The following is a 57,671-nucleotide window of genomic DNA, read 5'->3' as shown; positions in this document are numbered from 1 at the left end:
TAAATAATAATACCATATGCTGGAAATCACTTACAAAAGTGATTAAGTAAAAAATAAGAATGATAAGCAAAAAATATATTTTGTTTATAGATTTAAAAATCATTATTTATAAGTATAAAGCTTTTGGTCACTCCCTCTTCACCAAAAACCAAGGAATTAACAAGTCCTCCTTAATTATAAGGTAATGGTGCCTGTTCCGACCAGCGCAGTACCTTTCCTCCCATGGCGGCAAGGAACCTCCTAGGCAGCAACCGTATCCTTGAGATGTTTTATGATCTGCTTAAGGGCGACCTTATCCGCCTTAGTAAGCTGCAAGTCGTCTCCCTAGTATTCCAGGTCTATAACCGCTGAGTGGTTAAAATTTCACTGGAAGCTTCCTTTGAGGAGGTATTGGTGATTTTGGTTAATGGCTTAAGGTTCCTAATTGGTGATTTTTGATCCGGAAAGAAGACTTTTTTGGGCCTAGCATAATTGGGAGAATTTTTTCAGAATATTTTCTGCGCTTTTACTATAAGCCTTTATCGTCATTCCTGTTTTTTTGACGAAACAGGCTTTGCCGGAATCCCAATAACAGTGGCACCGGATGAAACATCCCTGTTTACCAAACTTAAGGCCCCAACGGTACATGCTTGACCCAAATGTACTCCCCCAATAACCACAGCTCCCGTGAAAATCCGGACATCATCCCCAATTACAGGATATTGAAGCCCCTCTCCCTTTTTGCCGTGCGAGCCTATGGTTACCTGTTGCCAGATTTTTACATTATCCCCTATGGTTACCCCATCCCCAATTACAATTCCTATGGGATGAGGGAAAAGAATATTCTTCCCAATAATTGCCTTGTAAGAAATCTGACAGGCATAGCGTTTAACTTGTCGGTGCTTTAACCACTCACATAGAAGCCTATTTCCTCTTTTATGAAAATAATGGCCCAACCTATAATTTAGGATCAATTTGAAGGAATTGCTTAATAGTAGTTTTTTCAGAATCTTACGCCAGGCGTTCCCCCTTTCTGCCTTGGCATCACTACGGATCTGACCCATAAGTTGGCCAAAACTAACCCTATTCCTTACCATATTTTACTTAACTTTTACCTTGGATATCGGAGCAAATTAAAGTAAGCCTTGAAAATCCCTTTTTCCATCATCACCTAGGCCTACTATCTCCCATTTCCCTGTTTCAAATAAAACAACAATGGAATATACTTACTTGTTGATTAGCTTAAGAACAGGGACGGCGGCAGTTTCCAAAGAAAAATCACTTGGTGCACCAACCGTTAGTTCCCTACCAAAAACCATGGGTTCAGCAAGTTTTCCTTATTGTAGGTAAGAGGTTCCTTTTCCGGCCAGCGCAGTACCCTTCCGCCCATGGCAGCAAGGACCCCGTGGGCCGCGGCGGTGTCCCATTCCATGGTGGGCGCAAAGCGGGGATAGCATTGGGCCTTGTTTTCGGCCACCAAAAGGAACTTCAGGGAAGACCCCATGGAGATCACTTCCACGCCAGGATATTGCTCGATAAACTCTTTTGTCTCCGCACTCAGGTGGGATCGGCTGGCCACTATGGTCTTGACTACCTTGTCTGCCGGCTGTCTGAGGGTACTGGGCTCTTTTTCTCCTTCTTGCTTCCAAGCACCCTCTTCCCTGTTGCCCCAGTACATCCAGTCCAGCACAGGTGCATATACCACCCCCATTATGGGTTGCCCCTTATGAATCAAGGCGATGTTCACGGTAAACTCGCCGTTTTTCTTGATAAACTCCTTGGTGCCGTCCAGCGGGTCCACCATCCAGAAATACTCCCAGTCCCTACGCTCTGCATAGGGGATGTCCCTGCCTTCCTCGGAAAGGACGGGATAAGGAATGTCCTTCAGGTGTTTCATAATCACCTCATGCGCAGCCTTGTCGGCCTTGGTAAGCGGGGAATCGTCCTTTTTATACTCCACGCCCATATCCGCAGAATGGTAGATATTCAATATCGCCTCACCTGCTTCCTTTGCAGCAGACTTGGCGATTAGGGTCAATCGTTGCAAGTCTATCATTTTTTAGTAGATTATGTAGTTACGCATTGTTTGAGACTTTAGAGACTAAGTGACTGAGAGACTGGGGGACTTTAGGGACTGGGGGACTTTAGGGACTAAGTGACTAAGAGACTGAGGGACTTTAGGGACTTAGGGACTGAGGGACTAAGAGACTGAGGGACTTTAGGGACGGAGTGACTTAGGGACTTTAGGGACTTAGGGACTTTAGGGACTTAGGGACTTTAGGGACTTAGGGACTTTAGGGACGGAGTGACTTAGGGACTGAGGGACTTTTGGGGTGCTACGGCCACAAAGTCTCCATGTCTCTTTGTCTCTATGTCTCTATGTCTCTCCGTCCCTTCGTCTCTCCGTCCCTTCGTCTCTATGTCTCTCCGTCCCTTCGTCTCTATGTCTCTCCGTCTCTCCGTCTCCAATTCTCCAAGTCCCCAAAGTCTCAATACTGCCATTGCTGGGGATTTTTTCCCATGATGACCAGTTTTCCTAATATATGATCGTATTGGGTAGATAGCCTTTCCTTATCCTCAATTTTCAAATAACCACAGGTATGTGAAAACTTTAGCCATACCAGAGTCTCTGCGGCTTCACCCTCGCAGTCTATCAATTTAGCAACGAAAGCTTTTGGGTATTTTCGTTTTCTGAACCCCTCTGCAATATTTGCACAAACAGACCTTGAAGACCTGCGAATTTGGTCCGTGAGAGAAAACCTTTCCTCTTTTGGGAAACCCTTGCTTATCTCAAAAATTTCCATGGCCGACTCAAATGCCATTCGAAAAACCTCTAATTCCTCATGTGACCTAATTTTCATAGTTAGCTGATTGTGTGACTTTAGGGACTTGGAGTTGCTACGGCCACAAAGACTCTATGTTTCTCCGTCAACTTTAGGGACTAAGTGACTGAGGGACTGAGGGACTGAGGGACTAAGAGACTGAGGGACTGAGGGACTAAGGGACTAAGGGACTGAGGGACTGAGGGACTAAGGGACTGAGGGACTGAGGGACTAAGGGACTGAGGGACTAAGGGACTGAGTGACTGAGGAACTTTTGGGGTGCTACGGTCCAAAGTCTCTATATCACTATGTCCCTCCGTCTCCAAGTCTCTAAGTCTCTATGTCCCTCCGTCTCTATGTCTCTATGTCTCCAAGTCCCTCCGTCTCCAAGTCTCCAAGTCTCTCCGTCTCTAAGTCTCCAAGTCCCTCCGTCCCCAAGTCTAAATCACCATCCCGGCAGCCAGGGTCTCGTTTGTACCTGGGTCGATGAGGATGATGCTGCCGGTCTGTCGGTTGCGGCGGTAGGCGTCGAAAAACAGCGGTTGGGCTGCCCTGATGCTCACCCGGGCGATTTCGTTCATGCCGATCTGCTCCACGCCTTCTTCCCGGTGCAGGGTGTTCACGTTTACCCGGTAGAGTATGTCCTTGACCATTACCTGGCACTCTTTGGTGGTGTGCCTCATGATCAGCTTGGTCCTTCCCAGGAGAGGCTTCTGGTTCATCCAGCAGAGCATCACGTCCAGGTCCTGCCCCACCTGAGGTACGTTGTTTGGCCGTACCAGCATGTCACCCCTGCTGATATCCAACTCGTCCTCCAGGGTCATGGTCACGGACATGGGGGAAAAGGCCTCCTCTATCTGTTTCCCATTCAGTTCTATGGTCTTTATTTTGGAGGTAAACCCGGAAGGCAAGACCTTCACATCGTCGCCGGGCTTGAACACGCCCCCTTCTATCCTACCTGCATATCCCCTGAAGTCCTGGTGCTCGTGGGTATGTGGGCGTATCACCATCTGTACCGGAAAGCGGCAATCGATATGGTTGAGATCGGAGGCTATGTGCACGTTTTCGAGCAGGTACAGGAGAGTAGGCCCCTCGTACCATTTCATGTTGGTAGAACGTTCCACTACGTTGTCGCCTTTTAGGGCGGAGATGGGCACAAAATGAACGTCTTTGATGTCCATCTTGCTGCAAAAGGCCTTGTAGTCCTTTACAATCTGTTCATAGGTCTCCTGGTCATAGTCCACCAGGTCCATTTTGTTCACACATACGATCACGTGTGGGATCTTCAGGAGACTGGCAATAAAGGAATGCCGGAAAGTCTGTTCCAACAGCCCTTTACGCGCATCGATCAGGATGATGGCCAGGTTTGCCGTGGAGGCGCCTGTCACCATGTTTCGGGTATATTGAATATGTCCAGGGGTGTCTGCTATGATGAATTTTCTCCGGGGAGTGGCAAAATACCGGTAGGCCACATCAATGGTGATGCCCTGCTCCCGCTCGGACTTTAGGCCATCGGTCAGAAGAGATAGGTCCACATAATCGAAGCCCTTTTTCTGGCTGCTGGTCCTTACCGCCTCTATTTGGTCCTCAAAAATAGATTTGGAATCGAATAAAAGTCTGCCTATCAGGGTACTTTTCCCATCGTCCACCGACCCGGCAGTAGTAAACCTTAAGAGTTGATTAGTTTCTTGTATGCTCATAGTTGTAATGTTATTTCATTTTTTATTCCAAAGGAGGCCATCCCCCGAATTTTTTGTCACGAAGGACACGAAGTGGACACAGAGGACACACCCAATTGCCAACCGGACAGGGGGGGCACTTACTTTTTATCCAATTTAAATTCCTTAATCACCACATTCCTCCCTTCTCCAAGTCTCTCCGTCCCTAAGTCCCTCCGTCCCTAAGTCCCTCCGTCCCTAAGTCCCTTCGTCTCTAAGTCTCTCCGTCTCTAAGTCCCTAAGTCCTTTCGTCCCTAAGTCCCTCCGTCTCTAAGTCCCTTCGTCCCTAAGTCTCTCTCCACTAAAAGTACCCACTCTTCTTCCTGTCTTCCATGGCGGTCTCGCCCCTTTTGTCGTCTGCACGGGTTCCTCTTTCTGTAGTCCTTGTGGTGGCCACCTCGGCGATGATCTTCTCCAGGGTGTCGGCACCGGATTCCACCGCCCCTGTTATGGGCATGTCCCCACAGGTCCTGTACCTTACGGTCATGGATTTCACCTCCTCTTCCGGCTTCAGCTTGATGTATTCGGAATTTGCCAGGATTACCCCGTCCCTCACCACACAGTCCCTCTGATGGGAAAAATACAGGGAAGGCAAATCGATGTTCTGATGCTGTATGTATTGCCAGACGTCCATTTCTGTCCAGTTGGAAATGGGGAAAATCCGAAAATGCTCGCCCATTTGCTTCCTGCCGTTGAAGAGGTTCCAAAGTTCCGGGCGTTGGTTTTTGGGATCCCACTGCCCGAATTCGTCCCTGTGGGAGAAAAACCTTTCCTTGGCCCTGGCCTTCTCCTCGTCCCTTCTGGCTCCCCCCATGGCAGCATCAATCTTGTACTGCTCCAAGGTGTCCAAAAGAGTAATAGTCTGAAGGGCGTTTCGGCTGGCATTGGCACCAGTTTCCTCCCTTACCCTTCCCTTGTCTATGCTCTCCTGCACGGAGCCCACGATAAGTTGGACGCCCAGCTTATCGACCAGGGCATCCCTGAAGGCGATGGTTTCGGGGAAGTTGTGTCCGGTGTCTATGTGAATTAGAGGAAATGGAATCCTGGAGGGGTAAAAGGCCTTTTTGGCCAGGTGGGAGAGCACGATACTGTCCTTTCCTCCGGAAAAGAGCAGGGCCGGCTTTTCAAATTGGGAAACCACTTCCCGGATGACAAAAATGGCCTCAGCCTCAAGTTCTTCTAAATGTGATAAATAATACTGTCCCATTTTAATGTTTTAATTTTGGCAATAATGCATCCACTATATTTTCTATGGCCTCATTCAGAGGCATTTCGGCACTTTTGATGGTAAGAAAAGGTTGCTTTGGGGGTTCGTAGGGCGAATCTATTCCCGTGAAATCCTTGATCAACCCCTTTCTTGCCTTTTGGTAAAGTCCCTTTACGTCCCGCTTTTCGCAAACCTCAAGGGGGCAGTCCACAAAAATTTCCAAGAAGCTGTCCTCTCCCACCAGGTTCCGTATCATTTCCCGGTCAGAAAGGTAGGGGGAGATAAAGGCAGAAAGCACGATAAGCCCCGCGTCCACCATTAGGCTGCCTACCTCTGCTATCCTTCTTATGTTTTCCACCCTGTCATTTTTGGTAAAGGTAAGGTCCTTGCACAACCCGGTACGTACATTGTCCCCATCCAGGAGATAGGTATGAAAGCCAAGCTTGTTCAGTGCCTGCTCTGTCCCGTTTGCAAGGGTGGACTTTCCCGAGCCGGAAAGTCCGGTAAACCAGATCAATGCAGGCTGTTGCCCCAGGGCCTTGCTTCTGGTTTCTTTGGTGATTTTAAAAACCGTAGGATGTATATTTTCGCTCATAGCATTAGGATAAGCCTAGATTAATTCATAGTACCAAGTGATAAAACCCAGCACCGTGACTGCGTAGATTATGGTAAGGGGAAAACCCAATTTAAAGTAATCCCCGAATTTATAATTTCCCGGCCCCATCACCATCAAGTTGGTTTGGTAGCCAATGGGAGTCATAAAATCCCCGGATGCGGCAAAGGCTATTCCCACAAAATAAGGGGTAAGCGGCTGCCCCATCTGTGTCCCCAACTCCAAGGCAATGGGGAACATAATCGACACCGCAGCGGCATTGGTAATCAAGCTGGTCAGAACCAGTGTTATGACAAACAGCAGGCCAAGGGACAGCAGCGGCAATTCCCTATGGGTGATATGCAGCAGGCCTTCCACCAATAGGTTTGCCGCCCCCGAGTTTTTCAAAGCCACCCCAACCGCCAAAGAACAGACCAGAATTAAGAGCAGGTCCAGGTCCACCGATTTCCTAAGGGTGGGCAAATTTAATATTTTAAAGGCAAAAAGAATAATAATACCCCCAAATGCCGCCATAAAGAGGTCAACAAACCCTATAATTCCAGCCAGCAGCAAACCAATGGCTAGTAGGGAAGGTATCCTTTTGAAAGGTTTCTTCTCCGGGGTAATCTCCCCCTGTAGGGTAATGATGATCAGGTCTTTGAGGTTTTCCTGTGTCTCGTAGGATTTCCCGGTAAGCATGAGAAACAAATCCCCTGCCTGCACCTTGGTGTCGCCGATGTTTCCTTTGAGTTTTTCCCCATTTCGGTGAATAGAAATAATGGAGGCCTGGTACCGGTTTCTGAAGTCACTGTCCTTGATCCGTTCTCCTATCAGCGCAGAGGAGGCAGGCACTACCGCTTCGGTAAGCTGGAAAAAACCATGGTTGGAAACATGGCTATGCTCGGGAAGGCTAAGCCCGTTTTCCTCCTGAATCAAAGTGAGGATTGCCTTAGTGTTGCCGGTAAAAAAAAGCTTGTCCCCCTCCATCAGTATTTCGTTTGGGGAGACCGGTGAGATCTCCTTGGGTCCCCTGGCGATTTCTGCCAAAAAGATCTCCTTCAGGTTTCTAAGCCCCGCCTCTTTTACGGTCATACCATCCATTTTGGAGCCATTAGGAACAAAAGTTTCCACCAGGTACTCATTGAGGTGCTCCATGATCTCACTTTTATTCTCCTCACGGTCGGGAAGCAGTGCGTTGGAAGCCAAGCTGAGGTAAGCCACGCCAATCACGGTGACGGCACAACCCAGGAAGAAAAAATCCTGAAAGCCCAGAAGGGGCAAATTGTATTGGCTGATAAGGCCGTTGAGCACCAGGTTGGTGGAAGTACCCACCACAGTCACCATGCCCCCCAATATGGTGCTGTAAGAAAGGGGAATCAAAAACTTGGAGGCTGGGTACTTGTTCACCTTGGTCCATTCCTTCACGTAGGGAATCATAAAGGCCACCACGGGAGTGTTGTTGAGAAAGGCGGACAGGCTGCTTACCAGCAGCATCATCCTGAACCTGAATTTTCCTGGGCGAAGTTTTTGGCTAAAGAGCTTGAAGAAAAAGCCCGTGCCCACGTTTTTTTGAATGCCTGCGGTAAGGGCAATCAAAAGGAAGATGACTATGATTTGCTTGTTGGCCAATCCGCTTAAAAATTCCTCTGGAGAGATAACTTGGAAAACGATCAGTAAAAAAGCGGTGCCAAGAAAGGCAAAGGAAGGTCTGAGAAGGTCCCTGTATAGGGTAAAAACCAGAAGTATGACTAAAAAGAGGGTGAGTAATTCTGCTCTAAACATTAATTGGCCTTTGGAAAGTGATAGGTGTTGGGCACAGCTTCGCTCCCTGACTCCCATTTTTGAGAACCTGCGTCACCAAATAATAAAGCACCGAACTATTTAGACAAATTAAAAAAGAATCTATAAAATCCTATCACTTTTTATAGTTCTTTGTTAATTTTTAGTTATTTATTAATAAATAATTAAGTTATAAGGGTGCGATAGTAAATGAGAACCTAAAATTAGGTGGGTGAAAGTACTTATCAAAATAAAAAATCATTTATCGCTTATTTTAGCAAAGGTTTCTTGGTAACCAAAGTCAAAAAAAAGTCTCCTCAAATAAATCAGTTTCTTCCCTCACAAAAGGCAGAAATTTTTTTGCTACAATAGGATAAAAAGCCTTTCTTTGAAGCGAATTTCATTGGTAAGGTATTCATGTCAGCTTAAGAGAGTGAAAGTGCTTAACTTGAACTTGTCCACGAGGATCATCTTCTTCCGTTCTTGTAGTCATATTATTCCGTGCAATTTTACCCTTTTTGAGAACTACCATAGAATTTTAACCCGCACCAATTTCTTTGTCTCGGCATAAATTGTCTCGGCATAAATGAAGCGTAGAAACTAAAATACTTCAATGAGAGCAACCCTCGTTTTAACAGTAGTGATTGGCCTACAATTATTTTCCTGTGTACCAAACAAACAGTTAATATACCTTCAGAATTTGGAAGGGAATGAACCTATTCTAGATGATTCGCTTATAAACTACAACCACTCGGATGAATACCGCATTCAAGTAAACGACGTCATTGACATCCAAATCCACACCACAGACTTGGAAATGAATGAGATGTTCAACATCCGACCGTTAATGACCATGCAGACGCAGCAGATGGCGGCGGCATCGGGAGGGGATGTGTTTTATATCACCGGACATACGGTGGATATAAACGGAAGAGTGGACTTGCCCCTACTTGGGGAGATTCAAGTTGCTTCTAAGACCTTGAAAGAAATTAAAGCTGAAATCTCCACAGAGTTGAAGAAGTTCATTACCAATGACGATTTTTATGTCAGAGCACGGCTGGGCGGAGTAAGGTTCAGTGCGATTGGGGAGTTTCAGAAACCGGGCAAATATGTGGTATTGCAGGACAGGCTTACTATATTGGAAGCGGTGGCGCATGCGGGAGACCTTAAAATTGCCGCCAAGAGGGATGAAATCATATTAATCAGACAATACCCGGAAGGAACTAGAATACACAGGGTAAACTTGAATGACAGAAACTTGATAAAAACCCCTTATTATTTCATTAGGCCAAACGACCAGATCTATGCTGAGCCATTGCGCATAAGGGAATTGGGTGCGGGGGAGAATGTTGCCCAAAGCTTACAACTCATCATCACTTCCGTTACCGCGGCAGCCTTAATACTAAATCTTATTATCAATTAAAATGGAAAAACCCCAGACCTCAGGACATACATCAAACCCCATTAAGGAAGAGGAAATTGACTTGATGGAAATTTTGTATAAGTACCTGGCATATTGGAAGGTCATATGCTTCTCGGTATTGCTTGGTTTCATTCTGGCATTTGGGTATAACAAAATAAGTACTCCTATCTATAAGATAGAATCCTCGGTATTGATCAAGGATGAACAGAGCGGCAACCTCGGAGCGGAAATCTTTGAGCGGGCAGGCTTCAATATGCCCAAGAGCAATATAGAAAATGAGATGGGGGTACTTAGGAGCCACAGCTTGGTATATGAAACCTTGGAAGCACTTGAATACAATGTCACCTATTATGAGCCTGGTTTTCTGTTCAACAAAGAACTCTTCAGGATCTCTCCTCTATTTGTTGAAGTCGACTGGTCGCATCCACAGCTTACGGGGGGACAAATCGGTGTAGAAAAAATAGATGACAACAAGTTTCGACTTAATATTGAAGGGGAGCCTTTCTACCTGTATGCCCCTGCTGATCCTTATTTTAAGGTAGAAGTGGAAAACCTGGAATTGAAAGAAGGTGAATTTGAATTTGGCCAAGTGATCCAAGGGGGCAGTTTTAAATTCACCGTAATGGATTTGGGCATGGAGCCTGGACAAAAGACGATCTTTAAAGTAACGGACACTCCAACACTTACCGGTGAATTCAGGGAATTATTGGAAATCACCCCCATCAACCGGCTTTCTACCATTCTTGGCTTAAAGATGGAATTAAGCAACCGAAAAAAAGGACAGGAATTCCTCAACAAGTTAATGGAGCTCTATCTCGCCAGGGAACTGGACGAAAAAAACAGGACAGCCTCCAATACGGTGACGTTTATAGAAAACCAGTTGACAGGCATTGCCGATTCCCTCTCTTTCATTGAGGATAGGCTGGAGAAATTCAGGAGCCGCAACAATGTATTTGACCTCTCCCAGGAAGGCTCCCTTATTTTTAAGCGCCTGGAAGAGTTGGAAGAGGAAAAATCCCGGTTGGATCTTTCGCTTTCCTACTACCGCTCTATGGAAACCTATCTCCAGGATGAACAGCTTGATGATTTGATAGCACCATCCTTTATTGGTGTGCAGGACCCCTTGCTAAACTCCTTGGTGATATCACTCGCAGAACTTCAGAGCGAGAAAGTCCGATTGACGGCGACATTCTCAGACCAGACGCCTACAGTGAGGGAAGTCAGTTCCAAAATCAGGAATACCAAAAGGGTGCTTTCGGAAAACCTCAGAAATGCAGTTAAGAATGCAGAAACTGCATTGAGCGAAATCACCGCAAGGATCACCATTGCCGAGCGGGAGGCCAACCGGCTTCCCAGTACCGAACGAAACCTCTTGAGCATTCAAAGACAGTTTTCCATTAACGAGAACATCTACGTGTACTTATTGGAAAAAAGGGCCGAGGCCGAAATCACCAAGGCCTCCAATTATCCTTCCCATTCCATTTTGGATCAGGCCCGCCCCAATATAAAACCGGTCTCCCCTAGAAAGGCAATCAATTATCTTATAGGTGTATTTTTAGGTTTTATCCTCCCTGTTGGGTTTATCACCGTGAGAGATCTTTTCTATACCAGAATACGAGACCCCCACGATGTGGAAAAAAGGCTCAGAATTCCTTTGTTGGGATTGATTGCCTTCAATCCTTATAAGCAGAACCAGGTAGTCCTCCACCGTCCCAAATCGGTGATCACAGAATCTTTCAGGAACATCAGGGCCAATATGAGCTATATTTCCCCTGTTCTCGATAACTTTACCATAGCCATTAGCTCCTCCACTTCTGGAGAGGGAAAGACGTTTTGCAGCCTAAACCTGGCCTCCATCTATGCCCTTGGGGGCAAGAAAACACTTTTAGTTGGTCTGGACCTAAGAAAGCCTACACTGGCACAAGAGTTTGGTTTCCAAAATGACATCGGAGTAAGTACTTTTCTGAGCAAGCAAGCTAAGCTGGAGCAGTGCATCAAAAAAACAGAACATGAAAACCTGTCCGTGTTGCTTTCCGGGCCCATCCCACCAAACCCCGCGGAACTAATGCTGCAGCCGAAGTTTGTGGAAATGATGGATAAAATAAAGAGCAAATACGAGGTGCTAATCCTGGACTGCCCACCGGTTGGATTGGTTTCGGAGACCCTGGAAATCTTTAAATATTCAGATGTCAACCTGATGGTGCTGAGGCACGAATATTCCGAAAAAAGTGCCTGCGAATACATTAACTCCTTAAGTGAGCAAAGTGGGGTAAAAAAACTCTATGCCATATTGAACGGCATGAAAACAAAAACTAAGTTTAGTGGTTACGGGAAGTACGGTTATGGATCCGGATATGGCCATAGCAGCAATGGCAATGGCTATTATGAGGATGAAGACGCTTCCTCTTTCTGGGAAAACGTACGTGAATCAGTGAAAAAACTCAGAGAAAAAACCCATTGACCCATGAATCTACTTACTCGACCATTACATTCTATCCTTTGTGGTATTCTGCTTATGATTGCACCGGGCTGCCAACAGCCGGAAGTAACTGGAGACAGGGACCAGCCCCGCCACGATGCGGACATCCAGGCCATCACCGATATGAGCAATGCCAGAGCCAAGGCCTTTAATGAGGGCGACTCCCGGGAAATAGCCAGGTATTTCAGCGATGAGGCCTACCTGATGGCCCCGGACGGTGCTACCAAAAGGGGGCAGGATGCAGTAGCTGCCTATTATCAATCCATCTTTGACGAATATGACACTGAACTGGAAAGTGGCTACGAGGAAGTAAAGGTGGATGGGGATTTGGCCTATGGTAGGGGCTTTGCCAAAGTGACCCTTCATCCCAAAGATGGTGGAGAAACCATTCACGGTGAATCCAAATACCTGAATATCCTGGAAAGGCAGGAAGATGGCACCTGGATCACCACCCATGATATCTGGAATGACAATTAACGGTAAAAAACCAGGACAAAACCTGGCAGGTTTGGAGGAAGAGCTTTCTTATATAAGTTTGTTCCTTTTTAAAACCTGGCAGGTTAGGGGGAAACAGAATTTAACCCCTCCTTGGTAAAGGACAAAACCTGCCAGGTTTGGAGGAAGAGCTGTCTTATATAAGTTTGTTCTCTTTTAAACCTGGCAGGTTTACAAACTTTTACTCAAACCGCTGCTGAAAATCCTTCTTATAGGCCATTGGCGTCATTCCTGTCATGGCCTTAAACTGCCTGTTGAAATTGGACAAGGTGTTGAACCCAGAGGCAAAGCCCACCTCACTCACATTCATCATCTCCTCGTGCAAGAGCTTACAGGCATGGCCGATCCGCACCTCTGTGAGGAATTCGGAAAAGGAACGGTTCATCCTGGACTTGAAGTACCGGCTGAAGGAGCTCTCCGTCATATTGCACAGCCTGGCCATTTCCCCCAAATCTATTTTTTGACTGAAATTGTCCATCACATAGGCATACACCTTACTCATCCTGTCCTCCTCAGAGACCTTGTTCGGGTTGGTGTATCCAGCCTGGGTAATGGGGTGGCAATCCTTGGAGATCGCCATCAGGTGCAGCACCTGAAGAAGTAATGCCATGCTCTCCAGCCCCGTAGTTTCCAGGAGGCGTTTCATCAAAGGCCTCAGCGCCTGATTAGTAGCTCCGGTCACCTCCATGCCCCTATGGGACTTTGCCAAAAAGAGCTTTAGGTTTTCAAACTCCTCCTTTTCCAGAAGATGCGGCCCAATCAAGCTTTCGGGGAAATACACCACTATCCCGTGTGTGAGCAGTTCGCTGTCTTTGCTGAAGTAAGCAGGGTCGTTGCGCCAGAGGTGGGGAAGGTTGGGCCCGGTAAATACCAGGTCATATTCCCTGAAGGGCTTCATAATATCCCCCACAAAACGGGTTCCCCTACCTTTCAGCACCAAGAAGAGCTGGTATTCTGGATGAAAGTGCCAGTTGGTGTCAAAATAGGGGGCGATAAGCTCCTTTACCACAAAGGCCCTGCTGTCCGGAATCCGAGATTTTTGGAAGGCTTTTAACATGATTCTGGCAATTTATGCCAGATATATCGGCTAATCAAGTTATAATTGACAAAATACAGTCAGAAATAGATAAAAAAGTGGGAGAAAGGAGCGTTTTAATTGCTCATATTCGTACCTTATTCGGTATAACTATATTACCCAAATGCAAATATTCAAAAATTCCAATTGGTTTATCCTTTGTTTTGCCCTGCTCGCAATGGCCTGTGGGGAAAAAGGCAAGCAGTCCTTTCTCAGTGACGGCCCCAGACGGGTAGAGCTCCTCTTCCTAGGCCATGAAAGTACACATCACGATTCCGAAAAGCTGATGCCCCTCCTGGCCAGGCCCCTCTTTCAAGAGGGTATCAACCTGACCTACACGGCGGATCCCGATGACTTAAATGCAGACAACCTCCGCAATTATGATGGGGTGATGATCTATGCCAATCACGATGAGATCAGCTCCTCTCAAGAAAAAGCCCTGAAATCCTACGTGGAAGGAGGGGGAGCCTTGATTCCCCTGCATAGCGCTTCTTTTTGTTTCCGAAATTCGGACTGGTTTGTGGAAGCTGTAGGTGGGCAATTTGAATCCCATGGCACCGGTGATTTTACCGCCAGCATCGTGGATGCAGACCATCCCGTAATGGAGGGCGTTTCCGAGTTTGAAACCTGGGATGAGACCTATGTGCACAGCAAGCTGAACCCAGACATGACCATTCTTATGGAAAGAGTGGACGGGGAGCACAGGGAACCCTGGACCTGGGTACGTACCCAAGGAAAAGGAAAGATATTTTACACCGCATATGGTCATGATGAAAGGACCTGGGAACAGCCCATGTTTCATAGGCTGGTGGCCAATGGGGTATTCTGGGCCGTGGGCGAGGATGTAGCCAAGCAAGTGGCGGATTATGGTATCCCCACCCCCACCTTTGAAGATGCAGATATCCCCAATTACGAAAGAAGGGACCCTCCCCCACAGTACCAGCACCCGCTCTCCCCGGAGGAGTCCATGAAGCTGGTACAGATTCCCGTAGGCTTTGAGCTTCAGCTTTTTGCCGCGGAACCCGATATCATCAACCCCATGGCACTGGCCTGGGACGACGCGGGCAAACTCTATGTGATAGAAACCGAGGACTACCCCAATGAGGTAAGACAAGAGGGCGGCAGCGACCGCATCAAGGTATTTGAAGACAGCAACGGAGATGGCAAGGCCGACAAGATCACGGTATTTGCAGAAGGACTAAACATTCCCACTAGCATGGTGTGGGTAAATGGGGGTCTGCTGGTCTCCATGGCACCTGATTTTGTGTTTTTCAAAGACACCAACGGGGACGGCAAAGCCGATCACCGGGAAGTCATCCTAACCGGGTGGGGCAAAAGCGACACCCATGCCGGTCCTTCCAACCTCCGCTACGGGTTTGATAACAAGGTATGGGGAGTGCTGGGCTACTCCGGTTTTAACGGAGAGATCGATGGCAAGCCTTTCAATTTCAGCCAGGGGGTCTATCGCTTTCACCCCGACGGCAAGGATTTTGAGTTTTTGGGCAACACTTCCAACAATACTTGGGGCCTAGGCTTTACCGAGGAGAACAATGTGTTTATTTCCACCGCCAATGGACAGCATAGTGCCTATCTGGCTTTTCCCAGTAAATATGTGCGCAGACCGGTAAGAGGAGGATCCACCCTGGCCGTACATGGTATAGACAGCCATTATGATATGCCTCACCTCACCCCGTTTTTGAGGCAGGTGGACTGGCATGGGGGCTATACCGCCGCAGCAGGTCACCACTTCTATACCGCCAGGCAGTTTCCAAAATCCTATTGGAATAAGGTGGCTTTTATTGCCGAACCTACCGGAAGGGTACTCCACCAGGGTATCATAGAAAAATCAGGTAGCGGCTATGTGGAGAAAAACGGATTTAACCTACTAGCCAGCTCGGATGAGTGGTTCTCCCCTGTGCATGCAGAGGTGGGGCCAGACGGTGCACTATGGATCGCAGATTGGTACAATTTCATCATCCAGCACAACCCCACTCCCAAGGGCTTTGAAAATGGGGCCGGGAATGCCTATATCAACCCACTCCGAGATTCCCAGCACGGCAGAATCTATAGAATGGTGTATAAGGGGAACAAGGAAAACAAACCCATGAGTATAGACAAGAGCAAGAAAAGCGACCTGCTCAAAGGGCTGAAAAGTGACAATATGTTTTGGAGGATGACCGCACAGCGCCTGATCGTGGAAACCCAAAATCAGGATATGGTCAACGACTTGCTCAAGTTGGTGGACGACCAATCCGAAGATGAAATCGGCCTGAACAACCCCGCCGTTCACGCCCTATGGGCTCTGCACGGCCTTGGTGCCTTAGATGGCAGCAAGGATAATGTGATGAGTGTAGTAACAAGGGCCCTGAAGCACCCTGCCCCAGGGGTCAGGAAAAATGCCTTGATGGTCTTGCCATCCAACGAAACTTCCCTAAATGCCATCCTGAACTCAAATGTGTTGCAGGATCCGGATATGAATACCCGTAAAGCAGCATTCCTGGCACTTTCAGAGATGCCAAGTTCGGCCGCAGCCGGCAAACTCATCAAAGAGGCCAGTATTCGGGAGGAAAACGGACAGGATGGGTACCTTTCCCAGGCCATCTTTGCCGCGGTACTCACCCATCCCCAGTCTTTTGAGGACGAAACCAGAAGCATTCATGGGGTCAACAAGCCCGATAGCCTGTTAAGCTTAACGGAAAAAATTGCCAAAAGCCTGGTGGAAGAACAATACAACTTGGACAGAAGGGCAGGCATTCCCTTCCCTCCTTCCGTCCGGGGTAAAGAAATACATGTCCAAGCCACCCTCAGCAAAGCGGACGAGCCCTTAGAAGGGGTAATCCTAGCGCATGGGGACCGACAAAACGGATATTCCCTTTACTTGCACAACAACTCCCTACACTGGGTGGTAAGACAAGGAGGTAAGCCCTATACCGTAAGGACAGGAAATCTCCCTCAAGAGCAGTTTGTTGCCATGGCCAGCTTGGCAGAGGGTGAGATTACCCTTGCCATTAACGACCAACAAATGGGAAGCAGCAAGGTACCCGGCCTGTTCACGGAGGAATTTGCAGAGGAGCGGGTGAGGATTGCCCAAGACAACCGCCCATCCATCCGAGTCGGCGACCATCCGGATACCTTTTGGTTTCGGGGCAGGATCAACCCAAGGGCTTCCCACCTCAAGCTCAATGTGCCTTCTGACGGGGAAACTGAAATAGAAACCTTGGCTGCTGCGGAAGAGGAAAGCAGTGCTGGAAGTGTCACTATCAAAATGGGCGTGATCCAACACGAAATGAAATTTGACAAGCCTAACTTCACAGTGAAGGCGGGTCAGCAGGTCACTATAGATTTCGACAACCAGGACTTCATGCAGCACAACCTGGTGATAGGGGCAAAAGGGGCATTAGAAAAAATCGGTGCAGCAGCAGACGAGCTGGCCCGGGATTCCCGAGGTGCGCAACTGAACTTTGTGCCACAGATCCCGGAGGTGCTCGCAGCCTCCAGGTTGGTGGATCCGGAAACCAGTGAGTCTGTAGTATTCAAGGCACCCAGTGAGCCCGGTGAATATCCCTATATCTGCACCGTTCCCGGCCACTGGCGTATCATGAACGGCGTAATGATTGTGGAATAGATCCCCGACCTTTGGGGTTTTCAGAACCCCGAAGGTCTTCTAGGTGGGACGGTAGTCATTTGGTAGATACGATTTGGATACGAGCAAAACCTTCGAGGTCCAAAAAAGACCTCAAAGGTTCGTGATTCCGACCTTTGGGGTTTTCTTCAGAACCCCGAAGGTCTTTCAGGCGGGACGGTAGTCATTTGGTGGATACGATTTGGATACGAGCAAAACCTTCGAGGTCCAAAAAAGACCTCAAAGGTTCGTGATTCCGACCTTTGGGGTTTTCTTCAGAACCCCGAAGGTCTTCTAGGTGGGACGGTAGTCATTTGGTGGATATAATTTGGCTAAGAGCAAAACCTTCGAGGTCCAAAAAAGACCTCAAAGGTTCGTGATTCCGACCTTTGGGGTTTTCTTCAGAACCCCGAAGGTCTTTCAGGCGGGACGGTAGTCATTTGGTGGATATAATTTGGCTAAGAGCAAAACCTTCGAGGTCCAAAAAAGACCTCAAAGGTTCGTGATTCCGACCTTTGGGGTTTTCTTCAGAACCCCGAAGGTCTTCTAGGTGGGACGGTAGTCATTTGGTAGATACGATTTGGATACGAGCAAAACCTTCGAGGTCCAAAAAAGACCTCAAAGGTTCGTGATTCCGACCTTTGGGGTTTTCTTCAGAACCCCGAAGGTCTTCTAGGTGGGACGGTAGTCATTTGGTAGATACGATTTGGATACGAGCAAAACCTTCGAGGTCCAAAAAAGACCTCAAAGGTTAGGGTGGATTTTAGGAATTAATTAAATGAAAAAATAATGTCTTTAAATGTAAGTTTTGGGGTAAGCACTTGGCTGTGGACTTCTCCATTTGATGCAAGCACCACGGCCCTTTTTCCCAAAATCAAAGCAATGGGCTACGATGCGGTGGAAATCCCGGTGGAAGACCCTTCCCTAATAAATGTGGGGGAAATCAAGAAAGCCCTGGGAGAACATGGACTTCAGCCCGTGATCTGTGGTGCCTTTGGACCTTCCAGAGACCTTACCCATGACGACCCCAGCTACCATAAAATAAGTTTTGACTATATCCAGCAGTGCTTTGACATCAGCGCGGGACTTGGGGCAAGCTTTGTGGCAGGCCCCATGTATTCCTCCGTTGGAAAGGCCAGGTTGCTGCCCCCAGAAAAAAAGAAAATAGAATGGGACAGGGCAGTAACTAACCTGAGAAAGGTATGTGAAATGGCCCAGGAAAGTGGGCAAAAAATTGCCTTGGAAGCACTCAACCGATTTGAAACCGACCTGATCAACACCAGCGAGGAGCTGATGCGACTTATCCAAGATATCAACCACCCTGCAGCAGGGGTGCTGCTGGATGGGTTCCATATGAGCATAGAAGAACCCAGCCTGGAAGATGCCATCACCCGTGTTGGGGACAAATTATTGCATGTGCAGGTATCGGAAAACTACCGGGGCACCCCCGGCACCGGACAGACCAACTGGGAGGCCTTTAGAAAGGGACTGGAAAAGGTGAAGTACCAAGGGGTAGTGTCCATAGAAAGCTTCACTCCGGACATCAAAGAACTGGCAGGTGCAGTATGTATTTGGAAGCCCCTGGCAAAGAGCCAGGATGAATTTGCCAGTCAGGGCTTGGCCTTCCTGAAAAAATGGGCCAGTTAAACCTAAAAAAACAGAAATATCCCAAACCATAAAACTTTTAAACCATGAGCGATAAAAAAATCAATATAGCCATTATAGGCCTGGGCTTTGGAGCGGAATTTATCCCTATCTACCAAAAACACCCCAATGCCAACATGTATGCCATCTGCCAACGAAACGAGCAAAAGCTCAAGGAAATTGGAGATGCTTTTGGGGTTGAAAAAAGATATACCGACTATGATGAACTCCTGAAGGACCCCAATGTGGATGCCGTACATATCAACACCCCCATACAGGCGCATGCAGAACAATCATTGAAGGCTCTAAAAGCCGGAAAACACGTGGCCTGCACGGTTCCCATGGCCACCACGGTGGAGGAATGCCGCCAAATCGTGGAGGCAACAGAGGAAACGGGGTTAACCTATATGATGATGGAGACGGTGGTGTATAGCCGGGAGTTCCTGTTCGTGAAGGAAATGTATGAAAAGGGTGAAATGGGCAGGTTACAGTTTTTGAGGGCCAGCCACCAGCAGGAAATGGCCGGATGGCCGGGGTATTGGGAGGGGTTGCCACCCATGCACTATGCCACCCACTGTGTAGGGCCGGTGTTGGCACTGCCAAAAGCTCAAGCCGAATTTGTATCCTGTCTTGGTTCTGGTAAGATTGACGATCACCTTATTAAAAAGTACGGTTCCCCCTTTGCCATCGAGACCTGCCATATCAAGATGAAGGACTCTGACCTATCTGCAGAGGTGACTCGTTCCCTGTTCAATACTGCCAGGCAATACCGGGAAAGCTTTGACGCCTATGGCTCAGAAAAATCCTTTGAGTGGACCTTGATCGAACACGAAGAGCCAGTCATCCATACCGGAGAGCAGCCAGAACGGGTAAAAGTGCCGGATTATGCACATTTGCTTCCCGATGAGATAGCCCCTTTCACCTCCGCAGGGGTGTATGATTCCGATGACAACCAGCATTTGTCCTTTATTCAGGGAGCTGGCCATGGTGGTTCCCACCCTCACCTTGTCCATGAGTTTTTGTCTGCCTTGGTGGAAGGCAGGGCGCCTTACCCCGATGCCAGGGAATCCGCAAATATTACCTGTGTGGGCATTTTGGCACATGAGTCGGCCATGAATGGGGGGGAAATCAAGTACCTGCCGGAGTTTACGCTAAAGAAATCGTGACGGAGGGACTTGGGACTTGGAGATGAAGTGAGAGGGCAGGCTTCGGAAGGTTTTTGTCACGAAGGGCACAGAGGAGACACGGAGAGCTCGAAGGTTTTGTTTAGGGTAATGTTTGAAAAATTGTGTTCAATTTTTTGCACTGGGAGTGAGGGACGTAGATAAGAGGAGACTTGGTGACAAAGGGACTGAGAGAGGGGGTGACTTGATTCGGAGAGAAATGGGGTTTACGCCCTTTCCACAGGCCTACCCCAACTCCATGTTTTCTAACAAATGAAAAATTCCCCCTTTCGATAAGACATTTTCTGCGTCCTTTTCGTATCGGTTACAAGGCCATGCATTTTGATGCAAAATGCCTTTTTGACTAAAGGGAACCGACTACTCAGATAACGAATCATAAAAGGGATGATAGATTCTCAAAAGGAAATAGGAATGTTTGGAGGAATGATGTTTGTGATTGCTTGGACTATCTGCTCTTGGTCTTGTACATCGGACGACGACTTCCGGCGGAGTCAAATCTACGGTACTTGGCAAAAAACATCCCAAGACACCTCTCAAGACCTGCGATTTACCCAAGTCATTGACTTCGACATAGACCATAGGTACCGAATTGTGTGGTACTACCAAGAACCTGAAAACGACGAAATACTCGGTTTTGCAGGCGCGGTATCTGGTAACTTTACGGTATTAGGCAAAGATGTACACTTACTAGATGGAGTGTTTCGTGCAGCCCAGGGAAGCAGTTATGCACCATTGGAAGACCTACAGCCCTCCTATGAGGACAATATCTATCGGTTTAAGTATGGAGTCAGAATAGAGGAAGGTGGTAATAAACTTACCCTCATTTCCAATCCATGCAATTTAGAACTGGGGTTTGGATGTTTTGTTACCGAACGGACGTTTTTCCGAAAACTCCACTAAAGAGCCAACCTTCGGAATACAGTGGGGTGAATGATCATTAAGGACTGGGTGACTTGTTTCCGGGAGAGATTGCAAATCCCGATCATCGGGTTATTTTTGCTAAACTTCGTTTGAAGTTAACGTCTTCATGGAATTGCAAATTCCATGAATTATAGTGAGGCGTAGTTGCAAACTACGCCTAGCTGGGTTTTTACTATTTTCTTGGTGACCTTTGTGCCTCCTTTGTATGCTTTGTGTCTTAAACCTTTCGGAGACTTTCCTTCCAAGGTTTTTGGGGTGATTTGTTATGGTTGGCAGGTGTACTGTGAAAATTGTAGGTTATCAGCGAACAATTAAGCTACCAGCTACCTTAAAATTCTGATAATACCGTTCGATTTCCTCCTTGTCCAGTCCCTGGTGCACCAAAAGTTGGTTTCTAAAACTCAGGTAAGGGGCTTCATCCGGCAGAACTATGGGTTCCCTTCCAGGAAAAGCCATATTCTGCATGCTGTTTTTTGCCCTGAGGATCCAGCCTTTATAGTCAGGTAGTTCATCGGGCTCCCCCATGATTACCACACCGGGGTCACCTTCCTTCTCCTTGGTTACGTTCATCCAAGGGCCAGCAGATACGGGAAGTTCCCGGGGAGCTACCTCCCCTTCCTCATCAAAGAACCCAACATTTTCGGAAAGTTTGATCCTAGGGGAGAAACCTCCATAGCCTTTGGGGTCTTCGGACCCACCTATGCTCACTTCTTCCTTCAAGGGCTTTAGCTCTACTTCTGTGGTAAGCCTGTAAGCATCTTCTTCAAGTCTTTCGTAAAGTAATGCCAGATGCTCCTCGACTACAGGTCCCTGTTCGGTACTCCATAGTACTTTGGCCATCAACCCCGCACCCTCACTTACATCCAAGGGCTTTACCTCCACTACCTCCCAGGAAATACCCTCACTTATCCAGGGGTCAGCTACCCTTTCTCCATCCACATAGAGCTGATGCCAGGTCCAAAATATCCCCCGGTGATGCAAATGGTCGGCGGGAAAATCCTCCGTGAGTTCCTCCCCATCTATCCCGTACAGGGGATGGATATAGTTAGCCCTGGGGTACTTTCCATCTTGTGCCTTGGTGGTGGTTTGGTAAAACAGCCTGGGGGCAGAGCCCTCCTTCAATAGCCACCCATCCTCACTTTCTTGCCAAGTCAGGGCCATATCCTGCCCCTGCCCCATTATGGGTAAAAGGCCTCCAAGCAATAATAAGAAAATCAATTTGTTGATCATGTTTTGCGGGTAAAGGGTAAAAAAAAGGGATGCAAGCAACTGCCTACATCCCTTTTTCAGCATTCATCAATGCTTTACGTCGTCTTCCCGAATGAACTGATGTTCTTTTCCGGCGAGATGTGAGATTACGGCAATTACTCCCAGCGTTATAAAGAGCAGCAAATCAAGTCTTATGCCAAAATACATGTCCGGAACAAATCCCCCCAATGAAAGCAGAAATATTATCAGCCCCGCAAAGGAAAGATAAATGATGGCAGAGGAAACTTTGCGGTTACTTAATATTCCCAGAAGGATCATGGGACCCATGATTCCAGTTCCCGCAAAACTAACCCTTGCCAAGAGCACTAGTTGGTCGATGACGATTATGGAAAAGAAAAAGGCAATCACCGAAAAGACAAAAATCCCGATTTTGGTCTTAGTCATGATGCTGTTTTCATTCCCCTTTAACAAACCTCTCAACTCAGAGCCCAGGGCGAAAATCTGTGCATTGGTAGTGGAAAGTCCCGCTGCAATTAAACCAATGATGGCAAGAGCGGCCACAAAATTAGGTTGATCATACAGAAAGGCATTGGCGAAGAAATCATCCCTGCCGTATTCTTGGTACTTGTCCACCCCATACATACCAATAAAGATGGTAGGTAAGATCACCAAAATGGCAAATGCCCCCAGGGAAACTGCCATCAACTGCATGGTCTTCATGCTCTTCATCACCACAATACGGGTAGTGAATTGAGGCTGTGTGACGGGGATCATCAAGATCGCAATCAGAGAAGCGAAAAGGAACTGGGGAGTAAGCAGACCTTGTGGGCCAGGGCTAGAAAGCAATTCTTCTTGAATATTGCCCACCCGCTCGAACATTGGTCCTATGCCCCCAAAATGGGAAAGACAAGCATAGCCAATGATCCAAATCACGAATAAAAGAAGCAGACCCTGAATAGCATCACTGAAAATAATGGCTTTTAATCCCCCAATTTCCGCATAGATCAGCATGATCAGAACTATCCCCAGGGACCAACCCCAAGAAGGCAGGGAACCCGGGAAAGCAGCCTCCATAAATATGGCGATGCCCTGGATCTGTATGCCCACATAAGGGATCAAAAACAGAAAGGCAGCAAGGAAAAACACGTAACCAGCCCATTTATTTCCATAGCACCTGCCAATCAAACCAGATACCCCACGGAACTCCATGCCTTTTACCTTCATCCTGATCTGATAGCCAAACCAAAGCAGGAAGAAGACCATGGCTCCATCAGAAACAGCAAGGAATATCCATGCCGCTACCCCGTTGACCCGGAAAAAATCCGGCATGCCCAAAAAGGTAAAGGTGCTGAACAAAGCCGCAGCGAAAGTGAGCACCCCTAAAGAGAGCCCCACGTTGGAACCCGCCATCATAAATTCTTCCGCAGAACGTCCCTTTTTGTAAGACTTTAAGGACGCCATCACCAAAAGGCCTGCATAGACCAAACCGAAAACCCAAACCCAAAAGATCATGACTTATCCTCCTCTTCCTCCATTCCAGGGTGTACCCTGGTGCCAATATAAGTCAAAACGACCAAGGCAACGGTTATAATAAAGCTGGTCCACAAACTGTAAGGCACTCCTCCCAGCATGGGTTTCGACACTCCTTGAGGTATCACCAAGGGGGTGAAAGTAATTAGGGATAGTACCACTGCGGCAATACAACACAGGGTCCAATATTTCTTTTTTTTATGCATTGGGTTTAATATTTTTTTGACTGATAAACGATTTGACAATATACAAATGAATCTTTCTCTTTGGATGCATTTTGAAAAAGCTCCGGTATTTTAATCTGTTTATAAATTTTTTAGCCTTCTAGAACCAAACTGCCATAACTCCGACAGGTAGTTTGCCCCAGATAGCTATTAAGGGTTATCGGGGCAAACCTCATTATGGCAATTTCGTCCAGGTCAATTATTTTCCAAGGCCTACTAGTTGATAATTAAAGCCTGGGAATAGAAAGCCCCCCATCCACCATAACCACCTGGCCAGTAGAATAAGGGAAATTGCCCGTGGCCAAAGAAGCCACCGCCAGCCCAACATCTTCCGGGAGCCCCCACCTAGGCTGTACACATAGACCTTCCCCTATCAATTTATCGTACTTTTCCTTTACTCCGGAGGTCATATCCGTGGCAATCACTCCCGGTCTTACCTCATAAACGGGTATGTCAAATTCCCCCAGCCTTACTGCAAATAATTGCGTTGCCATGCTCATACCTGCCTTGGCCACACAATACTCTCCTCTATTCACCGAGGCAATGGTGGCAGAAATAGAAGATACGTTTATGATGGAACCTTTAAATGAAGCATCCTGCTTTTTCTGGGCTACCATCCAATTTGCGGCTGCTTGGGATAGAAAATAGGCGGAATTCAGGTTGGTCTTCAACACATAGTCGAAGCTCTCCTCCGTTGCCTCAAGGATGTCCTTTCGCTCCTTCGGTGCCACACCAGCATTGTTTACCAACACATTGAGCCTGCCGTATTTTTCCTTGATGCTATCCATGATGGATTGCCTTTGGGCCGAATCGCCTACATCTCCGCGGCAGTACAGTACCTCCGTACCCAAAGCCCTAAGCTCTTCCAGGGAGTCTTTGGTGTCTGCCTCGGCTCTCATACCGTTTATGGCAAGGTCAAAGCCTTCTTTAGCAAGGCAAATGGCGATGCCCAGCCCTATGCCCCTGCTTCCACCTGTTACTAGTGCTACCTTTTTCATAATACCCTTCATTAAAGTTCAGGGATGTCCAACCAGCATCGCTTTTCCCAACTTTCCAAACCTTTTTCAGCAAGTTGCACGCCTTTGGCTCCTTCTTTCATGTTCCAGGGAAATGGTTCATCCAGCACCACATGTTTCAAAAACAACTCCCATTGTACCTTGAAGGCATTATCAAAGGGCTCCTGCTCAGGAACCTTCGACCAACCCTCATAGAAATCAATAGGCTGAACGATATCCGGATTCCAAACTGGTTTTGGGGTATTGCCATAGTGTTGGATGTAGCATTCCCTCAAGCCTGCCACGGCAGACCCCTTGGTTCCGTCCACCTGGACGGTAAGCAGGTCATCCCTTCTTACCCTTACGGTCCAGCTTGAATTGAAATGGGCGATAATGTCCCCCTCCAGCTCAAAAGTCGCATATGCTGCATCATCTGCGGTACATTTGTAGGGATTTCCCTGCTCGTCCACCCGTTCTTTAATATGGGTAGCTCCTGTACAGCTTACCGCTTTTACCTTGCCAAAGATATGGTCCAAAACATACCTCCAATGGCAAAGCATATCTACGATTATCCCACCATCGTCCTCTTTCCTGTAGTTCCAGGAGGGACGCTGTGCAGGCACGGTATGTCCTTCAAATACCCAGTAACCAAATTCTCCCCTGACAGAGAGGATCTCTCCAAAAAACCCGTTTTCAATCAATCTTTTTAACTTTCGCATGCCGGGAAGCCAAAGCTTGTCTTGCACCACTCCATGCTTCACCCCTGCCTTTTCACAAAGTTCATGCAGTTCCAGTGCGGTCTGGGTATCCACCGAAACGGGTTTCTCGCAATACACGTGCTTTCCTGCTGCCACCGCCTGCTTTACGGCATCTGCCCTCCTTCCGGTGGTTTGTGCATCAAAATAGATGGTGTAATAGGGGTCTTTCATCACGCTGTCCAGGTCGGTGGTGCTTTTGCTCACGCCTGAGGCTTTGCAAAGGCCATCCAACTTGGATTGGTTTCTGCCCACGAGGATGGGATCCGGCATGATATGATCCCCATTGGGTAGCTTCACCCCACCCTGTTTGATGATTTCAACGATGCTTCGCATCAAATGCTGATTGGTGCCCATCCTTCCGGTGACACCGTTCATGATTATGCCTACTTTATGTTCCATTATATGTTTAGTTTTTTTGATATGTCTTTCTGTTTCTCTCAAAGATATTTGCCTAGCAGTCGTAGTAACTCTTCACGATTTTATCCAAGAATTCCTGTTGGTCCATCGCCCAAAGCCTGTCGGAGAATATTTCCACCTCATTAAAGCCTGAAAATCCTGCCTCTTCCACCCAGCTCCTGATTTCCTTGATGTTGATGCAGCCTTCTCCCATAAGTCCCCTGTCGTTTAGCAGGTCCACAGTAGGACTGTTCCAGTCACAGATATGGAAGGCTAAGAGATTTCCCTTTTTGCCGCATCTTTCTATTTCCTTTTCCAGGTGGGGATCCCACCATAGATGGTACACATCGGCAGCTATTCCCACATACTCGGAAGCAATGGCCTCGGCCATGTCATTGGCCTGTTCCATGGTATTCACCGCCGAGCGGGTATCCGCATACATGGGATGTAGCGGTTCTATGGCCAATTTCACCCCATGCTCCATGGCAAAGGGAAGTACCTCTTCAATGCCTGCCTGGATCTGCGCCCTGGAGGTGGCCAGTGATTGGCCGGGATCCGCCCCGCATACCAATACGATCATAGGAGCTCCCAGTGCCGCGGCTTCTTCTATGGCCTTTCGGTTGTCATCCAGGGCTTTTTTGCGCTCTGTGGAGGATACCGAAGGGAAAAAACCTCCCCTAACTAAGGAGACGACTTCCAGTCCATGGTTGCTTAAACGCTCACCAGCCTGGGCGATATTCCGACCCTCCAAGTATTGTCTCCAAACCGATATCCCTTTTACCCCGGCGGCCTCGTAGCGCTCACCAGCTTCCTCGATACTCCAAGACTTGGTGGTAATCGTATGTACGCAGAGTTTGCTTAGATCTTTGATAGGCTTCACACTCATGACAGACAATTAAAGAAAGTATAATAATTTTCCCCACTTATAACCCTGCTTACATAAAGTGCAAGTTCTCGTGCATGGTAATCACCCCACATACTGGATTCCTCACAGGCAATCTTTTGGCCCTTGGGCACATAGTCCCAACCGTTTGGCTGGTGATAAATGCTATGCAACAAAATCCCCTGGTGGCTCTTGTCTGTACTAAGATAAGGTTCCTGTAATAGGGTTTTCAATACGGTAAGCCCTGCCTGCCAATACTTCTGGCCTTTATCAGTTTGGCCCTTTTCCTTTAGGTACTTACCCAGCCTGAGCAGGCCCTGGGCGCCAATAGCCGCCGCGGAGCTGTCCACTGGTTCAAAATCATTATACGGATCGGAAGGCTTGGACAAGTAATCCCCCAACTTGTGCAGGTTGGGTGCCCCGGTATCCCAATAGGGAACCCCATCGGTAGGGGTATGCTCTATATAAAAGTCACAGGTAGCCTCTGCCGCCTTCAGCATAAATGCCTCAATGTCGCTGCGTTTTCCATATGCCGACAAGTCCTCATCAGACAGGGTGGCCAAATATTCCAGCTCCTCCGGAAACCCACACATGGCCCATGCCAACCCCCGCGTCCAGGTGCTGAAGCCCGTGTAGCCCTGCTGGGAGTTTGGGCAGCGGAAATTACCGTCGTTGGTGTTGAAAACACTTTCATGGGCGGCACGGCCCCATAGATCGTAGCGGTCCCTGCCTTCCCCGTAAAAAACGGAATAGTCCGCTGTGGATTTGGCATGCTGTAAACCCCTTACCAATAGGTTTGCCCTGGTATCATTTTCATGTTGTAACACATGCCCAAGACTGTGGCTCAGCATTAAAATTCGCACAGTGCGGATGGTGTCCACAAATAGGGAATGGGGCCCATTGAAGGAATAGATAAAGCCACCATCCTTTATCGTGGTCCAGCGGCTTGCCTGTACGGCTCCTGAAATTTTAAGGGCAAGTTCATAAAAGTTCTTTTCCCATTCATTATGGGAGGTTTTCCCTTCCACCATCAACCTAAGGAGGTTGCCATAGGTACTCACATTGTTGAAGCCATGGTCATGCACCCCTATATGGCTGATATGCGGTGCCATAAGCTTCAGGGTCTTTTTCTTGCCTTCTTCCAGATAGGCATTTTCCCCCGTAGCATCAAACTGGAGTATGGAAGATCCAAACTGGAAGCCCTGGGTCCATTCTGTCCATCCACGGGTGGTGTATTTCCCGTTTTCGGTAAATACAGGGGAACCCTGATCCTGTGGATATTCCTTGTTGATGGCATCAATTTTCTCCCCGGACAATTGCCAAAAGCGATCCAAGTCGGACTTTAGGTCTGCGGGTTTAAGGTCAAAATCAATTTTTATCATTTCTTGTTTTGCTGTTAGATTATTTGGTTAGCCTAATAGGTGTTTTCCAAAATCCAAATAATCGACTGGAAAGCACCTGAATCAAGCTTGTACTTTTTCAATTGGGAATTAAAGGTAGCTTCAAAAACAGATAGTTTAAAGGTGTTTTTCCGAATAAAGCTGGTACTTTTCGTTTTCCACCCTTCTAAATTCCGAGGGACTGAGCCCGGTTTTCTTTTTAAAGATCCGGCTGAAATAGGAAGGGTCCTCGTAATTGAGTTGGTAGGAGATTTCCTTGTTGGAGAGGTCGGTATAGATAAGGTATCGTTTGGCTTGTAGGATCAGGCGGTCCATAATGATTTCACCTGCCGTAAACCCAGTGATTTTCTTTACATATTTATTGAGCATGGCAGGGGAAAGTGCCAGTAAATCTGCATAGTCCTGAACTTGGTGGACGTTCTTGAAACGCTGTTCTACCAGCGCATTAAACTGTTGTACTAGGGAAAAGTGGGGGTCATGCATTTTCTTTTTCTCCGCAAAGTAGTAGATGTAGAACTGCTTGCATTTCACCAAAAAGATCTGAAGGTAACTTCGGAGGATTTCTCTACTACCCTCTGAGCTGAATTTGCATTCCCGCTGCATGGCCTCTATAAGGTACATGATTTCTTCAAAGTCCCTGGACCTGAGGTTCAGTATAGGCAGCAAGGTGGGGTTATTGAAAAATGGCAACTGGTACAGTAGATCTTCATGGAAGGTGTCCAAGGCATAAAACTCCTTGGAGAATACCATTAGGTAGCCATGGTAGTCTTCCTCCCTAGAAATTAGGTGTACCTGGCCCGGTGTTAAGAAATGTACCGAACAGGAATGGATGGAATGTGTGCTAAAATCAATCTCGTGCCTGCCGGCTCCATTGACAAACACACATATTTCATAATACTTGTGACGGTGGGGCCTGTCTGTGCTATGGGGATAAGAACTATTGTTGATGCTTTTGCCCTGGACTTCATAGAGCTGAAAGGACTGTTGTCCCAGGCTATCAGGCATCTCGTATGTCTTAATCGGGTCAGGCATGGCTATGGTTTGTTCCACAAAATAAACAAAAACCTTTCAAAGTGCCCACTTGTATAAGCCAGAAGCTAGGGGTAACTTGGGATTGGTCTTAAAAAAAAAGCTATTTTATGGAACTTGAAACCGCCTTTACCCTCGCCAACAGCGTAGCCCTTATCAGTTGGGTGCTATTGTTTGTCTTTTACCCCCGACCCTGGGTCTATCGGGTGTTATTTTCGGTCATTCTGGTGTTTTTGGCCTTGTTTTACCTGATTTATGTAATACCCGGTTTAATTACTGGTGGGGAAGGTGATTTCAACAGTCTGGCCGGCGTAAAGTCCCTTTTTGACAATGACGAAGCAGTACTGGCAGGATGGATTCATTATTTGGCTTTTGACCTGTTTACTGGCATGTGGATCACCCAGGACGCATTCAAGAGAGGGTTTGGCAGATGGCTTATTTTACCATGTCTGTTATTTACCTTTATGCTGGGCCCCACGGGTTTGTTGTTGTACTTTTTGTACAGGGTGGTAAAGCAGCGCAGGTTTTTACAGGATCCGTATTTGAAATGGGAGGTGGAAGTTGGGGATGGTTAATGATTAATGGTTAATTGTTAATCGGTAGTAGGTTATGGGTTATGTAATGATAAATGGGTAATTGGTAGTGGGTAATGTAAGGGTTGATTGGTGATGAGGAGATAATTGGTGGATAGATAATTGGAGGCGTGGGGAAGGGGTGCATGGTTTTAGGAAATGGATGGATTCGGAATTTTGCTTATCTTGTGGTTCATAAATTCTAATTAATCGTATGAGGTCTTTGGTATTTCTCTTTTCCTTTTTGGTTTTTCTTGGTTTCAGGTATCCTGTTACTGCCCAAACCGAACCCCTCAAGGTCATTACCTACAATATCTGGAACGGGTTTGACTGGGGGAAGGACCAAGAGCGGGAAGCTGCCATGGTGCAATGGCTTCAAGAGCAAGATGCCGACGTAATAGGCTTTCAGGAGCTCAACGATTTCACCCCGGAAAAACTCCAGTCCCTTGCCCAAGAGTGGGGTCACCCCTACTCCATCTTGTTAAAAGAAGAGGGGTATCCAATAGGTATCACTTCAAAAACTCCCTTGGAAATGAAAACAAAAATGATTGGTGGCATGTGGCACGGTATGTTACACGCAAAGACCAGGGAGGTGGATTTTTTGGTGGTGCACCTGAGTCCCCAGGATTGGGAGTTTAGAAGGCGGGAGGCAAGGATCATTTGCGATTACCTGCAAGAAGCTATCCTCCTCCCCGGTCAGGAAAAGTACATGGTCTTAGGTGATTTCAACGCCCACAGTCCCTATGACGCTTCCTTTGATGCCAACAACCCACAGGCAAGGAGGCTGTCCATAGTGGCAGATAGTTTGAGTAAAGCCGAAAAGGGAGAGGAAGCTTTTATCAATTTGAGGAACAAAAGGATTGACTATTCGGCCATGTCCACCTTTTTATCCCTCCCACTTATTGACGTGGTGCAGATGAAAGTGGCGGAAACCAACCGGAAGAGCTTTCCGACCCCGCTTGCCACCCGGGACATGCCTGCATCTGAGGCGGCGATCTATCAGCAGCGATTGGACTATATCCTGGTCAGCCCTTATTTTGAGGACAGGTGCAGTTATGCGGAAATCATCAATTACGGGGAACCCGAAAAGTTATCGGATCATTTTCCGGTGATTGCGGCTTTTGATTTTTAATGAGGGATGGGTAATGGGTTTTTATGGGGAGTCTATACTTTCATTTTAAAAATTTCCTTCTTAAGCCCTTCTATACTTCTGCTCAGTGGACAAAAACATTCTCACCTCCAAGTTCTACTATCCCTAATTTCCTGCGGATGGGATAACTTTTCTCACAAAAATTAATCTCCAATCACCAGGTCCCTTCGAGCTCTCCGTGTCTCCTCTGTGCCCTTCGTGACAAAAACCTTGGAAGGATAGTCTCCGAAAGGTTTAAGACACTAAGCACACTAAGGAGGCACAAAGGTCACTAAGAAATTAATTAATAAAACCTCTGTGCCCTCTGTGTGTTCTTTGCGCCCTTCGTGACAAAAAACTTGGAAGGAAAGTCTCCGAAAGATTTGAGACACAAAGCACACAAAGGAGGCACAAAGTTCACTAAGAAAATAGTTAAAAAAACTCTGTGCCCTCTGTGTGTTCTTTGCGTCCTTCGTGACAAAACCCTTCCGAAGCCTGTCCTCTCTCCGCCCCTAAGTCTCTTTGTCTCTAAGTCACACTAAAGTCACTAAGACACTCCTTTGTGCCCTTCGTGACAAAAAACTTGGAAGGATAGTCTCCGAAAGGTTTAAGACACTAAGCACACTAAGGAGGCACAAAGGTCACTAAGAAAATAATTAATAAAACCTCTGTGCCCTCTGTTAAACAAATAAATCCATGATTATGCCCTCACCCCAACCCTCTCCCTCAAGGGAGAGGGAGCTTGTATGCGTAGGGAACGGTTTTTTTTCCAATTCGTGGTTAGCGAAACGGAAAAGCACCTAGACCCAGTTCCTACCCGGGAAACCCCACAGTAGCAGCCAAGCGTGGACAAAAATCAACGAGACCCTAAACCCCATTTCTCTCCGACTCCAAGTCCCTAAGTCTCTTCGTCTCTAAGTCTCTTCGTCTCTAAGTCTCTAAGTCACTTTGACTCGTCCCTTCGTCTCCAAGTCCTCTCACTCCACCATCACTTCCCAAAACCGGGTTTTCACATCTTTGCCCTTAGGGCCACTTACGGTTAGGCTGACGTTGTAATGGACGCCACTTTTTTCATAGCTATGGATTGGATTGGGTTCATCGGAGCTGTTCCCATCCCCAAACTCCCAATACCAGCTTTCCACCTCCCCTACGGAAGTATCTTGAAAGGCGACTGCTCTTTCCCTTCCTTCTAGGTATTGGAACTCAAAGTCGGCCCTAAGCTCTGGAAGCAAATGTGCCTCCAATGGCATCAGTTCAAAGGCACAAAGGTAAGAGGCATCCATAACCATGCGGGTGTCATGGCTGAGGTTATAATGACCATCCCTGTCTCCTCCGTCAAAATCCAAAATCGACCAGGACAAGCCAATAAAACTGCCCTCTCTCAATACCGTTTCCACTGCTTGATCCTGATGGAAGGGTGCATGGTCAAAGGGGGTAAGCCAACATTCCATTACCAGGTGCCCGCTTTCACCATGACTGAAATCATAGGAATAGGCAAAATTGGCGTGGGGGAAGGCTGCAATCCAGGGTTGTGCACCCCAAACCAGCACCTCTGCATTCCGGGTGGGCGGGGTGAAAATATGGTAATTTTGGGCATGATACCCGCTAAAGGTAAGGTGATTGTGAATATGTGCAGGGTGATCCCCCCATTTTCTGGCCTCGGGAATCAAGGGGTTATAAATAAATGGGCCACCCGAAAGGTTGCCATCCAACACCACTTCAAAAATATCACTGAGATACCCATTGGGGTTAAAGCGCTCAAAATCCCAGTAATCATCAAAGGCTTCATAGAGGATATAAATCCTATTAAGCCCTTTCACCCAGCCCACGGTGACCCTCACATCCAGGTCTTCCGGGTCAATGTCCGTCCCGTGCCCGTCTTCTGTGTCATTCAGCCAAGAAGTATCGTAGGTATAGGATTCGGGTACGATATCCCAATCCGATTTGTCCCCGTCAATACGTGGAATCTGGTCTTTGGGAAACTGAAAAACCCTAAACTGCTTACCTTCCCGTACTGTGGTGTACATATCCTGGGCGGAAATTGCCAAGGGCATGAAAAGGATTATTACCACAAAAAGGCTTGATTTCATATGTTTATAATTGTCTTTTCAGCGGTCATATAGCCTGCCCCTGCCTGCCCCGAACTTGTTTCGGGGAACTCGTTTCGGGGGAATCTCGCAGTCTATAATCATCCCAGTGTGACGTGCTCGTCATGCTCGATTTCATGTGTTTATATTTGGTTTTTAATGGTCACATAGCCTGCCCCGAACTCGTTTCGGGGGAATCTCGCAATCTTAATCATCCCTCCGTGCGTCGCTTGCGTCATGCCCTGACTGCCGTCAGGACAGGCTCGATTTCATCTGTTTATATTTGTTTTTCAATGGTCAGATGGAATGCCCTGGATAATCATCCCCATTTGTGAGAATTCTTTCTCATGGGCATTTCATGTGTTTAAATTTTCTTTTCAGCGGCCACATGGAATCTCGCAATTATAATCATGCCAGTTTGTGAGGTTCTCCTCATGCTCGATTTCATAAGGTTTCGATAAAATACAGCATACAATTTAGAGCAATTGCCTTTAACGGGCAAATCCCTTTCCTTCGAAAATTTAATTTATTTCCATTTTCCCGGAGTTGATCTTTCCCTTTATGGTGGTTTTAGACCCGTGGTTTACAAAAGCGTTGGAGGTATAGTTGGCATTTCCGATGGTAAGCATACCGCTACCCACCCTGAAATCAAAATTGTAATCCTCTAGAGCAGAATGGGTTTTTATCCTAAAAAGCCCAGAACTTCCCTCAAGTTGGGTGTCAGGACCAAAACCTACCTGATCTGCACTTAACAGCCCGGAACTTAAGGATAGGGAGCCAAGTTCATGCACCTTGGTTAGGGAAGCCTTCCCTGACCGGATGCTGCCATCTACCCTGCCATCCACATCTTCAATAGAGACACTTCCGCTGCTGCCATGAAAGTTGACATTACCTTGCACTTCGCTTACTTTCGCCAGTCCTGAGGAAATTTTGACATCCACATCACCCTCAATACTCCGGGCGGTGATTTTACCAGAAGAGCCCCTGATCGTGAGCAGATCGGATTCAATCCTGCTGATATCCATTTTTCCAGAACTTATCCCAAACGAGAGCCTGGGGGACTTTACGTTTTCCACCTCTATGGTACCAGAGGAATTTTTGATTTCCAAGTCCATATCCCTGGGCCCGGTAATATGCACATATCCTTTCCGGTTGGCCCAATTCCAAAAACTGAAACTGGTGCTTCCCTTGACTATAACTTCAAGTCTATTCCCGTTTTTGGTGATCCTTATTCCTTCCGAATCACCCTTACTTGATTCCAAATAGGCAAGCACGTGTACCCCATCCACATCCCCACCTTTGTAGCTTACCTCCAGGGATCCCCCCTGAACGTAAATTTCCCCAATACCATGGAATGTTTCTTCGGTATCCGTAATAGTTTCCTTGAAATCGATTTGGCAACCCCAAACAAATAATAGGCATAGGAGCCCGCAATTATTTATCAGCCTCATTACCCTCGTTTTTAGGAGTTGCTGACTTAAGTTCGTAATTGACCGACATTAAAGATAGGGTCTCGTGAGCCACCTTTACGTTATATTCATAAGCCAAACTCTTGTAGTTGACCAAGTCCACAATGGTACCAATAAAACAAAGCCCCAGTGTAAGCAAATACAAAATTCCCAACCCTATCTGCCCAAGGATAAACCGGTGTAGTCCCGCAAAGCCAAAAAAACCGATGAGACAGAGGACAAGAACCATCTGATTGTCCTTTCTTCTTGCTCTATACACTTGAGCAAAAAGCGTCGCCTGCTCTTCGTCCATGTTTTTCAAAATACCTTGGATATACCCCAATTCCATACCTTCCAATTCAGGAAGATGCTTTAATACGTTTGCCATAATGCTTTGTTCTTTTAATATTCAAAATAAGTTCAACGATTCTATGTCCTATTACCAAAAATGCAAATCCCCCCAAGGGATGCATGGCCCAACTGGCCCTAAACTCCCCTACCAACAACAATTTCATGGACCTACCTAATCCGCACCCGGGACACCAAGAGATGCCGAGCTGATCTAAGGGACAAATGGAAAAATGGGAAGCATCACTTCCTACATCTATCCCAGCTATTCCTAGCAAAGCCAAAATCCAAAACAGTAATTCAAATGGCAGTTTCATCTGTTTATAATTTTTTTTTCAGCGGTCAGATGGAATCTCGCTTTGATAATCATCCCTACGTGTGAGGTTCTCCTCATGCTCGATTTCATGTGTTTATATTTTCTTTTCAACGGTCACATGGAATCTCGCAACGATAATCATCCCGGTGTGTGACGTGCTCGTCATGCCCTGACTGCCGTCAGGACAGGCTCGATTTCATCTGTTTATAATTTGTTTTTCAGCGGTCAGATGGAATGCCCAGATTAATCATCCCCCTGTGTGAGAATTCTTTCTCATGGGCATTTCTCGTGGAAGTTAGGCGAAAGGGGTGCCAAAAGCAAAATAAGCATTAAAATCACGCTAACCTAGGTTTTGAACATAATAAAAACCCAAAACCGAACAGTTTTTGTCCGTTTATGTACAGGTTTCTATCTGGTTTGAGCAGGTACTTGAGGAAGGTTAAGAGAAAGCTCAACCCCAAACTGCTTTTTGCCTTCCACCTCAAAAAAATACCTTAACTGCTTGTAGGTTTTTGGGGATTGTCCCAGGTTAAAGCTGTTGGTCTGAAGAAGTAGGGACAGCACCGAAGAGGGGATATAAGGTCTTTTTTTAAGCCCCAGTGCGACGGCAGCTTGGGGACCAATAAAGTAAACCAGCACATCTTCCAAAAAAGGGACCACAACGGGATTATTTAGTTTCTCCGTAAAGTGACCCATTAAGCTATTTACCAGCAACTTACCAGCCTCACTACTTTTCATCTGCCTGTCCCTAATGGTTTTTTCAAGGAGGAAGGAGGACTTTGCATCATCCGGCCAATAATCCACCAGGATGCCCAAGCAGTAGCCTACCCTTTCCCAATAGGCCATAATAGCATCTACTTCCTCCCTTTTTACCGCTGCTCCCATCTTTCGCATACCCCTGATCACCAATAGGCTAAAAGCCAGGTTTGTCCCCAACATGTCTTCCTGGTTTACTGGCTTACCCCATGATGAATCCCAATTTGGATGAAAATGGTGGATAAAGTACCTGGAAAAGGCATGAATCAACCTTACCTTTGCCAGAGTCAAATAGACCTTGTTGTCCTCATAAAAGGCTCCTGGACGAAAAACTTCCATTAGAAATAAGCCCGTTTCTGCCAACCTCTTGCCAACATCATCTATAATCCTTTTTGAACTGGCCAACACCTGGGCACCATTGGCGAAGGCATAGGTATATGGAAGTGAATAAAAACTCAACATGGACAAATAAGCCACTCCATTTTTGGAGAAAAAATCCTGGGCCAGCTTAAGCTTAGGAACCTGCAAGGTAGAACCAATGGATTCGTAGAAGTCGAAAAAATTCCTTAGCGCAGCAGGAAACTCAACAGGCAGTTCTGAGGGAATACTCTCCCAACTGTTTATCTGCTCTACCCACTCCCTTTGGCCAACCAGGGCCTCCACGGCCTTGTCTGCCAAGGGATCCTGTCTTTCCCGCAGCAGATCCAGATTACTGTTAGTATATAAATTGATCTTATTCACGACAACAAAACTGAAATAAATTGCTAAAGTTCAAGAGTATTTACGAATTTTGTAATTACTGAACCAGCGAAAACCATAATGAAAAAAAACAAAAACACTCTTTTTTACTTCCTTTCCCTTTCGTTTTTTTGTTTGAGCCTCCCAGATCCCAGTTCCTTTTTGATGGCTCAGAGCACTTCGGATCTATACGCATTGGAAACTAAAAAAAATCTTTTTGGATTCAAGATTGACGAAAATTCCGCATCCCCGGTAACAGAAAGGGAGGGCTACGATAACCAACCCTATTTCATCAACAAAGATCAACTTGTTTTTGCTTCCGCAGACGAGGAGGGAAAAAGTGATATAATCATGTATAACTTCAGTACCGGAAAGTTTACCAATATGTCTCGCACCACGGAATCCAGTGAGTTTTCCCCTGCCCTGACGGACTGCGGTCAATATATTTCGGCTGTGAGGGTGGAAAAGGACGGGAATCAAAGACTGTGGCTTTACCCCATCAACATGGGGGAACCCGAGTTACTGTATGACGACATTGCTCCTGTAGCCTATTATGGCTGGCAGGGGGACAAGGCAGCCTTGGTGCTCCTGGAGGAGCCCACGCGCTTGGTATTTCCATACGAGAGAAACGACCTGCATGAAATCGCCAGAAACACCGGTAGGGCTGTACATGCCAGGCCAAAAAGTGATGCAGTCACCTACTTGGATAAATCCGGCAACACAGTGGTAGATGGCCGTGAAACCTATGAATTAAAGGCCTTTGACACCGAGGAAAGGACTGAAAGCAGTTTAGGACTAGCTCTGGGTGGAGCTGAGGATTTTATCTGGATAAGCAAAAACCAGATACTGATGGCTAGGGGTATGGAGCTATACCTAAGAAATGTAAAAAAAGGAATAAGGTGGGAAAAGATCGCCAGTTTGGAGGTCCCTGGCTACTCCCACATCAGCCGCCTGGCACTAAGTCCAAAGGGCAATAAGCTGGTGGTAGTGTTGGAAAAATAAACCATGATTCAGGGAGGGGTTTGCTTTTGGCCATTGCAAATGTTCTATGGGGGTTTCGTTTCAATTTGAGATTAGCCATAGAGGGTGTGGTTCATCCTCCATGGCCACCGGGGCACCCAAATACACCATGGAGGCTAAAAACCCAGGATCCTACTCAAAATGTAACCATCAAACCCAATCCAGCACTAGTCCCTCCAAATTGAATTTGCACTGGATGCATGGAATGACCACGAATACCCTCGTTATACATATCCACTGCGGCACGGGAGCGTTTGGAATAGGCTGTGAGCATGGGAATGGAGCCAATGATCACCCCTGCCCCTATCCCAGCCAGCAGCCAATTAGGGTCGCCCCCAGCAATCGCCGTGCCCACCGGCCAGCCAATCATAAATCCCCCTATGCCTCCGAGTACCTGAGCTACATCGTAATTGCTCTTCGCCGCCCGCATTTCCTCATAGGCCTTGGGATGGTCTTTCATTATCTCCAGCATATTCCTGGGTTGTAACCTTTGCCCTTCATAAAAAAAGTGTGATTTCCGAGATTCTATCTCCTGGGCCTGTGCCCATTTTGGGCTGCCCAAGGAAAAAAAGAAAACAAATAATGTACCTAGTAAATGCAATCTTGTCATATGTATTATTTAGTTTATATGTAAAAGCCACTATATATTAGTTTACCAAAAAATTTCGGGTCTATGCTATCCCCAAAACAAACCCTTGCACCTGTCTCTCCTTCCATTAATGCCCCTGCATGAATGGCCTATGATCTTTTAAAATACTCCTGTTTTTTGTCCTTTACCCCATTTGAATTCCTTAAAAATCTGCGGCAAATTAAAACGATTAAAACTCTATTTAAATAATTTTATTTATAAAATTTTATCGATTTATACCTATACCATATAAAGGTATATGATTATCAAAAATTAGGGTTTAAACCGACCAAATTTAGGATTGAAATAGAGGCTAATAATCAGCCGTTTACATCCTATTCCCATTTCAATAATTCTATCTTTCATATTTTACCATTACCCTTTTAAGGAATCAGATAAAAAACCTGCAACTGGCCCATCCAGTCCAAACGCCGATTTCCACCACCTCTGCCAAATGGGCTGTTGGAATCCGGTAAGTTTCCATTCCACTGATAATTAAAACCCATAAGCGTCCCAAGGGTGCTGTCAACCAACCAGGAACCATATTGCTTGCTGTATTGCACCCTCATGCCCAGGTCCACCCAGGGTTTGGCATATGGCAAATCATAAAAAGCAGCCCGATAAAAATCTCGGAATCTCTCCTGCCTTTCCAGTTGAATCCCCAATTTATCCAAGCCCTGCACCCATGCCAATTCCAAGACCTGTACGTCCGTGCCGCCACTTTGCCCTAAACCGAGCATCTGACCCCGGTGCCGGAAGCCCAAGGCCTGGTAATGCGAATGCCAACTACTGTAGTTTCCGGGAGGCTCCCCATAACGGATCAATTGGTTGATACTTTGGCTACCTTGGGCCATTTCCCCCCTCACCTGTATCCACCTGCCGTTTTTTCCGGTAGGAAAAAGCTTTTGAAATCCCAAAATATAGGCACGGGCATGTTCGGGATTCATCAGGAACTCCCTCCAGGTGAACGCATGATCTCTTCTACCGTATTCCATATACCATTCCATTTTTGCGGATTCAAATTGGTACCTGGCGTACACCGTGGCTTGTTGGTCCTGCCTTCTGGCATCATACCTCACACTATGGCCATCATCGAAAAACCGGGATTTCTGAAATGGCTCCAATACGGGTACCCAATCCCAGAAATCATGTACCCTGTCCTGCTCAAACTGTTGGAAGGTCCTGGATAAGCCTACGTGCAGCCCTTTTAACCACTTGGGAGAATAAATGATGTTGAACGCATTCAAGTAGCGCCAATCATCTGGAGGAGGGGTAAAGTGAAGGCGGTTCAAGTCATCATGCTGGGATGGGGGCATCCAGTTTCCCTCCAGCCTTCCCATTATAAACTGACCTTCAAAATCTCCCAAAAAGGTCCTAAGCGGTCTATGGGTGTTCAAGGTGAGGTGCATAAACCCAGGGGCATGGTGACTGAATGTCAATGCGTGAAACTGCCCCGGGCCCCACCAGAGGTTTTCTGTGGAAACCCCAAGTTCCAATGCTCCAAGCTGAAAGGCTAGCTTGGAGTTGCCCCAAGCCATATTCCTATGCCTGCCTGGGTACAGGCGCTCACCTGTATCGCCTTGCATCCACACCCGGAACCGTAATCCATCTAAATTGTCATTTATAGAGTTAAACCCATCATAGGGTGGGTTGGCTGAGAAGGAAAAAATGGGTTGGAAATAGGCATGTATCCAGGAGTTCCGGAATTCCACCCCAGCCATAGCCATGTACTGTCCCCCAGCAGCAGGTAACAACAGGTAGGGGTCTGGACCTATAGGCCTTCCCGAAGCATGTTTAGCAAGTAAACGTACAGGTAGCAGGACTACGTTTTGCTTCTTTTCTGCGAGGGAGGTTTTTGGCACAGAGTCGGAATAAAAAGCTTCCCATGAGCCAGGAAACAAACCTGCCCCAGCCCAATTTACTTTTAACGGCCTTTGAAGAAAGGAACTTTCCAACTCCTTTTCCCCTGTCAACTGTGCCCTTCGCATGGCTTCCTCTAATAAGGGCTGCCCTGCCACAATTGTCTGTGCAATAAGGAATTGGTGATGCCACCCTAATCCAAATGCATAAATTAATAGACAAAATGCATTTTTCACTATTTAAATCTAATAATAAGTCCACTAACTTACAATCAAGGGACTTAACTTTATTATAGATAATGAGAATAAAGGAATTAAGGGCTTAAAGTAATGTGTTAGCTATTTATACTGGATGCTGATGAAGGTTACTTAAGAGAGCTGCAGCAGCTTTCCTTCCGGCAGCCATGGCTCCGTTTATGGAGGCATTGAGTAAATGGTCCCCCGCAAGGAACAGGTGGTCGTTCCATTGCTGGTGATGTGCAGGGAGTACATATTTAATGTTGTTCAAAACGGGCAGTGCCTTATCTACTTGTATGGTTTCTATATGCTTAAAATGCTCTGCCAGAATCCCGGATAAGGTCTCTAACTCCAAGGCCACTTGGCTAACCAAGTTGGTTTCGTTGGAAACGTCTTTGATAATAGAAACCGACAACAAGGCCCTTCCGTCCTTTGCATATTCTTTACTGACATCGGTCAAAAACAGCAAGTTGTTAATGAGGTACTTTTCGTCTGGCACCAAACCTATCATGGGTCTGGCCATAAAAGATTTCTGCAGGGTAAAGTACATATTGGTTACCTTCCTGTAGGTAACGGGAGCCCCGGTATAGTTTGGGAGAATGCCGTGAGGGGGCACTGTCAGGATAATTTCGTCAGCGGTAAGCGTATCCCCGGACTCCAGACGTATGACGTTTTTTTCAATGCTTGTAACCTTTGTGTTTAAACGGAAAGTGGTTTGCGTAAGGTTTGCGGCCAATTGTTTAGGAATTTGTCCCATTCCGTTTTCAGGAATTGCAGCATGTCCTGTGGCAAACATTTTAAAGACAAATTCGAACATCCTGGAGGAAGTCTCCAAATAGGGCTCCAGGAAAATCCCCTTGAAAAAAGGCTTGAAAAAGTACTTTATGATCTTATCCGAAAAACCCCTAATCTTCAAATATTGAAGGGTGGTGATTTCCGGCTCCAAAAAGATAGCTTCGAGTTGTTTCTCTTTAAGTTCCTTTGTCAATGTGAACATTCGGTACTTATCGAAGATGGTGCCTACCTTTGAGAAAGCCATATTCAGCAATTTGAAAGGATTTCTCAGCGGGTCGTAAATGGCAAAGGTATCTCCTGGCTTAAAAACCACGGCACCGGGTTGGAATTTTCTTAGCCTAAGTGTCTCATAGTTCAAGTAGAGCTGGGCTTCAGGATAGGAAGTAAGTAATACCTGAAAGCCAACGTCTAACAAATAAGCATCTTTTGTCAAGGTACGAATCCTACCGCCAATATGGTCTGAGGCCTCCAAAATTACAGGGGAGTATCCGGCTTTCTCTAGCTCTATGGCAGCTACTAGGCCTGATACGCCTGCACCAACGATATAAATCCTCCGCTCCGTCATAGGTTTCTCGTTAAGACTCCGAAATGTTTTTCCTTCTCCTGAATTTCGATGACTTGGATGCTTTTTTATCTGTTTCGCTTACTTCACCTGCCGGACTCTGCCTTTGAGGAAGTGGCTTTTGGGACTTTTCTTTGGGAGGGAATGGTTCTTTTTCTTTTGACTGCTTATTTCTGTAAGCCTTTCCCTTATCTTTTCCGCCAAAACCTTTTCTCTTTCCACTTTTCCCAGCATCCCTGTTTTCTTTAGGTCCGTGTTTATCAAGGCTTGGCCCATCCCCTAGGTCATCGGGCAAAGGCAAACGCTCAATTTCCATCCCTATCAACCGTTCAATGTTATGGTATTTGTGCCTGTCCTTTTCATTTACCAGAGTGATTGCCTTCCCTTGCTTTTCGGCTCTGGCCGTACGTCCTACACGGTGTACATAATCTTCGGGGTCGTTGGGCGTATCGAAATTGACCACCATCTCTATGTCCTCTACATCTATCCCCCGGCTCAAAATATCCGTAGCCACCAAAATCTTGACTTTTTTGCTTTTAAATGCGGACATGATTTTTTCCCGCTCTGCCTGATCCAGGTCGGCGTGAAATGCCTCCACGTCAAAGCTCTTTTTCAAGGTCTTGAATAGGGATTTAACCTTATCCTTGGTGGAGCAGAAAACGATCACCGCATCAAAGGCCCCTTGTTTCAATATATGCAGGATCAGGGGTTCTTTCTGAGCGTCATAGGCTGCATAAACGTACTGAGAAACTCCTTTGGCAGTTTTGCCCAAAGCTATTGAGATCTCTTCAGGATCGCTCAGCAGGCGTTGGGAAAAACGTCTGATCTTGGGAGGCATGGTAGCTGAGAATAGCAAAGTCTGCCGTTTTTTTGGAAGATAATTCACTATGGTAAGGATATCGTCTGAAAACCCCATATCCATCATCCTGTCAGCCTCGTCCAAAATCAAATACCGCATGGTATCAAATTTTATTTTTCCTCCTTGTAGTAATGCTATAAGCCGTCCAGGAGTAGCTACTACAATCTCTGCCCCCATTTCCAATGCCTTTTTTTGTTGTTCCCAGGTATTTCCATCGCCACCACCATAAACGGCAATGGAACTGATGCCCAGAAAATAGGCCAGACCTTGTATTTGTTGGTCAATTTGTATGGCAAGTTCCCTTGTGGGTGCCAGGATAAGGGCATTGACCCCGGCTTGGGGGTTGGAAACAATATGGTGAAGAATTGGAAGTATAAAAGCAGCAGTCTTTCCAGTGCCGGTTTGGGCAGTGGCAATAAGGTCCTTGCCGTTAAGGACCACGGGTATAGCCTGCTCTTGGATGGGGGTTGGTTTCTCATATCCCATGGCATCCAAGCCATCCTGCAAGTCACTTACGAAATCAAATGTTCTAAAACTCAAAATTTACTCATTTAGGTGTATAAATATGCCCAGCCGATCAAAACCAATTGTAAAGGCAACCTAAGAAAAAACAACCATTTGCGAAATCTATTGTTTGCTTTTTGGTACATATAAAGATTAGCAGGAAATACCGCAATTAACAAGACAATGATACCAAAGGCAGAAATACTACGCAAACCTTCTATAAACAATCCCAGGCCAAGTATGATCTCCGCAAACCCAACCAACCTATTTACCATTCTAGGAAATGGGATGTACGGCGGGATGATGGCAATATACATTTTTGGTTTCACAAAATGCATAAAACCTGCGAAAATATAAAAAATAGCCATTAAATAAAGAAATACTTCATCCATAAAAATAAAATCTATAAATTTTAGCTCCACTATTCCACTAATGAAACTAATGAATACCATGCCTAACCCTCCAAAATTACGCCATTCCCTTTATAAATCACTCCTTATACTAGTCTTTTTCACGGCGGCACCACTTCTGCTTTGGGGACAGTCCACTCAAAAGCCCGTTCTGCATGCCAAACACTGGCTTGCGATTACCGGAAAACCCCTTGCCGCTACCGCAGGGGCCATGACCTTTCAAAAAGGAGGGAATGCAGTAGATGCTGCTTGCGCCATGTTGGCCGCCACTTGCACCATGTGGGACGTGTTGAGCTGGGGCGGAGAGACCCAGGCACTTATTTACAACCCACACAGCGGAGAGGTAATCGCTATTAATGCTTTGGGAATAGCTCCCACGGGAGCAACGGCCGAGCTTTTCCAGGAAAAAGGCCTTAAATATCCGCCGAGCTTTGGCGCATTGGCAGCTACGACTCCAGGCACACCTGGAGGACTGATCGTCATGCTCAAGGAATACGGTACCCTAAGCCTGAAAGAGGTGTTAGCTCCAGCCATGGAAATGGCAAATGGGTACCCCATAGAATCGCAAACAGCTAACTCCATTGAAGGAGACAAGGACAAAATCAAAGATTGGCCTTATTCCAAAAAGGTGTTTTTGCCCCACCTAGGCGAAGAGAGGGAAGCACCCCATGCCGGGGAGGTTTTTGAACAGCACGACTTGCTCAACACCCTTCAGAAACTGGTGGATGTGGAAGAAGAGGCTCTGAGTGCCGGGAAATCCAGAGAAGAGGCACTGCAGGATGCCTACGACCGCTTTTACAAAGGGGACATCGCCGAGGAAATCGTAAGAAGCACCCAAGAACAAGGTGGGCTGATCACCATGGAGGACATGGGCAACTGGCAAGTAAAAATAGAGGAACCCCTTCACGTCAATTATAAGGGGATTGATGTTTATAAGCTGCAAGAGTGGACCCAGGGGCCTGCCCTACTTCAATCTCTTAATATCCTCGAAAACTTTGACTTGAAAGGGATGGGTTTTAATAGCACCAATTATATCCATACCCTATACCAGGCCATGAATTTGGCTTTTGCGGATCGGGATTTTTATTATGGGGACCCTGCATTTCCCCCAAAAAGCCCCATGGAAGGCCTTCTTTCCAAGGAATATGCAAAGGAAAGGGCCAAGCTGATCGGAGAAAAGAACGACCCCTGGGCGAATCCCGGTGACCCCTACCCCTTTCAGGGAGAGGAGAACCCCTTCAAGGACAAACTGAAGGATTACAGCAAAAATTACCTGAAGTACAATGAAGACATGGATGAGGATGTGAGTGACAGTTTCCTTCAGGATTTCACTGCAGGTACCACCTCCATAGAGGCCGCAGACGAGGAGGGCTGGGTAGTCTCGGTGACCCCAAGTGGTGGATGGATTCCAGCGGTGATAGCAGGAAACACAGGTGTAGGCCTTAGCCAACGCATGCAAAGTTTCGTCACCGACCCCATGGTCAATCCTTTCAATGTAGTGGAACCCGGTAAACGACCCAGAGTAACGCTAACTCCTTCCTTGGCCTTAAAGGAAGGTAAGCCCTTTTTGGCCTTTGCCGTACAAGGGGGGGATACCCAAGATCAAAACCTCCTACAGTTTTTTCTTAATGTGGTGGAATTTGACATGAATGTTCAGGAGGCCGTAGAGGCACCTAATATCAACAGCTATCAGATGCAGGCGGCGTTTGGCAACCATGAGGTTAAGCCCGGGGCCATGACCCTACAAAGTGAAACGCCGTCTTGGATGAGGAAAGAGTTAAGAAACAAGGGGTATTCCCTTAGTTTCAGGGAACGCACTTCTGGCCCCATCAATGCGATCTACTTTGACCGAAAGCAGGGCACCATGTGGGGTGGCAGTTCCAATCATGGGGAGGATTATGGTATTGGGTGGTAGTTGGGTGTCATCTATAGATTTTGGCATTTACGCTGCCGGGGAAGAATTTACACTTCTTGCACTCCTTAATGGTTCAAAATAAGTAACCATGAAGAAGTGAAGGGTAGGTAAGGCATTTCTTAATGCATCTTAACTCCTTAATGGTTTAAAATAAGTAACCATGAAGAAGTGAAGAATAGGTAAGGCATTTCTTAATGCATCTTAACTCCTTAATGGTTCAAAATAAGTAACCATGAAGAAGTGAAGGGTAGTTAAGGTTCTTCTTAATGTTCCTTAACTCCTTAATGGTTTAAAATAAGTAACCATGAAGAAGTGAAGAATAGGTAAGGCATTTCTTAATGCATCTTAACTCCTTAATGGTTCAAAATAAGTAACCATGAAGAAGTGAAGAATAGGTAAGGCATTTCTTAATGCATCTTAACTCCTTAATGGTTCAAAATAAGTAACCATGAAGAAGCGAAGGGTAGGTAAGATTCTTCTTAATGCCCCTTAACTCCTTAATGGTTTAAAACAAATAACCATGAAGAAGCGAAGGGTAGATAAGTTTTTTTTATTTTCACTACTCTTTGATTATTTCATGTCAAAGTCATGAGAAACATATAACTTTTAAATTTATATATCTATGATGACTAAAAAAGAAGTCACCGACTTATCCTACAAAATAACTGGTTGTGCAATAAGGGTTCACCAATTATTAGGCCCAGGTCTGCTTGAAAGCGTTTATCAGAAATGTCTAGAGTATGAATTAATTCCTGATGGATTCACGGTATTGAGGCAAGTAATCGTTCCAGTAGTTTACAAAGGTATTGTTTTTGACACAGAATTAAGACTTGACTTATTGGTTAATGATTGTGTAGTTGTAGAACTAAAAGCCATTGAATATGTTTTACCCGTTCATGAAGCCCAATTGATTACGTATATGAAATTGCTGCAAAAACCACAAGGCTTGCTGATCAATTTTTATACAGACAATATTAGTAAATCAATGAAACCTTTCGTAAACGACCATTTTAAGCAATTGCCAGATTGAGAACATCCCATTATATAAATGATGAGTATGTAGGCAAGCATTTATTAATGTCCCTTAATTCCTTAATGGTTTAAAATAAGTAACCATGAAGAAGTGAAGGGTAGTTAAGGTTCTTCTTAATGCATCTTAACTCCTTAATGGTTCAAAATAAGTAACCATGAAGAAGTGAAGGATAGGTAAGGCCCTTCTTAATGTACCTTAACTCCTTAATGGTTTAAAATAAGTAACCATGAAGAAGTGAAGGATAGTTAAGGACCTTCTTAATGTTCCTTAACTCCTTAATGGTTCAAAATAAAAAACCATGAAGAAGTGAAGGGTAGTTAAGGTTCTTCTTAATGTTCCTTAACCCCTTAATGGTTTAAAATTAGTAACCATGAAGAAGTGAAGGGTAGTTAAGGTTCTTCTTAATGTCCCTTAACTCCTTATTGGTTCAAAATTAGTAACCATGAAGAAGTGAAGGGTAGTTAAGGCTTTTTATATTTATCATGCAGTCCCACACCATCCAATATCTGCCCTTTGTGTTTTTCAATCCTTCCCTTCCTAGTTGAAGCTTGTTTAGGTTGGGAAAAATGGATGATGTAGCCACGCTGCCGCCCGGGAGTCAATGATTCAAATGCCATTTTAAAGCTGGGATCATCTTCAAATGCCTGAAGTAACTCATCCGGAATAGGTTCAGGGTTCTTTACGGTTGGCACCTTCTTGCCCTTTTCCTCAATGGCTATTGCCTCCAAAACGTAGGATTTCAGGACCTCTTTGATTTTTTTGATTCTCTCCGTATCTGTAAATCTTATGATTCTGGCGGACTGTATAGTGCCCTGTTGCTCCAGGATGTTATGGCTGTCCTTCATGATCGCTCCTTTATAAAAACCGATATTGGCTGAACCTTTCAGTGCATTGACCGTCACTATATTTTTGCCTTTATTGGTGTACACAGGAACTCCCCATTTGATTTCTTCAGTCAACCCTGTTTCCAAAACGATCTGCCGGAGGGTCTCCAACTCCTCTGTCCAATTCAAAACTTTGCATTGGGGTGTACCGCCATACTTGCAGCGCATACAGCCATCTACCAGGTATTTGTCCACATTTGGATTCATCATTTTACCAGTCCATATCATAACCATGATCAGAGGGGTCTATGCCCCATTTTGTTAACAAACCTTTTGCCGCTCTAAGGTCATAATGTTGCCGGTTAAACTCCCCTACCCTTCCAATCATGGCCAGCACCTCTCCTCTGGTGTCCTGACCCTCCTCTTCCATACTGTCTATCGCATTAAGGGCATGCGTTCTGGCAAAGGAATTTGCCGATTGTAACACCTGGAAAAATGCAGTTTTAGCTTCGTTTTTATTTCCCAGTTTGTACAGGGCCTCCGCAGCTACTACGGCCACATTGGAGGATTGGTCTTTTGCGGAAGCGTGCAGGGAAGAAAGTGCCGGCCTGGCATCTTCTCCCAAAATCAAAAGCCCTGTAGCTCCCCAGTAACGAATAGCCGGGTCCTCGGATTTCAGCATTTCCTCTAAGGCACCTAAATCCTCCGGAAGGGGATTAGAAGCCAGATTAGCCGCTTCCACTATGGCCTCAAGGTCTAGCCCTGAACTCCTCATATAGTCATAAGCAGTGGTACCTTCTGACCTGTCGGCCAACATGGCCTCTGGGATGTATCCGGTGTCCTTTATTTCCATCACCCAATCTTTGGTGGCACTTTCCATCCTTTGAAGCACCTCCCTATAGGCAGGGTCATTGGCCAGGTTGTTGACCTCCCAGGGGTCGTTCTCCGTGTCGTACAATTCCACCGGAGGCTTGGGTTCCCAGAACCTGGATTGTACCTCATTGCATTCCCCAGCCTCATAGGCTGCCTCCCAGGATTGGATCGATGGTGCACGCCATAGGTATTCGAGGAATTGACCATAGACCCGATAAGGCATATAGTTCTTTATGTACCTGTACTTGTGGTCCCTGATGGACCTGCTCATGTCATATCTCTCGTCCATACGCCCCCTAAACATGTAGGCATACTCTGGATCTTCTGTCTTTTGCTCCCCCAAAAAGGCCTTCCCCTGCATGTAGGCCGGAATTTCCATGCCGACTAAACTCAATAATGTAGGGGCCAAATCCACAAAGCTCACCAACCTGTCCACTGCAGTGCCTGGTTTATCTTCCGGGTAGAGGTGCTTGTATTTCTCCGGGACATATACAATGAACGGCACCCTGGTACCCGTTTCATAGACGTACCTTTTGCTTCTGGCCAGTACCCCACCATGGTCTCCATAGTAGAAAACAATGGTGTTTTCAGCCTCTCCGCTCTCTTCCAACTCCTTCAGCTTTTCACCGATCCAAGAATCCATATCCTCCACCTTGTCGTAATATTGGGCCCAATCATGGCGCATATCGGGAGTGTCTGGATGGTAAGGGGGCAGGGTTACGTTTTCGGGCTTATGTCTTAAATCCTCCTCTGGAATTCGGGTATGTATGGAGCTTTCATGAGAGGTGGTGTTGTTAAACACGGCAAAGAAGGGCTGACCCTCTGCCCGATTCTTGTAATGAGCTGTGTTACTGGACTCATCCCATATGTCCTCGTTCTGATCTGGATTGAAGTTATAATCTTCCTTTACGTTGTTGGTGCAATAATACCCGGCCTCCCGTAAATAGGTAGGGTAGAAACCCACTTCTTCTGATTTGTCGTAATAACTCCTCATATGTTGGTGTCCTCCGGAGGTGGCATAGATTCCGGTCAATATGGTGTTTCTGGCAGGTGCACATACCGGTACATTGGCGTATGCGTGGGTATATAGGAAACCCCTGGCAGCCAAGGCATCCATATTCGGGGTAGTGGCAAACTCATCCCCATAGCAACCGGCAAAGGGGCTGTTGTCCTCACTGGTGAGCCACAAAATATTGGGTGGCGGTAGGTCCTCCTTTTCACTTTCGCAGGCAATAAAGAGGCAAACTATAAAAATGGCAATAAGAGTTCTGGTTACATCTTTCATTTTAGGTGTTAATTTGGATGTTAATAGGGGTTTTAGTGGATATCAATCCCATACTAATCTGTTTTCCAATGCATATTCAAGGATAGATCGGTATAGCGTAAGTTGGATATCCAATATTTCCTCGTGGGTGGCTCCATCATCAAGGGTGCCATGAGGGCTTTCAAAGGTAAAGGACATGGTGCCGCTGGCATGGTGTAAAGCACTAACCAAGTTAAAAGCAGCCTTAGGAGTATCCGGGTCATCCTGTCCCCTTGCTAGGGAATAATCCCCCTTCCGGTGAGGCAGGTTCTCCCTGATAAAGCTCTCATTTAACTGCTGTGCAAAGTCAGCGATTCTGTCTTTCATAAAGCGGGGCACATGGGCGTTTTGGATCACGAAGGGCATGCATTCACAGGAATGTAGGGAAACCGTGATATCCGGCACCTCTTCCTTTGCCAAATCCATAATGGCTTTGGTTTCTTTTGCCATAGGATCAAAGAAGTCGTCATGCATCATATTGATGCCGTCATCATTGAAATAAGCCCCCAAAATACCGACATTTCCACGCATGGGATGCAGGGATTTGGCATGTGGCCAACGCCAAAGGGTTCCGTCCTGTTTGGTGCCTTGCCCGTATTTGGTCATGACTTCTACAGGAAGTCCCACATAAGAATCATAAGGGTTTCTTGCCCTGCCGTCAGGATTGGCAAGGGGTACGATTATTAACCTGAATTTGCTCATTAGTTCCTGTAAGTCGGTGAAATCCCTTCCCCTATGGTCCTTTCCGGTTTCGGCGATTTGCAACAAGTTTAACAATCCCGCCATGCCCTCCACTTCCTGCCCGTGTACCGGGCCGAGCAAAAACACCACGGGCTTGGTAGCTGTGCTTTTCTTTGCGAAAAAGGCAGGGTTTCTGGCAGCCACAGCAGAGTTGTAATTGGCCTGGCTTTGAAAATCGTCCTTTTCCCCGTAATACACAGCATATACCGGCCTGCCCCCTGCTGAGGTGGCAATATGTGCAACGGTTCCTTTTTTCACGGATTTTACTTGTTCGCTAATTTCCTCAAGCGTGCTTTTATAATATGCAGGAATGTTTTCCGGGGGAGGAGGATCTCCTTTTTCGGGAATTACCTGGGCAATAAGGTATTGGGAAACTCCAAAAAAGAGCACTATTGATAAGGTTAAAGCAACTTTCATAGATAGTATTTTGGGTAATTGGCAATATATTAAAAAAATAAATGAAAATGATCAAAAGTAAGCCCCTTGAAATCAATCCCCATAAAAAAAAGGGGGGCACCTGGTGCCCCCCTTTTAATCAAATGGAATAATTATCCTATTCCACGTCCCACCACATGCGGGTCATAAACTGATCCGGACCCTGTCGGCTTATAGCTTCGGCATAGCCATCCGGGTTGTTGGCGGCCTCAGATACCGGATACCTGAGCCTTCTAGGAATGTTCCCGTTAGACTGATTCCCAGGGTAGTTATTGGGGACCAATTCCGGGTAACCTGTCCTTCTCCAGTTGGCGTAGGCTTCATATTCATTCAAGAAAGTAACCGCCCAGTATTGTTCTGCCAATACCTTGTCCCATTCGGAGGGGTTGTAAGGGTTATTGGCCAAGTATTCATCAATTTCCGCGTCGCTCACCTCCAGGCTGGAATGCCAGATGGCATACATCTTCATCGCGGCCCTTACACCTGATTCGTAATGTGCAGCAGCATCCCCATTATGCCAACCTCTTTCAATGGCCTCGGCCTTTAAAAATTCGGTCTCCGCAAAGGTATGAAACACCATGGGTGCGTCCCGCAACACGAACAAGGGGTTTACCCTGCTGTAATCATCCCTACGGGCAATGCTGGTAAATTCAGGATCCACCTCCTGGATGGTATTGGTGTTAAACCCGTTGGGTAAGCCCCTTGGCTCCCCACCGTTTCTCACCCAACTTAACCTAGAAAGCCTGGGATCATCATGTTCCAACATCCAATTCACAAAGGTTTGGCTAAGCAGACCCTGATCATCATTGGTGAAATTAGTGCCGTCATAGTTAAAAACCTCACCTATACCATTCCTGTTTATTCCTTCAGGACCATCAGTATGAAGGATGTAGGTTACGTCTGCATTACTTTCAAACACTCCCCCGTTCAAGGCCTTCACTACCCATTCTTGAGCAGTGGCAGGTTCTACCTCACTCATCCTCATCCCTAAACGGAGCATAAGGGAATGGGTGAATTTCCTCCATTGATCCAGGTTGCCGCCATAAAACAGGTCCTGGTTGCCCGGGTTTGGGCTAGCATCATCAAACATGCCTGAGGCAATTTCCAATTCAGCCAACATGTCCTTATAGATTAGTTCTTGGGGGTCATAAGGGGGAAAGAAATTCCTGTCAAAAAACCCTCTTCCAGCATCAAAATAAGGAAGGTCACCGTACACATCGGTCATTCTTGAAAAGGAATATACCCGAAGCACCCTGGCCATGGCATTGAAGTTTGCCAAGGTTTCCTGGCCTTCTACACTGGGGTCGGTAATCTCAATTACGTTCACCAGGTCCTTTACATAACCGGTATAAGCCCTGTCCCACAATGCCGCAGAATACTCTTGGTTAAACAAGTACTTGTCTCCCGACCAATAGGTGGCCAGAGCTGCCAAGTGCTGGATCATGGTGGATTGGTATATCAAAACCGTCCTCCAATTTTCGAATTCTTCCCCGGAAATCTGCAATTGGGTATAGGAAATCACAAAGGCGGGGTCAATTTCGTTGGCCACATTAGGATCTATATTTAGTTCGGCCAATTTTTCGGTGTCGCAGGCATTCAATGTCATAAGACAAGCAGATGCCCATGCGATCAATTTTATATGTAGTTTCATTTGTTGACTGTTTTATTCCAGATATGACTTAAAACTTCATGCTGATGTTAAAACCATAACTTCTGGTTTGAGGAACACCATAATATTCAATCCCTTGTCCGTTTAGGGAATTGAAGGTGGATTCAGGGTCTATGTTATCCACTTTGCTGTGCAAAATGAATAGGTTCCTGGCGATCAGGGAGACGTTCATTCCTGTAATTGGTGTTCTGTCCAGCAACCTGGTAGGGATATTATACCCAATGCTGATCTGCCTTAGTTTGATAAAGTCAGAATCATAGACGAAATTTTCAGTGATTTCTGCATACCTGCTGTAATAATCCTGCACAGTGGTTATACCTTGATTGGAGGGGTCGTTTGGGGAAATAAACCATTCCCCGGCCTCACCGTTTTCGTCCACGCCGGTTACAGTCACTCCTTCTTCCCTGCCTTCTAGGGTGTTCTTATGGTTACCTGTGGCATAGGCCCTGGCGTTGGTTCCGGAGTAAATTGATCCCCCGAATTTGTAGTCGATCAACATCCCTAGGCTTATGCTCCCAATCCTGAAGTTGTTGTTCCATCCACCTGCCCATGGGGAAATCCCAGAACCCAGGTAGTGCAAGTCATCCGTGAAAAGCGGCAATCCATTTTCGTCATACACCTTTTGACCATCTACCCTTTGGTGTTTCCTACCCATGATCACGCTGTATCCACCAGGCATAAACATCCCTGTGCCAGGATCTGTGTAAGGAATCCTATGTTGGATAAAGGCACCACCTGTCCTTGCCTCATCTACAGAAAGTACTCTTGAATCTTCAAAAAGAGATTCCACGTCATTGATATTGTAGGACATGTTCAGGTTGGAGCTCCAAGTGAAATTTGGGGATTCAATCAGGTTTGCTGTCAACAAAACCTCATGGCCCATATTGGAAACTTCTCCCACATTCACAGTGGCCTGACCATAGCCGGAAGTTTGGGGAATGGTGGTCTGGATAATATCGTTCCTAGTTGTTCTCTTGTAATAGGCATAGTCGATTCCAAACCTGTCCTCCATAAACCGGATATCAAAACCAACTTCGAACTCCCCAGCAGTAAGGGGTTGCAGCATGTTATTGGGAACGCTGGTCTGGTTGATCCTGGCTAAGGCCGCACCAAGGTGACCTTGTCCTACCAGCCCATAGTTCAACTCCAACTGATAGGGAGGTGCTCCACCTCCTACCTCAGCCCAGGAACCTCTTACCTTACCAAAAGAGATCCAGGAAGGTAGGATGAAGGCATCGGAGAAAACAAAACTACCTCCAACACTAGGGTACAGGATACTGTTTGAATTCACCGGCAAGGTAGAAAACCAATCGTTTCTTGCCGTCACGTTCAAAAACAGGAAGTTCCTATAGGAAAATTCGGTAGAACCAAATAGGGAGTTGATCCCTTCTTCGTTAAAATCAAAAATCAAGGACTGGTTTGCCCCGTTTTGTAAGGTATGCAAAAAGGGAACGTTGAAATTCTCTGCCCTACCACCAAGGTTTTCATAGCTTCTTTCCATCATGTTCCCACCAAAGAAGGCGTTGATGCCAAAATCTCCGAACTCTTTGTTGGCGCCAATGATGTATTCCATGTTGACTTCCCTTACTCGGATCTGCTCCTCGTTTAAGGCCCCCAATTGACGGTAGGCGGTACCAAAAGGTTCCAAGCTTCTTCTTCTGCTGGTATACCAGTCCATACCTACTCTTGCTTGGGCATATAACCAGTCATTCACATCATATCGGGCCAACCCAGAACCTATGATCCTGTCCCTTACGTTGGAGTTTTCAAATTGGTAAGCGGCCCACCATGGGTTTTGAGAAAAGGTGTTGTCATTGTATTGCAACTCCCTGCCATCAGGCCTGGCTCCAAACTTATTGGGGTCACCTCTGAGGTTGTCCACGTTTATATTCGGGGGCAATACGGCTAAGGTGGCATTTGAATTTCCAGGTGAATCCGATAACCTGGCCCTGTTGGTAACGTCTTCCCTTGTGTATTGGATTTTAGCGCTTACGGTAAGTTTCTCCACATAATTCGCAGTAGTGGATAAGGTAGCCGTTTGTCTGTTCATTCCGGAATTAGGTGTAATGGACGCATTCCTCAAGTCAGACATGGAAAACCTAAAGGTCTGCTTATCACTGCCTCCTGTAAGGGCCACTGTATTTGTCAGGGTAGAGCCTGTACGGTAAAAACGCTCAAAATTGTCTCCTGCATATTCATATGGCCTTTGTTCACCGTCAAATTGATACACAGGCGAACCATCCAGTCTCCCCCCCCAAGAGATACCTCCAAATTCACGGCCCTGACCGGGATTAGTGGGAACCATTCCCGCGCTTCCATGGCCATACTCCTGCTGAAAATCAAAAAGGTTGAAGATCCTTTCTGCCGTATATTGGGAGTTGACCTCCACGCCAATACCTTGTCTTTTAGTCCCTTTCTTGGTGGTAATCAAGACTACACCGTTGGAAGCTCTAGACCCATAAAGAGCAGCAGCGGTGTTCCCCTTCAATACACTTAAACTTTCTATATCATCCGGGTTCAGTGAACTAAGGCCATCGCCCCAATCTACTCCTCCCCACATACCGGCGGACCCCAGTTGGCTGTTGTCCATGGGTACACCGTCAATTACGTAAAGTGGCTGATTGTTGCCGGTAAGGGAAGTATTTCCCCTAATGACAACCCTACTGGACCCGGCCACGCCAGAGCCAATATTGCTCACGTTCACGCCGGCTATCCTGCCCTGCAACTGGTCACCCAGGTTTATTTCCCTGGCCTCTATCAGGTCGTCTCCTTTCACCTCGCTAATAGAATAGGCAAGAGACCTTCGCTCCTTTTCTATACCTAGCGCAGTAACCACAACTTCCTGCATGTCTGAGACATCCTCTGACATCAATACTTCCAGGGTACTCTGGTTTCCCACCTCAATTTCCTGAGTATGGTACCCGATAAATGAAAACACCAAGACGGTGTTGTTGTCCGCTTCAATGGAAAAGGTTCCATCAATATCGGTGGAAATACCCCTATTGGTACCCTTTTCAAATACTGTCACTCCCGGAATAGGCATGCCATCGTTGACATCCAATACTGTCCCGGTCAATGTCCTTGTTTGGGCCATTCCTTCTTGGTTAAAGAAAATTAGCCCCACCAAAGCCATCATAATCCATAAAGGTTTTTTCATGTTGATAGGATTTAGGTAATTAATAATTGATTGAAACACATGCTTTTAGTAAAAGATATGGTCATTTAATCTTACTTCTGAAAATACCCTTTTTTAAAAGAGCCATTGTTAAACTTAAACCATACCTATTTTACCGTTAACAGCTTAAATGTATTATAAAATTTTTGATGTTAAAAAATTAGGTAGTAAAAATTTTTAACTAAACTCCCCTTATTAACTATTAATTTTTTGTTAAATTAATGGTTTGTTAGAATAATTGCACGGAAGGAACTTGTCTTTATGTGTTCAATACACATTGATCCTCTGTTTTAACGGAATATTATTTTTTTAATACCCCTTTACTTTTTCCAATGGCTCACCCTTGGGGCTTCCCTCCTCCACTATCCTTCCCGCCACCTCGTATCCCGGCACAATAGGGGGCTTAGGCTCCTGCTTTTATAGCCCTTGCCGTGCCATCACATCTGCGAAGTTGATCCCAAAAACTACTTGGGCAATCAATACCTGACCTTCTTTAGGAACAGGTATTACTTGATCCCTAAAGCCAATGCTCCACTTGTTCTTACCATGTTTGGGAATAAAAATCTCTTTGGCCATGGTTCTTTCCTTTATTTCCAATATTTGTTTAATTTTAAGCAGTCACCAAAAACAACACCATGATCAAGCATTTGAACAGAAGGGGGTTTATAAAGACAGCCTCTCTGGCAGGTGGAGCCCTTTGGCTACCAAATACCCTACAGGCGAAACAAGAAGAATTTATGGGGGAACGTGAAATAGGGTTGCCCAAATATGAACTGGACACCCCTGCCCTATGCTTGGACCTGGATAAACTGGAAAGAAACCTGAGCCAAGTACAGGAAAAACTAAAAAACACGGGAGTGGCGGTGAGACCTCACGTGAAAACCCACAAATGCCCCGACTTGGCCAAGATGCAGATGCAGGCAGGAGCCATAGGGGTATGTGCTGCCAAACTTTCCGAAGTAGAAGTAATGTTGGAGAACGGAGTGGACCAGGTCCTGATGACCGGGGTGAACGTAACCCCAAACAAAATCAAAAAGGCCATACAACTCCGGAAAAAACATCCCGGTTTTATCCAAGCTGTGGACAACATGGAAAATGCAAAGGACCTCCAGGAAGCCGCCAAGGCTGCGGGAATAACTGCAGATGTGGTAGTCGATTTGGACGTGATCAAACGTTCAGGGGCAATACCGGGAGAGCCAGCCCTCAAACTCGCTCAGTTTGTGGACCAGGCGCCCAACCTCAATTTCAGGGGAATATTGGCATACGATGGAGGAGTGCAACATGTACACGGTTACCAGACAAGGAGACAAAGGAACCTAGAGAGAATGACTCCCATAATTGAAACCCATGAATTGATGAAGCGATCAGGCCTAAACCTGGAGATATTCAGCGGCGGGGGCACAGGAACCTACGACATGATGGGTGATATCCCGGGATTTACGGATGTGCAAGCGGGAAGTTACCTATTCATGGATTGCCAGTATATGGATATAGGAGGAGTGGGTAATGAGGAACTTTTTGACGATTTTGCCCCCAGTCTTACCATCCTTAGCACTGTCATCAACACCAACCACCCCGATCGCTTGATCACAGACGGAGGGGCCAAGGCGGTAACCCTCAACAAACCTGCCGCCAGGGTGATCGGGGAACCGAATTTCAACTACAACGCAGGGTCAGATGAATATGGAACCGTAACCTTTACCGAATCCAATGGCTCCTACAAGGTTGGGGATGTGCTGGAAATGATAGTGCCTCACTGCGATCCTGTGGTGAACCTCTATGACCGCATTTATGGGATTAGGAATGACAAGGTGGAAAAGGTCATTCCCGTGTTGGCCAGGGGGATGTCTCAGTAATTTGGTAGCTGAAATAGCTCATCCGTTTTGCTAATATGTTTTCACTCCGAAAGGTTTTTATCACTAAGCACATGTCTAGGTACTGAGGGACGGAGAGAAGAAGTGACGGAGAGACGAGGTGACGGAGAGACTGAGGCTTGGAGATGAAGATAGTGGACAGGCTTCGGAAGGTTTTTGTCACGAAGGGCACAAAGAACACACAGAGGGCACTACAG

General features: G+C 46.4%; 44 protein-coding genes. 13 read left to right on the top strand and 31 right to left on the bottom strand.

What is annotated here, in order from left to right:
* Positions 1-524: 524 nt before the first annotated feature.
* From DB520_RS25365 to DB520_RS25335, 7 genes are all read right to left on the bottom strand, one after another.
* Positions 525-1,076 carry a serine O-acetyltransferase gene (locus DB520_RS25365; protein WP_114752586.1) on the bottom strand — a complete coding sequence of 184 codons (552 nt, stop codon included), beginning with the start codon at positions 1,074-1,076 and terminating at the stop codon, positions 525-527.
* Positions 1,077-1,276: 200 nt separating this feature from the next.
* A complete protein-coding gene (gene cysQ / locus DB520_RS25360; protein ID WP_198675458.1) occupies positions 1,277-2,035 on the bottom strand; it encodes a 3'(2'),5'-bisphosphate nucleotidase CysQ in 759 nt (252 codons plus the stop codon).
* Positions 2,036-2,468: 433 nt separating this feature from the next.
* Complete coding sequence (locus tag DB520_RS25355) at positions 2,469-2,840, bottom strand: four helix bundle protein (RefSeq protein WP_114752585.1); 372 nt, start codon at positions 2,838-2,840, stop codon at positions 2,469-2,471.
* 401 nt (positions 2,841-3,241) lie between these two features.
* On the bottom strand, positions 3,242-4,501 hold the full coding sequence (locus DB520_RS25350) for a sulfate adenylyltransferase subunit 1 (protein WP_114752584.1): 1,260 nt from the start codon (positions 4,499-4,501) through the stop codon (positions 3,242-3,244).
* A gap of 319 nt (positions 4,502-4,820) precedes the next feature.
* On the bottom strand, positions 4,821-5,726 hold the full coding sequence (gene cysD, locus DB520_RS25345; protein WP_114752583.1) for a sulfate adenylyltransferase subunit CysD: 906 nt from the start codon (positions 5,724-5,726) through the stop codon (positions 4,821-4,823).
* A 1-nt stretch (position 5,727) separates the two neighbouring features.
* Positions 5,728-6,321, bottom strand: a complete 594-nt coding sequence (cysC, locus tag DB520_RS25340; protein ID WP_114752582.1) for an adenylyl-sulfate kinase — start codon at positions 6,319-6,321, stop codon at positions 5,728-5,730.
* Between the two features lie 15 nt (positions 6,322-6,336).
* A complete protein-coding gene (locus DB520_RS25335; protein WP_114752597.1) occupies positions 6,337-8,100 on the bottom strand; it encodes an SLC13 family permease in 1,764 nt (587 codons plus the stop codon).
* Between the two features lie 610 nt (positions 8,101-8,710).
* Between DB520_RS25335 and DB520_RS25330 the strand changes: the two genes are divergently transcribed.
* Genes DB520_RS25330 through DB520_RS25320 form a run of 3 tightly spaced genes read left to right on the top strand, consistent with a single transcriptional unit; the run spans position 8,711 to position 12,476 of the window.
* On the top strand, positions 8,711-9,520 hold the full coding sequence (locus tag DB520_RS25330) for a polysaccharide biosynthesis/export family protein (protein WP_114752581.1): 810 nt from the start codon (positions 8,711-8,713) through the stop codon (positions 9,518-9,520).
* Between the two features lies 1 nt (position 9,521).
* Positions 9,522-11,981, top strand: a complete 2,460-nt coding sequence (locus DB520_RS25325; RefSeq protein ID WP_114752580.1) for a GumC family protein — start codon at positions 9,522-9,524, stop codon at positions 11,979-11,981.
* A gap of 3 nt (positions 11,982-11,984) precedes the next feature.
* Entirely contained in the window at positions 11,985-12,476 is a 492-nt protein-coding gene (locus DB520_RS25320; RefSeq protein ID WP_114752579.1) for a YybH family protein, read from the top strand.
* A 199-nt stretch (positions 12,477-12,675) separates the two neighbouring features.
* Here DB520_RS25320 and DB520_RS25315 read toward each other — a convergent pair whose 3' ends face one another.
* Positions 12,676-13,551, bottom strand: coding sequence for an AraC family transcriptional regulator (locus DB520_RS25315; RefSeq protein WP_114752578.1), 876 nt, complete (start codon positions 13,549-13,551; stop codon positions 12,676-12,678).
* 142 nt (positions 13,552-13,693) lie between these two features.
* On the opposite strand from DB520_RS25315, the gene DB520_RS25310 reads away from it, so the two are divergent.
* From DB520_RS25310 to DB520_RS25295, 4 genes are all read left to right on the top strand, one after another.
* Positions 13,694-17,194: a PVC-type heme-binding CxxCH protein gene (locus DB520_RS25310; protein WP_114752577.1), complete on the top strand. Its 3,501-nt coding sequence runs from the start codon at positions 13,694-13,696 to the stop codon at positions 17,192-17,194.
* A 786-nt stretch (positions 17,195-17,980) separates the two neighbouring features.
* Positions 17,981-18,838, top strand: a complete 858-nt coding sequence (locus tag DB520_RS25305; RefSeq protein WP_114752576.1) for a sugar phosphate isomerase/epimerase family protein — start codon at positions 17,981-17,983, stop codon at positions 18,836-18,838.
* 44 nt (positions 18,839-18,882) lie between these two features.
* Complete coding sequence (locus tag DB520_RS25300) at positions 18,883-20,001, top strand: Gfo/Idh/MocA family protein (protein ID WP_114752575.1); 1,119 nt, start codon at positions 18,883-18,885, stop codon at positions 19,999-20,001.
* A 402-nt stretch (positions 20,002-20,403) separates the two neighbouring features.
* On the top strand, positions 20,404-20,919 hold the full coding sequence (locus DB520_RS25295) for a hypothetical protein (protein ID WP_114752574.1): 516 nt from the start codon (positions 20,404-20,406) through the stop codon (positions 20,917-20,919).
* Positions 20,920-21,240: 321 nt separating this feature from the next.
* Here the strand turns inward: DB520_RS25295 and DB520_RS25290 are convergent, their stop codons facing one another.
* The 8 genes from DB520_RS25290 to DB520_RS25255 form a co-directional block, all read right to left on the bottom strand.
* Entirely contained in the window at positions 21,241-22,170 is a 930-nt protein-coding gene (locus DB520_RS25290) for a DUF6807 family protein (protein ID WP_232835152.1), read from the bottom strand.
* 66 nt (positions 22,171-22,236) lie between these two features.
* Entirely contained in the window at positions 22,237-23,661 is a 1,425-nt protein-coding gene (locus DB520_RS25285; RefSeq protein ID WP_114752573.1) for a sodium:solute symporter family protein, read from the bottom strand.
* Positions 23,658-23,885, bottom strand: coding sequence for a hypothetical protein (locus DB520_RS25280; RefSeq protein WP_114752572.1), 228 nt, complete (start codon positions 23,883-23,885; stop codon positions 23,658-23,660). Before DB520_RS25280 ends, DB520_RS25285 begins: the two co-directional genes overlap by 4 nt.
* 245 nt (positions 23,886-24,130) lie before the next feature.
* On the bottom strand, positions 24,131-24,901 hold the full coding sequence (locus tag DB520_RS25275; RefSeq protein ID WP_198675457.1) for a 3-ketoacyl-ACP reductase: 771 nt from the start codon (positions 24,899-24,901) through the stop codon (positions 24,131-24,133).
* An 11-nt stretch (positions 24,902-24,912) separates the two neighbouring features.
* The gene (locus DB520_RS25270; protein WP_114752570.1) at positions 24,913-26,055 is read right to left on the bottom strand and encodes a Gfo/Idh/MocA family protein; all 1,143 of its coding nucleotides are present in this window, start codon (positions 26,053-26,055) and stop codon (positions 24,913-24,915) included.
* A gap of 52 nt (positions 26,056-26,107) precedes the next feature.
* The gene (locus DB520_RS25265; RefSeq protein ID WP_114752569.1) at positions 26,108-26,938 is read right to left on the bottom strand and encodes a sugar phosphate isomerase/epimerase family protein; all 831 of its coding nucleotides are present in this window, start codon (positions 26,936-26,938) and stop codon (positions 26,108-26,110) included.
* Entirely contained in the window at positions 26,935-28,317 is a 1,383-nt protein-coding gene (locus DB520_RS25260) for a glycoside hydrolase family 88 protein (protein ID WP_114752568.1), read from the bottom strand. The genes DB520_RS25265 and DB520_RS25260 overlap by 4 nt, the downstream gene beginning before the upstream one ends.
* A 135-nt stretch (positions 28,318-28,452) precedes the next feature.
* Positions 28,453-29,367 (bottom strand): helix-turn-helix domain-containing protein, encoded by a 915-nt coding sequence (locus DB520_RS25255; protein WP_114752595.1) that lies wholly within the window; start codon positions 29,365-29,367, stop codon positions 28,453-28,455.
* A gap of 107 nt (positions 29,368-29,474) precedes the next feature.
* Between DB520_RS25255 and DB520_RS25250 the strand changes: the two genes are divergently transcribed.
* Both DB520_RS25250 and DB520_RS25245 read left to right on the top strand, forming a co-directional pair.
* Entirely contained in the window at positions 29,475-29,939 is a 465-nt protein-coding gene (locus DB520_RS25250; protein WP_114752567.1) for an ABA4-like family protein, read from the top strand.
* A gap of 211 nt (positions 29,940-30,150) precedes the next feature.
* Positions 30,151-31,068, top strand: a complete 918-nt coding sequence (locus DB520_RS25245) for an endonuclease/exonuclease/phosphatase family protein (protein WP_114752566.1) — start codon at positions 30,151-30,153, stop codon at positions 31,066-31,068.
* Between the two features lie 974 nt (positions 31,069-32,042).
* Here the strand turns inward: DB520_RS25245 and DB520_RS25240 are convergent.
* From DB520_RS25240 to DB520_RS25220, 5 genes are all read right to left on the bottom strand, one after another.
* Positions 32,043-33,155, bottom strand: coding sequence for a PKD domain-containing protein (locus DB520_RS25240; protein ID WP_232835151.1), 1,113 nt, complete (start codon positions 33,153-33,155; stop codon positions 32,043-32,045).
* Positions 33,156-33,673: 518 nt separating this feature from the next.
* Complete coding sequence (locus DB520_RS25235; protein WP_114752565.1) at positions 33,674-34,603, bottom strand: DUF4097 family beta strand repeat-containing protein; 930 nt, start codon at positions 34,601-34,603, stop codon at positions 33,674-33,676.
* Positions 34,587-34,988: a TM2 domain-containing protein gene (locus tag DB520_RS25230; RefSeq protein ID WP_114752564.1), complete on the bottom strand. Its 402-nt coding sequence runs from the start codon at positions 34,986-34,988 to the stop codon at positions 34,587-34,589. The genes DB520_RS25235 and DB520_RS25230 overlap by 17 nt, the downstream gene beginning before the upstream one ends.
* The gene (locus DB520_RS25225) at positions 34,960-35,265 is read right to left on the bottom strand and encodes a DUF2752 domain-containing protein (RefSeq protein WP_114752563.1); all 306 of its coding nucleotides are present in this window, start codon (positions 35,263-35,265) and stop codon (positions 34,960-34,962) included. Before DB520_RS25225 ends, DB520_RS25230 begins: the two co-directional genes overlap by 29 nt.
* A 407-nt stretch (positions 35,266-35,672) precedes the next feature.
* Positions 35,673-36,761 carry an oxygenase MpaB family protein gene (locus tag DB520_RS25220; protein ID WP_114752562.1) on the bottom strand — a complete coding sequence of 363 codons (1,089 nt, stop codon included), beginning with the start codon at positions 36,759-36,761 and terminating at the stop codon, positions 35,673-35,675.
* Between the two features lie 78 nt (positions 36,762-36,839).
* Here DB520_RS25220 and DB520_RS25215 point away from each other — a divergent pair, with 78 nt between their 5' ends.
* A complete protein-coding gene (locus tag DB520_RS25215) occupies positions 36,840-37,760 on the top strand; it encodes a TolB-like translocation protein (RefSeq protein WP_232835150.1) in 921 nt (306 codons plus the stop codon).
* A gap of 154 nt (positions 37,761-37,914) precedes the next feature.
* On the opposite strand, the gene DB520_RS25210 is transcribed toward DB520_RS25215, so the two are convergent.
* The 4 genes from DB520_RS25210 to DB520_RS25195 form a co-directional block, all read right to left on the bottom strand.
* Complete coding sequence (locus DB520_RS25210; RefSeq protein WP_114752561.1) at positions 37,915-38,388, bottom strand: hypothetical protein; 474 nt, start codon at positions 38,386-38,388, stop codon at positions 37,915-37,917.
* Between the two features lie 401 nt (positions 38,389-38,789).
* Positions 38,790-40,502: a capsule assembly Wzi family protein gene (locus tag DB520_RS25205; RefSeq protein ID WP_114752560.1), complete on the bottom strand. Its 1,713-nt coding sequence runs from the start codon at positions 40,500-40,502 to the stop codon at positions 38,790-38,792.
* 106 nt (positions 40,503-40,608) lie between these two features.
* Positions 40,609-41,862: a protoporphyrinogen/coproporphyrinogen oxidase gene (locus DB520_RS25200; RefSeq protein ID WP_114752559.1), complete on the bottom strand. Its 1,254-nt coding sequence runs from the start codon at positions 41,860-41,862 to the stop codon at positions 40,609-40,611.
* A 10-nt stretch (positions 41,863-41,872) separates the two neighbouring features.
* On the bottom strand, positions 41,873-43,258 hold the full coding sequence (locus tag DB520_RS25195) for a DEAD/DEAH box helicase (RefSeq protein WP_114752558.1): 1,386 nt from the start codon (positions 43,256-43,258) through the stop codon (positions 41,873-41,875).
* 414 nt (positions 43,259-43,672) lie between these two features.
* Between DB520_RS25195 and DB520_RS25185 the strand changes: the two genes are divergently transcribed.
* Together DB520_RS25185 and DB520_RS25180 are read left to right on the top strand one after the other, a co-directional pair.
* Positions 43,673-45,547: a gamma-glutamyltransferase family protein gene (locus DB520_RS25185; protein ID WP_114752591.1), complete on the top strand. Its 1,875-nt coding sequence runs from the start codon at positions 43,673-43,675 to the stop codon at positions 45,545-45,547.
* Between the two features lie 622 nt (positions 45,548-46,169).
* On the top strand, positions 46,170-46,577 hold the full coding sequence (locus DB520_RS25180; RefSeq protein ID WP_232835149.1) for a GxxExxY protein: 408 nt from the start codon (positions 46,170-46,172) through the stop codon (positions 46,575-46,577).
* A gap of 464 nt (positions 46,578-47,041) precedes the next feature.
* Here the strand turns inward: DB520_RS25180 and DB520_RS25175 are convergent, their stop codons facing one another.
* The 6 genes from DB520_RS25175 to DB520_RS25150 all read right to left on the bottom strand — a co-directional run bounded on the left by DB520_RS25175 (position 47,042) and on the right by DB520_RS25150 (position 56,197).
* Positions 47,042-47,698: a YdeI/OmpD-associated family protein gene (locus DB520_RS25175; protein ID WP_232835148.1), complete on the bottom strand. Its 657-nt coding sequence runs from the start codon at positions 47,696-47,698 to the stop codon at positions 47,042-47,044.
* Positions 47,676-49,562, bottom strand: a complete 1,887-nt coding sequence (locus tag DB520_RS25170; protein ID WP_114752557.1) for a sulfatase-like hydrolase/transferase — start codon at positions 49,560-49,562, stop codon at positions 47,676-47,678. The genes DB520_RS25175 and DB520_RS25170 overlap by 23 nt, the downstream gene beginning before the upstream one ends.
* Before the next feature lie 42 nt (positions 49,563-49,604).
* Positions 49,605-50,738 (bottom strand): M14 family zinc carboxypeptidase, encoded by a 1,134-nt coding sequence (locus DB520_RS25165; protein WP_114752556.1) that lies wholly within the window; start codon positions 50,736-50,738, stop codon positions 49,605-49,607.
* Between the two features lie 136 nt (positions 50,739-50,874).
* Positions 50,875-52,407 (bottom strand): SusD/RagB family nutrient-binding outer membrane lipoprotein, encoded by a 1,533-nt coding sequence (locus DB520_RS25160; RefSeq protein ID WP_114752555.1) that lies wholly within the window; start codon positions 52,405-52,407, stop codon positions 50,875-50,877.
* A 28-nt stretch (positions 52,408-52,435) separates the two neighbouring features.
* On the bottom strand, positions 52,436-55,582 hold the full coding sequence (locus DB520_RS25155) for a SusC/RagA family TonB-linked outer membrane protein (RefSeq protein WP_114752554.1): 3,147 nt from the start codon (positions 55,580-55,582) through the stop codon (positions 52,436-52,438).
* Between the two features lie 435 nt (positions 55,583-56,017).
* Positions 56,018-56,197, bottom strand: a complete 180-nt coding sequence (locus DB520_RS25150) for a hypothetical protein (RefSeq protein ID WP_114752553.1) — start codon at positions 56,195-56,197, stop codon at positions 56,018-56,020.
* A gap of 38 nt (positions 56,198-56,235) precedes the next feature.
* Here DB520_RS25150 and DB520_RS25145 point away from each other — a divergent pair, with 38 nt between their 5' ends.
* Positions 56,236-57,456: a DSD1 family PLP-dependent enzyme gene (locus DB520_RS25145; protein WP_114752552.1), complete on the top strand. Its 1,221-nt coding sequence runs from the start codon at positions 56,236-56,238 to the stop codon at positions 57,454-57,456.
* The last annotated feature ends 215 nt before the right edge of the window (positions 57,457-57,671 follow it).

Source organism: Pleomorphovibrio marinus, assembly GCF_003347495.1.
Lineage (GTDB): Bacteria > Bacteroidota > Bacteroidia > Cytophagales > Cyclobacteriaceae > Pleomorphovibrio > Pleomorphovibrio marinus.
Note: the sequence above shows the minus strand (reverse complement) of the source record. Positions and strands in the feature narration are given on the sequence as shown.

Excerpts from the sequence above, each read along its gene's own strand:
- DB520_RS25210 (WP_114752561.1), bottom strand. The coding sequence starts at position 38,388 with ATGACAAGATTGCATTTACTAGGTACATTATTTGTTTTCTTTTTTTCC.
- DB520_RS25365 (WP_114752586.1), bottom strand. The coding sequence starts at position 1,076 with ATGGTAAGGAATAGGGTTAGTTTTGGCCAACTTATGGGTCAGATCCGT.
- DB520_RS25295 (WP_114752574.1), top strand. The coding sequence starts at position 20,404 with ATGATAGATTCTCAAAAGGAAATAGGAATGTTTGGAGGAATGATGTTT.
- DB520_RS25160 (WP_114752555.1), bottom strand. The coding sequence starts at position 52,407 with ATGAAACTACATATAAAATTGATCGCATGGGCATCTGCTTGTCTTATG.
- DB520_RS25255 (WP_114752595.1), bottom strand. The coding sequence starts at position 29,367 with ATGCCTGACCCGATTAAGACATACGAGATGCCTGATAGCCTGGGACAA.
- DB520_RS25175 (WP_232835148.1), bottom strand. The coding sequence starts at position 47,698 with ATGGTTATGATATGGACTGGTAAAATGATGAATCCAAATGTGGACAAA.
- DB520_RS25145 (WP_114752552.1), top strand. The coding sequence starts at position 56,236 with ATGATCAAGCATTTGAACAGAAGGGGGTTTATAAAGACAGCCTCTCTG.
- DB520_RS25165 (WP_114752556.1), bottom strand. The coding sequence starts at position 50,738 with ATGAAAGTTGCTTTAACCTTATCAATAGTGCTCTTTTTTGGAGTTTCC.
- DB520_RS25240 (WP_232835151.1), bottom strand. The coding sequence starts at position 33,155 with ATGAAATCAAGCCTTTTTGTGGTAATAATCCTTTTCATGCCCTTGGCA.
- DB520_RS25235 (WP_114752565.1), bottom strand. The coding sequence starts at position 34,603 with ATGAGGCTGATAAATAATTGCGGGCTCCTATGCCTATTATTTGTTTGG.
- DB520_RS25180 (WP_232835149.1), top strand. The coding sequence starts at position 46,170 with ATGATGACTAAAAAAGAAGTCACCGACTTATCCTACAAAATAACTGGT.
- DB520_RS25155 (WP_114752554.1), bottom strand. The coding sequence starts at position 55,582 with ATGAAAAAACCTTTATGGATTATGATGGCTTTGGTGGGGCTAATTTTC.
- DB520_RS25330 (WP_114752581.1), top strand. The coding sequence starts at position 8,711 with ATGAGAGCAACCCTCGTTTTAACAGTAGTGATTGGCCTACAATTATTT.
- DB520_RS25325 (WP_114752580.1), top strand. The coding sequence starts at position 9,522 with ATGGAAAAACCCCAGACCTCAGGACATACATCAAACCCCATTAAGGAA.
- cysQ (WP_198675458.1), bottom strand. The coding sequence starts at position 2,035 with ATGATAGACTTGCAACGATTGACCCTAATCGCCAAGTCTGCTGCAAAG.
- DB520_RS25185 (WP_114752591.1), top strand. The coding sequence starts at position 43,673 with ATGCCTAACCCTCCAAAATTACGCCATTCCCTTTATAAATCACTCCTT.
- DB520_RS25250 (WP_114752567.1), top strand. The coding sequence starts at position 29,475 with ATGGAACTTGAAACCGCCTTTACCCTCGCCAACAGCGTAGCCCTTATC.
- DB520_RS25355 (WP_114752585.1), bottom strand. The coding sequence starts at position 2,840 with ATGAAAATTAGGTCACATGAGGAATTAGAGGTTTTTCGAATGGCATTT.
- DB520_RS25215 (WP_232835150.1), top strand. The coding sequence starts at position 36,840 with ATGAAAAAAAACAAAAACACTCTTTTTTACTTCCTTTCCCTTTCGTTT.
- cysD (WP_114752583.1), bottom strand. The coding sequence starts at position 5,726 with ATGGGACAGTATTATTTATCACATTTAGAAGAACTTGAGGCTGAGGCC.
- DB520_RS25275 (WP_198675457.1), bottom strand. The coding sequence starts at position 24,901 with ATGAAAAAGGTAGCACTAGTAACAGGTGGAAGCAGGGGCATAGGGCTG.
- DB520_RS25280 (WP_114752572.1), bottom strand. The coding sequence starts at position 23,885 with ATGCATAAAAAAAAGAAATATTGGACCCTGTGTTGTATTGCCGCAGTG.
- DB520_RS25320 (WP_114752579.1), top strand. The coding sequence starts at position 11,985 with ATGAATCTACTTACTCGACCATTACATTCTATCCTTTGTGGTATTCTG.
- DB520_RS25310 (WP_114752577.1), top strand. The coding sequence starts at position 13,694 with ATGCAAATATTCAAAAATTCCAATTGGTTTATCCTTTGTTTTGCCCTG.
- DB520_RS25305 (WP_114752576.1), top strand. The coding sequence starts at position 17,981 with ATGTCTTTAAATGTAAGTTTTGGGGTAAGCACTTGGCTGTGGACTTCT.
- DB520_RS25315 (WP_114752578.1), bottom strand. The coding sequence starts at position 13,551 with ATGTTAAAAGCCTTCCAAAAATCTCGGATTCCGGACAGCAGGGCCTTT.
- DB520_RS25265 (WP_114752569.1), bottom strand. The coding sequence starts at position 26,938 with ATGAGTGTGAAGCCTATCAAAGATCTAAGCAAACTCTGCGTACATACG.
- DB520_RS25285 (WP_114752573.1), bottom strand. The coding sequence starts at position 23,661 with ATGATCTTTTGGGTTTGGGTTTTCGGTTTGGTCTATGCAGGCCTTTTG.
- DB520_RS25225 (WP_114752563.1), bottom strand. The coding sequence starts at position 35,265 with ATGAAACTGCCATTTGAATTACTGTTTTGGATTTTGGCTTTGCTAGGA.
- DB520_RS25300 (WP_114752575.1), top strand. The coding sequence starts at position 18,883 with ATGAGCGATAAAAAAATCAATATAGCCATTATAGGCCTGGGCTTTGGA.
- DB520_RS25260 (WP_114752568.1), bottom strand. The coding sequence starts at position 28,317 with ATGATAAAAATTGATTTTGACCTTAAACCCGCAGACCTAAAGTCCGAC.
- DB520_RS25270 (WP_114752570.1), bottom strand. The coding sequence starts at position 26,055 with ATGGAACATAAAGTAGGCATAATCATGAACGGTGTCACCGGAAGGATG.
- DB520_RS25200 (WP_114752559.1), bottom strand. The coding sequence starts at position 41,862 with ATGACGGAGCGGAGGATTTATATCGTTGGTGCAGGCGTATCAGGCCTA.
- DB520_RS25230 (WP_114752564.1), bottom strand. The coding sequence starts at position 34,988 with ATGGCAAACGTATTAAAGCATCTTCCTGAATTGGAAGGTATGGAATTG.
- DB520_RS25290 (WP_232835152.1), bottom strand. The coding sequence starts at position 22,170 with ATGATCAACAAATTGATTTTCTTATTATTGCTTGGAGGCCTTTTACCC.
- DB520_RS25350 (WP_114752584.1), bottom strand. The coding sequence starts at position 4,501 with ATGAGCATACAAGAAACTAATCAACTCTTAAGGTTTACTACTGCCGGG.
- cysC (WP_114752582.1), bottom strand. The coding sequence starts at position 6,321 with ATGAGCGAAAATATACATCCTACGGTTTTTAAAATCACCAAAGAAACC.
- DB520_RS25170 (WP_114752557.1), bottom strand. The coding sequence starts at position 49,562 with ATGAAAGATGTAACCAGAACTCTTATTGCCATTTTTATAGTTTGCCTC.
- DB520_RS25335 (WP_114752597.1), bottom strand. The coding sequence starts at position 8,100 with ATGTTTAGAGCAGAATTACTCACCCTCTTTTTAGTCATACTTCTGGTT.
- DB520_RS25245 (WP_114752566.1), top strand. The coding sequence starts at position 30,151 with ATGAGGTCTTTGGTATTTCTCTTTTCCTTTTTGGTTTTTCTTGGTTTC.